This is a genomic window from Devosia sp. A449, from assembly GCF_054489375.1.
Window position 1 is genome coordinate 56,038 of the sequence record NZ_JBTMWU010000009.1, and the last position, 55,858, is coordinate 111,895.

Sequence of the window (55,858 nt, forward strand, 5' to 3'; positions counted from 1 at the left end):
TATAACGCCAGCTTCGAGCAGGTGGCGCACAGGCTGGTCACGCTGCGGCGGCCGGGCGAGGAAGGTATACCCTTCGGCTTCCTGCGCTCCGACCCGGCAGGGCGGCTGACCAAGCATTTCCCCTTGCCGGGACTGCTGCTGCCCAATAGCGGCCATGCCTGCCCGCTCTGGGCAATTTATGGAGCGTTTCGCGTGCCTGATACCATGCTGCGGCAAGTGGTGCGCTTCTCCGATGGCTCGCGTTATATGTTTCTCGGGCGCACGGTGCAGCAGCGGGCCGGCTCCTTCCACCGGCAGCCGACGCTGTCTTCGGTCATGCTGGCCTGCGACGTGCTGCATGCCGACCGAACGATCTACGGCTCCGGGCTCGACCTGTCGGACCTGTCGGCCGATATTCCGGTGGGACCGAGCTGTCGGCTTTGCACCCGCCGCGACTGCGCCAGCCGGCAGGAAGAGGCCCTGTCGCCGGGCGGAAATGGCGCCGAAATCCGTGCGCCGCTGCTACCTGCGGATTTCGGCCTTGGCGATCCGTCGTGATTAGGCTTTAGTGCCGGAACTCGCGGAGGGGAGACCGTGGGTAGCCAAGGGGGAAATTTGGCACTCGATGTACTCATTGCCGAGGACGAACCGAGCATTCTTGAATCGCTCGACTTCATCCTGCGGCGTGCGGGCTGGTCCATCAGCGCCGTAACCGATGGCGACGCGGCGCTGGAAGCCGTTCGACGCCTGCGGCCGCGCGTGCTGGTGCTCGACGTCATGCTGCCCAAGCGCAGCGGCTTCGAGGTGCTCAAGCAGATCCGTGCTGATGCCGATACCCGCAGCCTGCGGGTGCTGATCCTGACGGCCAAGGGCCAGCAGCAGGATCGCCGCATTGCCGAGGAGTTCGGGGCGGACGTGTTCGTCACCAAGCCCTATGCCAATGCCGATGTGGTCGGCGCGGTACGGCAATTACTGGGCGAGCATGGCGGACCGGCGTAGGCTCACTGGCGGCATGCTGCTGCTGACAGTGCTCGGCGCAGTGCTGATGCTGCCGCCCATGGTCTATGTGTTCAGCCACCCCGTTTCCCATTTCGGCATTCCGCAGATCGTTTTCTACCTCTTCGTCGTCTGGCTGCTGCTGGTCGTCGGCACGGCATTGCTAGCCCATGCCCTGCCGCCGGACGAGCATGGCTCCGACCCGGGCAAGGGTGAGCACTGATGCTGTCGGCCGATTTCGTCATCGCCACGGCGGTTGGCTATGTCGGGCTGCTGTTCGTGCTGGCCTATTTCGGCGACCGCCGCGCCCGCACTCACACCAAATCCTTCCTGCACTCGCCGGCGGTCTACACGCTGTCCATCTCGGTTTATTGCACCAGCTGGACGTTTTATGGCGCCGTGGGCAATGCGGCGCGCAGTGGGTTGGAGTTCGTCACCATCTATCTGGGGCCGACGCTGGTGTTCGTCGGCTGGTGGTTCCTGCTGCGCCGGTTGGTGCGGATCAGCCATTTACAGCGCATCACCTCGGTAGCCGACCTGCTTTCGTCGCGCTTCGGCAAATCCAACCGGCTGGCCGTGCTGATCACCTGCATCGCGGTCATCGGTATTGCCCCCTATATCGCGCTGCAGCTCAAGGCCGTGACCTCCTCGATCCAGGCCGTGGCCGGTTCGTCCGAATTCGGCCAAGGGAGCCTCGCCGGGATTGACGATGTGGGACTGGCCTTTGGCGTCGCGGCCGCAATGGCCCTGTTCACCATCCTGTTCGGCACCCGCCATATCGACGCCAAGGAACAGCATCACGGCGTCGTCGCCGCCATTGCCTTCGAGGCTGTTGTAAAGCTGACGGCGTTGCTGGCGGTGGGCATATTTGTCGTGTTTGTCGGCGGCGGCTTTGAAAATATCTTTAGCCGTGCGGCCGAGATCGGCATCGAAGTCGACTCCAGGAACACGTTTGACGCCCGCTGGCTGACCACTTTGGGTCTCTCCATTGCCGCCATTGTCTGCCTGCCGCGCCAGTTTCAGGTCACCGTGGTCGAAAATTCCGACGAGAACCATCTGCGCGTCGCCAGCTGGGCCTTCCCCGCCTATATGCTGCTGATGAGCCTGTTCATCCTGCCGATTGCGGTGTTCGGCATGACCACCATGCCGGCTGGCTCCAACCCCGACATGTTCGCCCTGACTCTGCCGATGGCATTCGGGCAGGACGCGCTGGCGCTGTTCGCCTTTATCGGCGGCTTCTCGTCGGCGACCTCGATGATCATCCTCGAGTCGATCGCGCTGTCGATCATGGTGTCCAACCACATCATCATGCCGCTGATCCTGCGTTTCAGCTCGGGCGGCGGTGGCGACGGGCAGGGCGTGACCAGCATGGTGCTGATCGCCCGGCGCTTTTCCATCGTGCTGATCCTGTCGCTCGGGTTTTTCTATTTCTTCTTCACCCGCGATTCCAACGCGCTGGCGCCGATCGGGCTGATTTCCTTCACCGCCATCGCCCAGTTCTTTCCGGCGGTCATCGCTGCCTTGTTCTGGCGCGAGGCCTCGCTCAAGGCCGCCACTGCAGCCATCGCCGCCGGCTTCGTGTTCTGGGTGTGGTGCAGTTTCCTGCCCTCCTTCGAATCGGTGTCGCCACAGGTCGCCTTGCTACTCAGCGAGGGGCCGTGGGGGATTTCCTGGCTGCGCCCCGAGGCCATGTTCGGGCTCAACGACGTCGATTCCCTCGCCCATGCCGCGTTCTGGAGCCTGTCGATCAACGTGTTGACGCTGACCGTGGTGTCGCTGCTGACCAGTCAGTCAGCACTGGAGCGGATTCAGGCCAGCGTCTTCGTCGATGTGTTCAAGCGGGGTCAGGCGACGCGCGGCAATTTCGTGCGTGGCTCGGCCACCGCCAATGATCTGTTCTTCGTCGCTGAACGCGTGCTGGGCGACCGTCGCGCCGCGGCCTTGTTCCAGACCGAGGCGCGCGATAGCGGCGTCGACCCCGACATGCTGGAGCCCTCGCCCGAATTCATTGGCAGGCTGGAGCGTGAACTGGCCGGCTCCATCGGCGCGGCGTCGGCGCACGTCATGCTGTCCAAAGTGGTGTCGGGCAGCGAGGTGTCGCTGGAAGAAATGATGCAGATGGCCGACGAGACCCAGCAGGTCATCGAATATTCCCAGCAGCTGGAAAAAACCTCGGCCGAATTGCGCTCCACCGCCCAGCAACTGGAAGATGCCAACTTCCAGCTGCGCGAGCTGGATAGCCAGAAAGATGAATTCCTCAGCCAGGTGAGCCACGAAGTGCGCACCCCGATGACCTCCATCCGCTCCTTCTCGGAAATTTTGCTCGATGCCGGCGAGATCGACGACGCCCAGCGTCACCACTTCGTCTCGACCATTCACCAGGAAAGCCTGCGGCTGACCAAGCTGCTCGATGAGATCCTCGATCTGTCGGCGCTGGAACGCGGTGAGCGCACCTGGGACAATAGCCCGACCGATGCCGGCGCGGCGCTCGACCGGGCCCTGGCAGTGTGCGAGGCCCTGCTGCGGCAGCGCGGCATGAAGGTTGAACTGGGCGAACGAGCCCGCCGGACCATGGTGAAGGGCGATGCGGACCGGCTATGTCAGGTCTTCATCAATCTGATTTCCAATGCGGTGAAATACAACGACACCGACGAGCCCAAAATGCGCATCGCCACTTCGGTCCGCGCCGGCAATTACGTGGTCGAAATTTCCGATAATGGACCGGGCATCGCCAAGAGCGAACGCAAGCTGATCTTTGAAAAATTCTGGCGTGGACCCGGCGGCGTGGCGGACCAGGGCGGAGCCGGGCTGGGCCTCGCCATTTCCCGGCAGATCGTCAGCCGCATGAATGGCTCGCTCGATCTGGTGCAGGGAGCCTTGCCGGGCGCCTGCTTCCGTGTGCGGCTGGCGGTAGTGCGGCCCAGCTAGCCCTCGCCGTGGTCGGGAATATTCAGCAGATGTCCGCAGGCCTTGCAGTGGACGGCGTCCGGCTCATGCTTTTGCAAGCCGCATTGCGGGCAGGGGAAATGCACCTTGGCCGGGCGGAAGATCGACTGCGCCAGCCGCACGAACAGCGAAATGCCGATGATCATGATGGCAATGGAGGCCAGCTTGCCGCCAGTGCCGGGCAGGGTCAGGTCGCCATAGCCGGTGGTGGTAACGGTGGTCACGGTGAAATACAGCGCGTCGACATAGCTGGCGATAGCGTCGTTACCGCGATTGGCGAAGGCGGTATAGACGAAGCCGGTGACCACAAACAGGAACACCAGCAGGTTGATTACCGCCTGCACCGCATCCTGGTACCGCGCCAGACCGCGCTTGCGCAGCGGCCGCCAGAAGGTGGACGTGCGGGTCAGCGTCCACAGCCGCAGAATGCGGAGGAACCCCAGATTGAACAGCCAGGTCGGCGCCAGCAGCGTGGCGAGGATGAACAGGTCGATGATGATCGGCGGTTGCCGCAGCCAGCGCAAAATATCGGTCGAGGCCAGCGCGCGCGCCACCATGTCGATGATCAACACGCCGGCAATGGAGTAGTCGATCCAGAGGAACGACGTGTTGTCACGCAGTAGGGGCGTGGCGATGAAAAACAAAATGATGGCCAGATCGACGACCATCACCGAGCGCTGGAAGCGCTGCGCCTTGGGCGACTGACTGTGATAGAGCAGCCGCAAGGTCGATCTCAGCCGCTGAAACCCGGTCGATTTTTCCGGCGTCGTCTCGGCCACCTTGTCTTTTTTCATACCCATACCGAACTGCCTTGCCAGCCCTCCAATGCGGGCGCAAGAAGAGTTGTTCCCGTTCGGGGCCGGACAATCAAGGTGACTTTGCGATGAGCATTTCTGTCTACGGCATGACCGTGCCGATCTTCACGCGCATGCTGACCAATCTGCTGGCCATCATGGACAAGGCCGAAGCCAATGCGGGCGAGCGCAAGGTCGACACCATGGTGCTGTCCAATATGCGGCTGGCGGCGGACATGATCCCGTTTCGCGGGCAAGTGATGATCGCCACCGACCACGTCAAGGGCTGCGTGTCGCGCCTGGCTGGCCGCGAAATCCCGTCCTGGCCGGATACCGAAGAGAGTTTCGATCAACTCCGCGCCCGTATCCAGAAGGCGCTCGACCTGCTGGCGACGATCAAGCCGGAAGACCTTGAGGGCGGCAACGAGCGGCAAGTGACGCTCAAGCTGGGCGGCAAGGACGTGACCATGTCGGGCCAGACCTATCTGACCGAGCGGGCACTGCCGAACTTCTTCTTCCACGTCACTACGGCCTACGCCATTCTGCGTCATGCCGGCGTGCCGATTGGCAAGCGCGACTATATCGGCTGAGGCGAGCCGGGGCTTGCCCCGGGAAAAGCGCGCTGCTCTGTTGCCGTTGCCGCAGTCAGCGGCTATTGGCAGCGCATCGCGGCGCGCCGCGCCGCCCCCTTAGCCCAGAGGCAGCAATGAAACTGGCCTTCGTCATACCCGCCTATAATGAAGAGGCGCTGATCGGCAAATGCCTCGACTCGGTGGTGGCCGAAATCGCGCGCTCCGGGGCCGATGCCGAGATCATTGTCGTCAACAATGCTTCCACGGACCGCACCGGCGAAATCGCCCGCAGCTTCCCCAGTGTCCGCGTGGTGGATGAGCCCAAAAAGGGTCTGGTCAATGCCCGCGACGCCGGCTTTGCCGCCAGCGAAGGTTTTGAGCTGGTCGCCAATATCGACAGCGACACCATGGTGCCGGCCGGCTGGCTCGACACCGTGCTGACCGAATTCCAGCGCGATCCCAAGCTGGTGTGCCTCAGCGGCCCCTATGTCTATTACGACATGAGCGCTTGGAGCCGGTTCCTGGTGAATATGTTCTACGGCCTGACCTGGCTGATCTACGTGCTCAATCGCTATATTTTGCGCGTCGGCTCGGTGGTGCAGGGTGGCAATTTCGTCTTCAAGCGCGCCGCCTGGGCGCAGGTGGGCGGCTATGACCGCTCGATCCAGTTTTTCGGCGAAGACACCGATGTCGCCGTGCGCCTGTCCAAGGTGGGCAAGGTCAAATTCACCTTTGCCCTCAAGATGAACACCTCCGGCCGCCGGCTGGAGAAGGAAGGTGTGTTCCGCACGGCGGGCACCTACACGCTGAATTTCTTCTGGGTGACCTTCCGCGGCAAGCCGGCCACCAAGGATTATACCGACGTCCGGCCCGACTGAACGCCGATAGCGGGAATCGTCCCACCTGCTAGAGTGGGCAGGCCGCATAGGGCGGTCGAGGGTTGGAACGCATGTCGATCCCTTCCCAACTTCCCCAACTGGTGACTGCCGCTCGCACCGGGGCGCTGCAGGCCCTGGCCTTGCAGGCCGGGCAATTGATCGATGCGAGAATTGTCGGCGCAGCGCCGAATGGCGGCACCCGGGTGGAAATCCGCGGGCAAATGCTGAACCTGCTGCTGCCGATGGTGGTGCAGGCCGGGCAGACCCTGACCTTTGAGGTGCAGGGCAGCGGCACGCAATTGCGCCTCGCGCTGCAGCCGGCAGCCGCCGTAACGCCCAGCCCAGCGCCCGCCACAGCCAGCCCGCCAGTGCCGCAACCGGCTAGTCCCCTGCCGATGTCCCCAGCGTCGGCACCGCCACAGATCGTGCCGTCGCCACAGCCTGTACCACTCGCCGCGCAACCGACCAGCCCGGCGGCAGCGCAGCCCGGTCAGCCAGCAGTACTGCCAGCGACGCCTTATGCCCCGGCCTCGCCAGCGATGGTGTCGACCAACCCGGCTGCAACCGCTGTTGCGACCACGGCGCCCGCCACGCCGCCAGCCGCGCAGCCCATACCCGGTGGCATCCAGCCGGTAGCCCCTGCCATGACCGGGGGCGGCCTTTTCAATCAACCGCCTCCGGCCCAGCCGGCGACCCCACAGGCGGCGCTGGCCCAGATGGTACAGGCTTCCGTGCCGCGGCAGGGCGCGGTGACCAATCTGACGGCGGCGCTGACGGCCATTGCCGGCCGGGTCGTGCTGCCGGAGCCGGTGTTGCGGGCGGCGCAGCAGGTCTTGGCCGGGCGGGTCGCCATCGACGGCGTCAAGTTCGACGGCGCAAGCTTGCAAAATGCGGTGCGCAGCTCGGGCGTGTTTCAGGAGGCTGCGCTGGCGCGCGGGCAGGCGCCGCTGCCGCAGGCCGACATGAAGTCGGCGCTGCTGGCCTTGCGGCAGACGCTGACGACCTGGTTGGGCCAGCAGGCGCCGGTGACGCCCGTCGCCCATATCGCGCCGCCGCTAAAAGGCAGCGTGCCGCGCGCCCGGGCCAACGAGCCGCCGCCCCTCGATCCCGAAGACGGGCCCGAAGCGATCGGCAAGCAATTGCTGGAGCGCACGGATTCAGCGCTGGCGCGGGTGCGGCTGCATCAGCATGCCTCGCTGCCCGAGCCGTTGGGCCGGACAGGCGATTGGAGCATGGACCTGCCGGTACTCGTCGGCCCCCAGCAGACGCTGATGCAGATCCAGATTCACCGCGACCAAAACAACGAGGGTGCCGAAGGCGGCGAGCGTGGCTGGCAATTGCGCTTCGCGCTGAACCTGCCGGGCATGGGAGAAGTGGGTGCGCAGGTTTCACTGCGGGCGGGGGCCACCGGCGTGATGCTGTGGGCCACCGAGCCTCAAACCTCGGCGGCGCTGGAGGCGGATCTGGCGCTGTTGCGCGACGGGCTCATGGCGGCCGGTCTCAACCCCAGCGCCGTCATCGTCCGCCACGGCGCACCACCCGCGCCGCCGCCTGCGCCCTCAGGCCATTTCGTGGATTCGCGCACATGAGCGATGACCGCAAACCACGCGCGCTGGCTGTGGCGCTACAATATGAAAAGGGGACGCGGGACGCGCCGCGTGTCATCGCCAAGGGGCGTGGGTTGCTCGCCGACCGCATTGTCGGACTGGCGGAGGAAAATGGCGTGGTGATCGAGGCCAATCCAGTGTTGGCCGAGGCGCTGAGCGGCGTCGAAATCGACGACACCATTCCGCTTGAACTCTACGAGGCCGTGGCCATCGTCATCGGCTATGTGTTGCGGGTCAGCACGCAGAAATAGCCGGAACCGGCCCCGCGACGAATCGCGGGGCCGGATTGGTCGGCAGTGTCGGGCTTACTGGACGCCGAGCATCTGCTTGGCGGCCTGCTCAGCCATGTCGCCGGCCTGGGTGATCTGCTCGGCCGTCAGGCCCTGCGCCTTGGCGGCATCTTCAGCGGCCTTGCGGGCAGCAGCAATGGTTTCGGCCTTCTGCGCATCGGTCATGGTGGCGGCCTGGGCCTGCACAGCCTGCATCGCCTGCTCCGGGGTCACCGTGGTGGCATCGGCAGCAGGGGCTGCGGCAGGAGCGGCAGCGGGTGCCATCGCCGGCGCGGCCGGAACGGCTTCGACAGCGGGTGCTGCCGCTGCGGCGGGCGCTGCCACCGGGGCGGTTTCGGTCGTCGCTGCGGGCGCTGCAGGGGCGTTGGAGTCGCTGCAGGCAGCCAGAGTCAGGAGGGCAACGGCAGCCAGCGGCAGCAGGATCTTGGTGGTCATTGAGAATATCCCTGTGGTCTCGGCCACTTATGCGGCCAATCACGGTCTCGTTACACTGCGAGTCCTGGCGAAGTTTTGGCCAAGCCGTGGCTTTTCTGAGGCAAAGTCCAATGGGGCGATCAACATTGCAACGATTGGCCTTGCTACCCACTTATTCCCCATCATCCGTCGCTCAGGAGTGGGCCCATGCCGAACCAGCAAGACCAGCAGGCGATCGACAGCCTGTTCAACCGCATCGAAGATGTGGCGCGCAATAGCCAGCCGCGTGATCGGGATGCCGAAGCGCTGATCCAGCAGCGATTGCGCGAATTTCCGCCCGCACCCTATTACATGGCCCAGACCATTCTGGTGCAGGAAGAGGCATTGCGGCAGGCGCAGGAGCGCATTCAGGAGCTTGAGGCTGGCCAGCGCGCCGGCTCAGGCGGCGGTTTTCTCGACAGCCTGTTCGGCGGCGACGTGCCTCCGCGTCGGCCGGCCCGCCGTGGACCATGGGATCGTGGGCCGCAGGATTATGCTGACCGGCGCGGGCAGGGCGGCGGCTTTCTCGCGGGCGCGGCACAGACCGCGCTTGGCGTCACCGGTGGCATGCTGCTGGGCAGCGCCATTGTCGGCATGCTGGGCGGCGAGGCGCAGGCCGGGGAGCCGGACAGTGGCGGCGCTGACGATCAGCAGGATATTGACGCCGGTGGCGACGGTTTCGACGGTGGCGACTTCGATCTCGGCGGCGATTTCTAGGCTTCCTGCCGGGACCTCAGAATGTTCCGGGAGTGCGCTTTTCGTAGAACTCGTTGCCGCCAGCTTCGAGCACGTAATACATATTGTTGTAGGGGAAGCGCAGGCCGGCGGTGTGGAAATGCTGGGCATTCTGCACGCCGGGATGCCGCGCGCCACGCAGCACCTGGTCGGCGGTCTGCGCCGCCAAAACCGCGCCGCTATCGGTCATCTTGCGCGTGAGTACGCCTTGGGCGAACTGGTTTTTCTGCCCCACCACACCGCAGACTGATCTGGGGTAGCGGCCGTCATGGACCCGGTTCATCACCACGGTTCCGACGGCAAGCATGCCCTCGGAACTGGAGCGGTTGGACTCGAAATACATCGCGCGCATCAGGCATTCTTTTTCGCTGAGCTGCGCCATGCCGAAATTGAGGCCCAGGAAACTGCAGCCACCCAGGCTGGTCACCGCGACGGCAAAAGCGGCGAAACGCAATATGGCTGTTTGGGAACGCGCCATGGGGCATCTCCGGTCTGTTGCTTTTGTGCAAGTTTGACCGAAAATGCCCCAACAGACTTAAGGAAGGCCTGCGTCGAAGGGTTAATGAAACGACAAAGCTCAGTGGCGCGTGAAGATCAGCGTCGAGAGCAGGGCGATGACGCCGAGCGCGACGAGGGCCGGCACCGGGTTTTCCTGCACCGCCTTGCCGGCAGCATTGGCCTGGCGGCCGACCTGCTTGGCAACCACGGCGCCCTGGTGACGCACTTCCTTGGCGATGGCCACGGCGTTGTGCTGTACATCGTCCAGCGCGCCGCCACTATATTCGCTGACAGCAGAAGAGATTGCGGCGATTTCCTTACGCAAATTCGCAACCTGGTCATGCAGTGCATCGGACATGTTTTCGCTGGCGTCTTCGACGGTCTTGAGGGTTCGTTTGGCGGCGGTGGCCATCGGCTCGCTCCGGTAAGTTGAGTGTGTAGTGGCTCAACTCGGCGCCGGGCCGGAGGTTCCCCCAGCCCGCTATCTGGGGCGATTTACCCGTTTGCACGAAAAAGTAACCGCATTCCTCTTGGCTACTATATGTCTTATGCCCAGATAGTGGGTGGAACAGTTCCGTCCGAGGGGATCCGACTATGGCAGCCAAGAGCCACGACCGCCTCAACCGGCAGTTTGACCGCCTGCAACGCCGCATACCCGATTTCGCCGCCCGCCTGCTCGAACGCGTCCGCCGTCCCGGCGCGCGCTGGGTTCGTATCCCACTGAGCATCCTGTTGATTTTGGGCGGCATTTTCAGCTTCCTGCCGGTGCTGGGCATCTGGATGCTGCCGCTGGGCCTGCTGCTGCTGGCGATCGATCTGGTGTTCCTGCAGGGACCCGTCAATCTGGCCATCGTCCGCGGCACCCGCAAATGGACCACCTGGCGCCGCGCTCGCCGCGACAAAAAGGCCAGCGGCAACTAGGCGCTGAGCGCCTCGATCACATCGACCGCCGCCGCCAGCTTCTCATCGATAATGTGCAGATATTGCGTCCAGTCGCCGACATGGCCGAGTTCTTCTGCGCCATCGGAAATGCCGCGCAACGCCAGCAGCGGCACGCCAAAGCTCTGGCAGGCGCGCAGCACGGCATAGGTTTCCATATCCACCATCTCGGCCTCGATCGCGTCATAGGCAGCGCCGGAAACGATATTGGCGCCGGTCGACAGCGTGGCTGTGGCGAGGCCCGGGATGGTTCGCAGCGGCAGCACGGCCGGGAGATCGAGGAAGGGCGTCTGGCCCTTGGGGAAGCCCAGCGCCGATGCATCCATGTCGCGATAGCTGACGCTGCTGGCCTGATAGACGCCGCATTGTTCCAGACTACGCGAGCCAGCCGAGCCGAGTGAGACCACCAGTCCGGGCAGGGCATCCTGCCGTTCGGCCAGCGCCCGCGTCACCGCCACGGCGGCTTCCACCGGGCCGATGCCGGTCATCAGCGGCGTAATCCGGGCCCGCAGATGCGGCCCATATTCGGCCTCGGCGGCCATGACATAGAGGATGTTCATGAGGGCCACGCTAGCATGGTTGCGGCAGGAAAACCGAGCTGCTGACAGGATTCGTCACGGTCAATCGTTACTTGAGAAATGGGCCGCAAACCCATAATTTAACGCCCCGCGCGAGGTGCAGGTGACGTCATGAACAAGACTTTTTATCACATCCTCGGCAACAATCTGGTCGCCAATATCACCAATTTCACCGTGTGGTTCGCGGTGACCTTCTGGGTGTTCATCGAGACTCAGTCAGTGTTCGCCACCGGCATGATTGCCGGGCTCTATCTGGTGTTCACCGCCGGCTTTGGCTTCTGGCTCGGCAGCATTGTCGATCACAATCCCAAAAAGCTGGTGATGATGGGCTCCAGTGTCGTGTCTTTCGGCTTCTACGGCCTGGCGCTTATCGTGCTGCTGCTGGAGCCGGAAGGGGCGTTCACCGATCCCTATGGCCTTTATCTCTGGGGCTTTGTGCTGCTGATCATGCTCGGGGTGATTGCCGGCAATATCCGCTCCATTGCGCTGCCGACGCTGGTGACCGTGCTGATTCCAGAGGATCGGCGCGACAAGGCGAATGGGTTGGTGGGCATGGTGAGCGGCATTGGGTTTCTGACGACCTCGGTTATCAGCGGTTTCCTTGTGGCTTATGGCGGCATGTTGGCGGTGTTGCTGATGGCGCTGGCGCTGAGTCTGCTGGCCTTTCTGCATCTCAATCTCGTGACGATTGACGAGCAGCGCGCTGCCGCGGTTCCGGGCGAGCCGGCGGCGCCCAAGACTGTTGATATCAAGGGCACCATTGCGGTGATCGCGGCGGTGCCGGGGCTGTTTGCGTTGATCTTTTTCGCCACCATGAACAATTTTCTCGGCGGCATCTTCATGGCGCTGCTTGATGCCTATGGGCTGTCGCTGGTTTCGGTGCAGGTCTGGGGGCTGTTGTTCGGCGTGCTTTCTACGGCCTTCATCGCCAGCGGCATCATCATTTCGCAGACCGGGCTGGGCAAAAATCCCTTGCGTACCCTGCTGTTAGTCAACCTCATCACCTGGGGCGTGTGCTGCGTCTTCACCATCCAGCCGTCGATTTGGCTGCTGGCCGGCGGCTGTTTTATCTGGATGCTGCTGGGGCCCTATGCCGAGGCGGCCGAACATACGACGCTGCAAAAGGTGGTGCCGCTGGAGCGGCAGGGCCGGGTATTCGGCTTCGCTCAATCGGTGGAACAGTCCGCTTCGCCGCTGACAGCCTTCCTGATTGGGCCGCTGACGCAGTTCGTGGTCATTCCGTTTATGACCGACGGGGCGGGGGCTGATGCCATCGGCAGCTGGTTCGGGACCGGGCCGGATCGCGGCATTGCGCTGGTTTTCACCGTCGCCGGCCTGTTCGGGGTGATGCTGACCATTCTGGCCTTCAACTCGCGGTATTATCGTGAATTGTCAGCGGCTTATGCTGGCGGGGATGACGACGGCGATGGCGGGGCGACCGAAGCCAGCCCCGCCTGACGACAAGCTCACGCCGGCAGCATGCTGGCAGATTTCTTGCGGTTTTCTGGCGGGAAGGCCAGAGCCATGGCGGCGGCGGCCAGGCCGATGGCGGCCGAGCTGATATAGAGCCAGTGATAGTCGCCAAACGTATCGAAAATCCAGCCGCCACCGAGCGGGCCAAACGCCATGCCGATGCTCGAGGTCATGGTGATGCCACCCAGCACCATGCCCATCACCTGCGGCTCGAAATATTCGCGCGCCAACACCGCATAGAGCGGCATGACGCCGCCATAGGCCATGCCGAGCACCACGGCGAGCATGTAGAACTCGGTGAGCTGGGTGACGTAGATATAGGTGAAGATGCCGGCCGCCTGCAGCAGCAAGCCGCCGATGATCACCCGCTTGACGCCGAGCCTGTCACCCATGATGCCGAACGCCAGCCGACCGAACAGGCCGGCGACGCCTTCGACGCTATAGATGCTGGCGGCGGCCAGGGCCGAGGCGCCGCAGATCATGGCGTAGCTGACGGTGTGGAAGATCGGGCCGGAATGCGCGCCACAGCAGAGGAAGAACACCACGGCGAGCACTGCGAATTGTGGTGTGCGCAGGGCCGACCAGGTTGAGGATTTTTTTGGCTGCGGGCCATCGACCGGCGCCGCTGCCGCCAACAGGATGGGGGCGCGGCGAATGAGCAGGCTGGTGGGCAGCAGGATGATCCAGGCGGCGATGGCGATGATCAGCATGGCGCTGCGCCAGCCATAGGCTTCGATCAACACGCTGGCCAAGGGGGTGATCACCATCGGCGCGACGCCGCCGCCGATCGAGACCAGCGAAACGGCCAGACTGCGGTTTTTGTCGAACCAGGCCAGAGTTGTGGCGATGAGCGGAGCGAAGAAGGCTCCGCCAGCGGCGCCGATCAACCCGCCATAGGCGAACTGAAATTGCAGCAGGTCAGTGGCGCGGCTGGCGAGGAACAGGCCGAGGCCGAGCAGGCCCGAGGCGATCAGCACCACTGGGCGGGCGCCGATGCGGTCGCTGACCGTGCCCCAGAAAAAACCGGCAAAGCCCATGACGATAAAGCCGATGGTCATGGCCCCGGAAATGCCGGCGCGCGACCAGCCGGTGTCGTCGGCCATCGGTTGCAGATAGACCGGCAGCGCGAACATCGAGCCCGCCGCCACACAGGTGATCAGCGCCCCGGCGGCGACGATGACCCAGCCATAATGTCGTTCCATGATTTTTGCCCCTCCGAGCGTGTACCATTCTAGACGAATGGCTCCCGGCTGGCTCGACACGCCCGAGCAATTTTTTTTGCGACTTAGGGCGGGGCGGGAGGGCCGAACCAGGTGGTGAGGGCGTCGGTCAGTCCCTGCTGGCTCTGGTCCCCGACCCAGGCGACGTAGCCGTCGGGCCGGATCAGCACGGCGGCGGGCGCGGGGATCGAGCCGAGGTCCGGGAGGTCCCATGGGCCGGCATAGTGGGCGTCGAGCAGTTGTACCCGATCCGCCCATGGGGTGATGTCGAACGCGCCGGGTGCGCCGAAATTGAGCAGCAGCGGTTGGGCCTGATGCAGCAGGCTGAAGACGCGCAGCGGGCCTTTGGTGGTGACCAGATCGAGATCGGGCATGCGACGGCCGAGCAGGGGATGGCCAGGGCCGAAATCGTAATGGATGTCGAGCCCGGACAGCATGGCGGCGAAGTGGCGGCGCGGCTCGTCCATGCCCAGCAATTCCGCCACGGTGTCGCGCAGCGCCTTGGTGCGGCCGTCGTCGCGGCGCAGCGCCACGGCGGCGATGGTATTGCGCAACACGCGGGCGCCAATGGGGTGGCGTTCGGCGTGGTAGGTGTCGAGCAGGCTGTCGGGCGAAATGCCCTTGATCACCTGCGCCAGCTTCCAGCCCAGATTGACTGCGTCCTGCACCCCGGTCTGCAGCCCCTGACCGCCATCGGGCGGATGCACATGGGCGGCGTCGCCGGCAATCAACACCCGGCCCTGGCGGTAGGTGGCGGCCTGCCGCGCCATATCGGTGAAGCGGGAGATCGAGATCGGGCTGTGGACGCCGTAATCGGTGCCATAGACGGCGATCATTGCCTTGCGGAGATCGTCCAGCGTCGGGTCGCCATTGGCGCCGACCTGCTCTTCGGTGACCATGACGCCGATTGGGCCCGTGTCGGCATAGATCACCTCGCCATCGCGGATTTCGTACTCGACCCGGCCCAGCGAATGGACGCCGAAGGCGTTGCGGGTGGTGCCCCAGGCCGGTGGCAATTCAGCAAGCTCGACCTGGGCGATGAGGTTGCTGGTGGTCGGGTCGAGGCCGGGGAAGTCGATACCGGCAGTCTTGCGGATCAGGCTGCGCCCGCCGTCGCAGCCGACGAGATATTGCGCATGCAGCACCCGGCCATCGCTGAGGACTACATCGACGCCGCTGGCGTCTTGGGTGAAGTTCGTGACCGTAACACCATGGTAAATCAGCACCTTTAGCTCGTTGACCCAACCGGCGAGAATGCGTTCGATATGGTTTTGCCATAGGCCGAGCCCATAGGGATGGCGGGTGGGAAAGTCGCTGATATCAAATTTCACTCCGGCAAAGCCGGCGACCTGCGCCTTTTGCCCCTCGTCCAGAAAGCGTTCGGCGATGCCGCGCTGGTCGAGGATTTCGATGGTTCGGGAATGGAGGCCCCCGGCGCGCGAGCCGGCGAGGTTCTGACTGGGGCGGCGCTCGATGATGAGTGGTGTAACGCCGGCCAGCGCCAGTTCGCCCGCCAGCATCAGCCCGGTCGGGCCGCCGCCGGCGATGATGATTGCAGGCTGGGGATTGGGCATGGGTCGCTCCGCACAGTTGGGGTCGGACAGAGGTTTTACGCCAGGGGCGGGGCCTTGAAGCAAGACCCTTGTGCGCTACATGTAAGGATGGCGGGGGGGTGGACGTTGCCCCAACCACGATGTCACCCCGGCCTTGAGCCGGGGCCCATCCCCCGATCACACCGTTACGGCCATCTCAGGATGGGTCCCGGCTCAAGGCCGGGATGACACGGTGGTTCGATGTTGTCTCCGTGTGCTTGGCTCCACCCCACCCTCATTCCCTCCCCATCGAAGGGGAGGGAGGCGCAGGTTGCGATGCCGGTGCCATCGTCGCCCTCTCTTGTGGGGAGGGATCAGGGTCGCCCAAATGCCGGCCCCTGTGCGACTAGCCGATCGATGTTCGCGCGGCCAGCACTTGCCGCCAACCGGGGGTGCTGCTGGTTTGCAGTTGGGCGGCGGCGAGGGCGGCGTCGGCGTTGAGCAGGCGGATATCGGCGTCGGGCAGCAGGCGCTGAATTTCCTCGGTGATCAGCGGATGCAGTTTGAGCACGCCGCCGATGACGCCGACGGGGTGGTGGCCGGCCCGGGCGATCAGGGCTTGGGCCAGACGCGCCAGTTCGGCGGCGGCGTCGCGCAGGATTGTCGTGGCGACCAGATCACCGTCATGGGCAGCGCGGGCAACCGCGACGGCGAGAGTGCCGATGCGGCCGCGGTCGCCGGCATAGATGAACTGGCGCACAGCGTGCCATTCGGCCCCGCCGATGGCGTTGAACATATGCTGGGCCAGCGTGGCGACGACGTCAAAGGAGCCGTTATGGTCTTGCGCGCGGTAGAGCAGGTCCAGCGCCCGCAGCGCGATCCAGCTGCCCGAACCGGCATCGTCGATGAGAATGCCCCGGCCTCCGACGCGGACAAAACTGCTGTCGGCGCTGATATGCAGGCCAATGGAGCCGGTACCGGCGGAAATCAGATGGCCTTCGCCCGGCGCGAAATTGGCCATATAGGCCAGCACGATATCATCGGTGATGATGATGGAGCCGGGTCCCGCCATAAACACGGCGGCGATCAGGGCTTCCACCTCGGCGGCGACGGCGGAGCCATAGCCGGTCAGGCCGATGGTGATGCTGGTTGTGGCCAGCCCGGCCGCGCCCAACGCCTGGGCGATGCTGACGAGCGCCAGCCGCAGGCGTTCCTTTTCAACCGGATTGAAGATGTGTCCGGTCGCGCCAGCGGCCTGGCCGCGCGCCAGCACTGCACCAGTTTCGTCGCAGGCGACCCAGCGGCTGGCGGTGCCGCCGACATCAATGCCCAGATGAGCACTCAATGGGGGACGCCTTCGGTGACGAAGCTACGGGTAATTTCGCGCGGATTGGTGATCATGGTGCCGACGACGACGGCATGGGCGCCGGCGTCGAAGGCCCGCCGCACCAGAGCGGGCGTGTTGAAGCGGCCTTCGGCAATGACCGGCACGGAGAGGCGCGAGGCGAGAGCTTCGAGCAGGGCCAGATCGGGCTCCTGTGGCTTGGGTTGCGTCGCCTCAGTATAGCCCGAAAGCGTGGTGGCGACATAGGTCGCGCCGTAATCGGCGGCGGCCAGACCCTCTTCGATTGTGGAAATATCGGCAAACACTTCCGCGCCCAGCTCGTCGCGGATGCGGCACACCAGTTGCTCGGGGGCTTCGCCATTGCGGGGGCGGGCGGTGCAGTCGAGAGCGACGATCTCTGCGCCCGCCGCGACGATGGCTTCGGCGGCGACGAAGTTGGGGGTGATGTAAACCGGGTAGCGGTCGGAGAAGATCTTGTGGATGCCGATGATCGGCAGGCCGGCGGCTTTGACCGCAGCAATGTCGTCGGGGCCGTTGGCGCGAATGGCGACGGCGCCGCCATCGCGGGCGGCCAGCGCCATGGCGCCCATGAAGGCGGGGCCATGCAACGGGTTATCGGCCCGCGCCTGGCAGGAGACGATCAGCCCGCGTGGCAGTTTCATTTCACCGCACCCGAGGTCATGCCGGCGATGAACTGCTTGGACAGCACGATATAGAGGATGACGATGGGCGCGGCCGACAGGGTCAGGCCGGAGAACAGCACGCCCCAATCGGTGGTGTATTCGCCCATGAAGGTGGTGAGGCCCTGCGGCAGGGTTTTGAGGTCATCATTCTGGATGAAGACCAGCGGGAAGAAGAAATCGTTCCAGATCGGCACTACGTTCTGGATGGCGGCGATGACCATGGCGGGCCGCACCAGCGGCAGCATGATCGACCACATGATGCGGGCCTCGCTGGCGCCATCCATGCGGGCGGCGTCCTCCAGCTCATTGGGCAGGGTGCGGATGAAGCCGGTCATGATGAACACCGTCGAGGGCAGGCCCATGGCGGTATAGACGAAGATCAGCGACAGCTGATTGTTGAGGATCGACAAGTCCCGCATCAGCATGAACAGCGGAATGATGGCCAGCTTGAGCGGCAGGGTCAGCCCGGCGAGGAAGAACATCAGGATGAAGCTGGCGCCGGTGAAGGCATAGCGGCCGATGGCATAGGCGGCCATGGTGCCCAGCGTCAGGATCAGCACCATCGAGGCGCCGGTGACGAAGAACGAGTTCAGCAGATAGCGCAGGAAATTGGTCTGGGTCCAGATTTTGATGAAGTTCGCCACCTGGGTGAAATCAGGGACGGAGAAGGGCGACTGGAAAATCTGCGGCGTGGTCTTGAAGGCCGAGAATACCATGATGACGATGGGCGCCAGCATGATGACGGTATTGGTGATCAGGATGATCTGCAGCAGCCCGTCGCGGCCCAGCGCGGCGAACGGACCCTTGCGGTCGTAATAGGCAGTTTCGGCGGCGCTCACAGCTGAATCTCCCGGGCCCGCAACCTGACGGTGATGACGCTGGCAATGGCGGCGATGAAGATGAAGATCAGCACGGCCAGCGCGCTGCCCAGCCCGAAATCCTGCTGGCCGGACGAGACGTTGCCGAAGGCGGTGCGGTAAAAATAAAGCCCCAGCACGTCAGTGGAGCCGAAGGGCGAGCCGTCGAGCCCGGCCATGATGTAGGGCAGCTCAAACCAGTTGAAGGCGCCGACAAACAGCAGGGTGAAGACGATGGTGGCGCTGGGGGCGACCAGCGGCCAGACCACTTTGGTGATCTTGACCCATTCGCTTTCGGTTTCCATGCGCACGGCGTCGAGGATTTCCCCCGGGATGCGCTGCATGCCGGCGAGGAACACCAGGGTGGGAAAACCCACCATGTGCCAGGCCTGAGCGGCGATCAGCGACCACAGGGCGGTGGAACTCTGCCCCAGCCAGGGTTGGGCCAGCCAGCCCAGCCCCATGCCGCGCAGGCTGAGATTGACCGCGCCGAACAGGGGATGGAGGAACAGCTTGAACAGATAGGCCACGATGATGGTGGAGAGCACCACGGGCAGGAACACGGCGATGCGGTGAAAGCGGGCGCCGGGCAATTCGCGCCACAGGGCATAGGCGAGCAGAAAGCCCAGCCCGTTCTGCAGCACCATCAGCGCTACGAACACCGTGATGTTGTGGCTGAAGGCATTGATGGTCCAACTGCGATAGGGCTCGACGAACAGGACGGTGGAGAAATTCTCGAGGCCGACAAAGGCGCCGCGGCGCAGGCCCTGCCAGTCGAAGAAGGCATAAGCGAAGGCCGACAGGATCGGATAGACGATGAACAGCGCCACAAACGCCAGTGGCGGCACGATGAGCACGGTGATCCACAGACCACGGCCGGTCATCCGTAATTGGGGCATGTCGCGTTCGCTTCGCTGGACAGTCGGGGCGGGGATGCCCCCTCCCGCAAGCGGGAAGGGGCGCAAGCGTGGTGGCTTACTTCTTGAACGGCGCGTACCAGGCAGCGAGCCCGTCGGTGATCGCCGTGCCGATGGCCTCAGGCGTGGTCTCGCCGGAGAACAGCTTCTGCATCTCGCCCTGGATCAGCACCGAGCCGGAAGGCTCGCCATAGCGGAAATTCACCAGCATCAGATAGGGAATGGAGTGCTGGTTGAGTTCGTTTACCTCGGCCAGCAGCGGGCTGTCGAAGCTGACGCCCGGCACGGCCGAGACGGCGCTGAGCGTATTGGCCATGGCCTGACCGAATTCGGTGCTGGCCAGATAGTTGAGGAACTTGAGCGAGGCTTCCTTGTTGGCGCCGGCGGCATTGGCCGCGTAGCCACCGTCGAAATAGATCGCCACCAGCTTCTCATCGGCAGCGGCGCTGCCGGGAGAGGCGAACATGCCGAGCTCGATATCGGGGTTCTGCGCCTTGAAGGTGGCCAGCTCATAGGAGCCGCCGACAAACATGCCGGCCATGCCCGAGCTGAACAGCTGCTGGGCCGAGGGGTAATCGAGGCCGATAAAGCCATCGGGGAAGTAGTCGGCGGCGAGGCTGGCGATCGCGCCCAGAGCCGAGGTGAAGCGCTCATCGGTGAAGTCGGCTTCGCCGGCCATCAGCGCATCATAGAAGTCCCGGCCCATCAGCGAGGAGCCGAGGCCGAAGGTGACGGTCTCGTTCTGCCAGGCGGTCGCAGTGCCGTTGGCGAAGGGGATAACGCCGGCATCCTTGAGCTTCTGGCTGGCGGCGACCAGTTCGTCCCAGGTCTGCGGCTCGGCGAGGCCATTGGCGTCGAAAATGGCCTTGTTGTAGATCACCAGCTGCGACTGGCTGGCGAAGGGCACGGCATAGAGCGTGCCGTCTTCGCGCATGCTTTCAGCGGCGAGCGCGGTGGGCGCGAAGGCGGAGAGGGCTGGGATCATCTCGGTGGTCAGCGGCTCGAGATAGCCACCAATGGCGAGGTTTTCGAGGCCGCCATAGGCGCGGACCTGGGCCACGTCGGGACCGGTGCCGCCGGCGAGGGCGGTGGCCAGAATGGTGTTGTAATTGGTCGCCTCGAAGGTCTCGAACTTGACCGTGATGCCGGGATTGGCGGCTTCGAAGGTGTCGATGAACTGCTCATAGGCAGCACGGTCTTCCTGGCGCCAGCTCCAGAAGGTCAGGTCCTGGGCCAGTGCCGGGACGGCGATGAGCACGGCGCCGAGCGCCGCGCCGATGCGGATAAGATTGGTCTTCATGAAGGTTCCTCCCTGTTGCAGTCGTTTAAGGCGTCAGCCGCCGGCCATGCTCGGCGGAAAAGAAATGCGCCGATGCTGGTTCCACCCGGACGGTGACCAGTTCATCGGGCGGAAAGCTGTCATTGGGGGCGGTGCGCGCGGCCAGCAAAATGCCGTCGGTCAGCCGCACATAGACATAGGCGTTGTCGCCCAGATATTCGGTGTAAACCACCTGACCGGCAAAGCCCTCATCGGTGTGGCCCCTGGCCAGCTTCACCGCATCGGAGCGCAGGCCGAGTTTGAACGCATTGCCTTCGGGCATGGGGCCGACGGCCACCGCGCCGCCGCCTTGCATGGCCAGCCGGTCACCGTCGCGGGCGACGTCGAGCAGGGTCATGCGGGGCGAGCCGATGAAGGTGGCGACGAAGGTGTTGGCGGGGGTTTCGTAGAGCTGGCGCGGCGAGCCGACCTGCTCGATGCGGCCTTCATTCATCACCACGATCTTGTCGGCCAGGGTCATGGCCTCGACCTGATCATGGGTCACGTAAATCATGGTGCCGCCGATATCGTGGTGCAGGCGGGCGATTTCGAGCCGCACATCGGAGCGCAAGGCGGCGTCCAGATTGGACAGCGGCTCATCGAGCAGGAACACATCCGGCTTGCGCACCAGTGCCCGGCCGATGGCGACGCGCTGGCGCTGGCCGCCCGAGAGTTCGCGCGGCTTGCGCTGCAACAGCGGTTCGAGGCGCAGCATCTGCGCGGTGTCGGCGATGCGCTGTTCGACCTCGGCCTTGTCGAGCCCCATCAGGCGGGCGCCAAAGGCCATGTTTTCGTAAACATCCATATGCGGGTAGAGCGCATAGGACTGGAACACCATGGCGATGCCGCGCCGCGAGGGCGGTACGTCGTTCATGCGCTTGCCGTTGAGGAAGAACTCGCCTTCGCTCATCGGATCGAGCCCGGCGATCAGCCGCAGCAGGGTCGACTTGCCGCAACCGGACGGGCCGACAAACACGACAAATTCGCGATCCCCGATTTCGAGGTCGATGCCGTGCAGCACTTCGGTGTTCTTGAAGCGCTTCTTGATGCCGCGCAGCGATAGTTGAGCCAAGACGCCTCCTCCAAGGTCCAGCGGGCAGGCAAGCCGCTGCAAGCCGGCACACCCCTCCAAGTCGGGCCAACGTTGGAATACTAAATTCCAAATCTTCTTAGTGTCAAGAATATAAAATTAAGAGACGGAGCTTGTCGTGGCTGGTTTCAGGCCTTCAACACGGTGACGGCGGTCTCGCTGCGATGGATGTAGTCATAGGCATCGGGCTGGCGTCGGACCAGGAGGATGAACAGCATGTCCATCAGCATCAGCTGGGCGTCGCGCGAGGTTATGGCGGAGGAGCGCACCCGCTCTTCATCGGCCACGGTGAACAGGCTGATATCGGCCAGATCGAGCAGCGGATTGGGCTGCAACCCGGTGATCGAGATGATGGTGGCGCCGCGCTGCTTGGCCAGTTCGGCGATGCGCAGGATTTCGAGGCTCCGCCCGGAATGGGACAGCGCCATCAGCACGTCGTTTTCGTTCAGCGCCGACGCATTGGAAATCTGGATGTGGCTATCGTTGTCGAGCAGCACGGTGCGGCCCAGCTTGAGCAGCTTGAAAGAAAAGTCCTTGGCCACCAGCGAGGAGGCGCCAACGCCCGCCAGCTGGACCCTTCGCGCCTTGACCAGCGCATCAATCGCCAAATCGATGGTGTGTTCGCCATTGGCCGACGACGTCTCGCGCATCGACAACAGCTTGCTGCCGATCAGCTTCTGCAGGATGGTCATATAGCTGTCGCTGGCGTCGATGGTGCCGTGAATGACGCCACCCGGCGAATGCCATTCCAGCGCCTTGGCCTTGTTTACCGCCAGCTTGAGCTGCTGATAACCGGCATAGCCGAGCTTCTGGCTGAACTTGACCACACTGGACTGACTGCGGCCAGTGGCCTCGGCCAATGCTGCCGAAGACAGGGTCAGCATGCGTTCGGGATTGTCGATGATGAACTGCGCAATCTGGCGATCCGCCTGCGTCATCGACTCCAATTGTGCACCGAGGATCTTCAGAATGGACATGCTTGCTTCCGTAGTTGGCGCTGCCAAACCGCCGCCGCTGCGCTGCGATTGGCCGCCACGCCATGCTGCACCGTGTCGACATGAACTGGAATACAATATTCCTCGTTTCGTTGACACAAGGAATATTCGCCTCTAGCATTTCAGCGGATTTGAGTGAAGGCACGATGGCAAAACACACCCTGATGGCGGAACTGGGCGATCTGGTTTCCGAAGCGCGCAATCCCCAAACCACGCAGATCGACCTCATGTCGACCCAGCAGATTCTGGCCGCGATGAATGCGGAGGATACAAGGGTGCCCGAGGCGGTCAACGCGGTGCTCCCCAATATTGCCGCAGCGGTCGATCGCATCGTCGATGCCTTCAAGGCGGGCGGGCGGCTCATCTATATGGGCGCCGGCACCAGCGGGCGGCTGGGTGTGCTCGACGCTTCGGAATGTCCGCCGACTTTTGGCGTGCCCGAGGGCATGGTGATCGGGTTGATCGCCGGCGGCGACACGGCCTTGCGCCATCCAATCGAAGGCGCCGAGGATGATCGCGACGAAGGCCGGCGCGACCTCGAAGCCATCAATGTTTCAGCCAAGGATGTGGTGGTGGGGATCGCCGTCAGCGGCCGCACCCCCTATGTGATTGGCGGGCTCGATCACGCCAAGAGCGTCGGCGCCGTCACCGTGGCGCTGTCCTGCAATCCCGACTCGGTGATTGCCCGCCTCGCCGATATCGCGATTTCGCCGGTGGTGGGGCCCGAGGCCCTGAGCGGCTCGACCCGCCTCAAATCCGGCACGGCGCAGAAGCTGGTGCTCAACATGCTGACCACGGCCAGCATGATCCGCATCGGCAAGAGCTATGAGAATTTGATGGTGGATCTGTCGGTCAGCAATGAGAAGCTGGCGGCGCGGGCCACGCGCATTGTGGTGGAAGCAACCGGCTGCAGCAGCGAAGAGGCGGAACGCTATTTGGCGTTGAGCCGCAATAATGTGAAGCTGGCCATTCTGATGGCGCTGACCGGGCTCGACGCCGCCGCCGCCGAGGTGAAGCTGAACGCGGCCGATGGCTTCCTGCGCCGCGCGGCCGGCCAGCAGCAGCCACGCGCTGCCGGCTAGCGCCTGTATTGGAGGATTGATCGATGGATCTGCTCGCCAATCTCCATAGTCGCCAACTGGACGCCTTGCGCCAGCGCGTCGAGGGGGTAGGGGCGGTGATCCGGGTGGCGCTGCCGCCCGAGCAGCACATCATCAAGGACTGGGTTCGTGCCCATTTCAGCGAATATTGGGTGAGCGAAGTCAGCGCCGCCATGGCGCACCAGCCGCCGGGTTGCCTGATCGCCGTGGTTGACGGGGAACTGGTGGGCTTTGCCTGCTACGACGCCACGGCGCGCGGCTTTTTCGGCCCGACCGGGGTGTCCGAGACCCAGCGCGGCAAGGGCATTGGCCTGGCTTTATTTTATCACACCCTGATCGCCATGAAGGCGCAGGGCTATGCCTATGCCATTATCGGCTCGGCTGGTCCGGTGGATTTCTATGTCAACGCCGTGGGCGCCATGCCCATTCCGGCCGACAAGGAGGATATCTATCAGGGCCTGCTGCGCCTCAAAGCCAAACCAGAAACCGCTGGGTGACCATGACCACCACGCCACTCGCTTTGTTCGTCGGCATGCCCGGGCTCGAACTCTCCGCCTCCGAGATTGCGTTTTTCCGCGAGGCCAACCCGTTCGGGCTGTTCCTGTTCCGGCGCAATCTCGACAATCCCGAGCAGATCAAGCGCCTCTGCGTCCAGTTCCGCGAAGCGGTGGGGCGGGCGGATGCGCCGGTTTATATCGATCAGGAAGGCGGCAGGGTGCAGCGGCTCGACAATGGCAATTGGCCGCTGTTTCGGAGTCTCGGCAGTTTTGGGGCGCTGGCGCGCAAGGATCTTGAGCTGGGCAAGCGCGCCATGCGGCTATCGACGCTGGCCATGGGCGCGATGATGACCGAGCTGACCATCGGCAGCGGCACCACCCCGGTGCTGGATCTGGCGCGACCGGGCACGCATGACGTGATCGGCCAGCGCGCTTTTGGCGACGATCCCGAGCTGGTGATCGCCATGGGGCAGGTGGTTGTCGACGCCATGCTGGAGGTCGGTCAGATGCCGATCATGAAGCATATTCCTGGCTATGGCCGGGTGACGGTCGATCCGCATTTCGATTGCCCGGTGGTCGATGCCAGCGTCGAGGATATGCGGGGCACGGATTTCCGCCCCTTCATGGCGCTCAGGGATACGCCCTGGGCCATGGTGGCGCATTTGATCTTCACCCAGATCGACACCGAACTTCCGGCCTCGGTATCGCCACTGGTCTGTGAGCTGATCCGCCGCGAGCTTGGCTATGATGGCGTGCTGATCACCGATTGCCTCACCATGGAGGCGCTCAAAGGCACATGGCCCGAACGGGTGCGCGGCGCGCTCGACGCCGGTTACGACATTGCCCTGCATAGCCAAGGCGATCTGGCGGCCAGTGCGGCAGCAGCCCATGCGGCGCGGCCGCTGACCGAGGCCAGCCTCGGCCGCATTGCCCGGGCCCAGGCCCGGCTCGGCACCACCCGCGTCGACGTGCAGGCGCTCCACGCCGAAGTGGAGCAGATTTTCAGGGAGAACGGCTTCGCCTGATGGAGCCGCAACAGCAGAGGAGAGACAGGAATGCTTAGAACATCGCTGATCGCGGCTGTATCCGCGGCGCTTCTGGCCACGGTGGCGCCGGCAAGTGCGCAAGCCGTGCTGACGGCCAGCTCGGAACAGACCACCACCTGGGTGCGCAATTTCAACCCCTTTGGCCAGACCACGGCCCGCGCCACCACGCTGGATTTCGTCTATGAGCCGCTGGTGGTGTTCAACCGCCTCAAGGCCAATGAGCCGCATTTCCGCCTGGCGGAGAGCTTTGCGCTGGCTGATGACCTCAAATCCATCACCTTCACCCTGCGCGATGGGCTGAAATGGTCGGATGGCGAGGCGCTGACCGCCGACGACGTGGTTTTCACCTATGACTATATCAAGAAATTCCCGGCGCTGGATTTCATCTCGGTCACCGGGCTGCTGGCCTCGGTGGAAAAAGTCGATGAGCGCACCGTGCGCTTCAACCTCAACGAGCCCAACTCGCTGATTGCCAACACCATTGTCGGCATGCCCATCGTGCCCGAGCATATCTGGGCAAGCATCGACGACCCGGTGACCTTTGCCAATGAAACCCCGGTCGGCTCCGGCCCGCTGACGGAAATCACCCGCTTCACGCCGCAGGTCTATGAGCAGTGCCGCAACCCGAATTATTGGGACGCAGCGACGCTGGCCGTCGACTGCATGCGGTTGCCGCAGCTGGCCGACAACCCGCAGGTGCTGGCGGCTTTGGCCGAAGGCACGCTGGACTGGGCGACGAGCTTTATTCCCGACATCGACAATACGTTCGTTGCCAAGGACCCCGAGCACCATAAATACTGGTTCACGCCGTCGAGCCTGGTGTCGTTCCAGCTCAGCATGGTCACGCCGGACGAGAATAACCGCAAGGCGTTCAACGATGTGAACTTCCGTCGCGCGCTCAGCATGCTGGTCGACCGCCAGACCATCGTCGACATCGCCGGCTATGGCTATCCGCTGGTCAATGACGACCCGTCCATGCTGGGCGAACTCTACAAGAGCTTTGCCAACCCGGAAGTGGCAACCCAGTTCGGCCAATATGGCAAATTCGACATGGCGGCCGGCGTGGCGCTGCTGGATTCCTCGGGCTATGTCGACGCCGACAGCGATGGTTTCCGCGACAATCCCGATGGCTCGGCGATCGCCATCGATATCGAAGTGCCCAATGGCTGGACCGACTGGATCGACGCGGTGCAGATCACCATGGAGAGCCTCAAGGAAGCCGGCCTCAACGTGAAAATGAGCACGCCGGAAGCCGCGGTGTGGACCTCCGACCTGATCGCGGGCAAATATTCGATGACGCTGAACGCGCTGGCGTCGGCGGCGGACCCCTATTTCCCCTACCGCCGGTCGTTTAATCCTGATGATTTCGGCAAGAGCCGCTTCACCGCGCCGCATTGGGAAAATGCCGAGGTGATGGATTTGCTCGAGCAGTATTCGCAGAGCAAGGACCCGGCCGAGCAGAAGACCATCATGGACAAGGTGCAGCTGATCGTGGCCGAGGCCATGCCGGTGATCCCGGTCTATAACAGCCCGTCCTTCTACGAATACAACACGACGCGCTTCACCGGCTGGGCCGATGCGGACAGTCCGTTCATCTCGCCGGTGGTGTCCAACGCCAATCCGGGCCGGCTGATCCAGCTGCTGGCGCTGCGTCCGGTGGCGAAATAGCGTTCCGGGGGCGCGCCACGGCGCGTCCCCACCTCCGGAAGGGGAGACATCATGGCCTTTCTGCTCCGGCGCCTGGCATTTTATCTCGCGGCGTTTCTGGCCGCCGCCACCATCAATTTCTTCCTGCCCCGGCTGATGCCGGGTGATCCGATCGAGATCATGTTCGCCAGCGCCGGCTCGGAGCTGTCGCTGGAAAATCTCAACGCGCTCAAGCTGACCTTCGGCTTCATCGACGCGCCGATCGGCGAACAATATCTGGCCTATCTCAAAAGCGTGTTCACCGGCGATCTGGGCCGCTCGATCAAGTATTTCCCGCTGCCGGTGACCGATCTGCTGGGCCGGGCGCTGGTGTGGACCCTGCTGCTGGTGGGGTTGGCGACGCTGATCAGTTTCGTCGTCGGCTCGCTGCTCGGGGTGATGGCGGCGTGGCGCCGCGCCACCTGGTTCGATTCCGTGGTCTCGGTGGCGGCGATTTTTTCCAGTTCCGTCCCAGCCGTCGTGGTGTCGCTGATCGTGTTGTTTGTGTTCGGCTACACGCTGCGCTGGTTTCCCAATGGCTATGCCGCCGATCCGATGCTCGATCCGGGGCTGACCTGGGAATACATCTCCAGCGTGATCTATCACGGCACGCTGCCGATGCTGACGCTGGTGGTGGTGCTGACCGGCGGCTTTGCCATGACCATGCGCAACAACATGATTAACCTCTTGGGTGAGGACTATATCGTGATGGGCCGCGCCAAGGGGCTGTCCGATGAGCGGGTGATGGTGTGGTATGCGGCGCGTAACGCGCTGCTGCCCACGGTATCGAGCCTCGCCATCGCCGTTGGCACTATTCTGGGCGGCTCGCTGGTGACCGAGGTGGTGTTCAACTATCCCGGGCTCGGCAATACGCTGTATCAGGCCATTCTGGCGCGCGACTATCCGGTGATCCAGGGCCAGTTGCTGATCATGACTGCGGCCATGCTGGTCGCCAATTTTGTCGTCGATCTGAGCTATGTGCTGCTCGATCCACGTCTCAAGGGGGCGTGAGCGATGACCCTGCTGCGCCAATTGCTGCACAACAAGAAGGCCATGGTCGGGGTGTGCATCCTGATCCTGGTCATCCTGGCGGCGGTGTTTGCCCCGCTGCTGACCGAATATAGCCCGACCCAGCGGGTCGGCCGGCCACATCAGCCGCCATCTGCCGACCATTGGCTGGGCACGACAAGGCTGGGGCATGACGTGTTCACCCGGTTGCTTTATGGGGCGCGGGTGTCGCTTGCAGTTGGCTTTGGCGCCGGACTGCTGATCACGCTGATCGGCACGGTGCTGGGCATCATCGCCGGCTATAAGGGTGGCGTGATCGACGAAGTCATCAACTTCTTCACCAACATGGTGCTGGTGGTGCCCAACCTGCCGCTGCTGCTGGTGCTGGCGGCCTTCATCGGCCAAGCCAGCCCGCTGGTGATCGCCCTCATCCTCGGCTTCACCTCATGGGCCTGGGGCGTGCGCGTCACCCGCTCGGAAACGCTCTCCATTCGCCAGCGCGACTATGTGAAGTCGGCGGAGATGCTGGGAGAATCCAGCTGGCGGATCATGGCGTTCGAGGTGTTTCCTAATCTGATTTCTATCGTTGGGATCAACTTCATCGGCAGTGTCATTTTCGCCATCATCACCGAGGCGACGCTGGAATTTCTTGGGCTGGGCGATCCCAATACCGTGTCATGGGGTATCATGCTGTATAACGCGCAGAACGCTTCGGCGCTGTCGGTGGGGGCGTGGTGGGATCTGCTGTCGCCCTGCGTGGCGCTGGCGGTATTGGGGCTGGGACTGGCGCTGATCAATTTCGCCATCGACGAAATCGCCAATCCGCGACTGCGCACCGGGGGCATGCTGTACCGCTGGACCCGCATGGTCCGTCTTGGGGAGGGCAAGCTATGAGCGAACCCGTCCTTTCCATCCGCAATCTCAGCATCGACTATGTCGGGGCGGAAACTGATTTCCATGCGGTCAAGAATGTCAGCTTCGATATCGCGCCCGGTGAATTCTTCGGGCTGGCCGGCGAATCCGGTTGCGGCAAGAGCACTATCGCCTTCGCCGTCAGCCGCCTGCATCGGCCTCCGGCGCTGATCCGCACTGGTAGCCAGATTCTCGTCGGTGGCCGCGATGTGCTGGCACTCGATGATGAGGCGCTGCGCCGGTTCCGCTGGCGCGAGGTCGCCATGGTGTTTCAGAGCGCCATGAACTCGCTCAATCCGGTGCTGACCATCGAGGCGCAGTTCCACGACGTGCTCAAGGCGCATCTGAACATGGGCCGGGACGAAGCCCATGCGCGTGCCGTCGAGCTGCTGAAACTGGTCGATATTTCGCCGGACCGGCTGTCGGCCTATCCGCATCAATGCTCGGGCGGCATGCGGCAACGCATCGTCATTGCCATCTGCCTGGCGCTGAGCCCCAAGCTGCTGATCATGGACGAGCCGACCACGGCGCTCGACGTGGTGGTGCAACGCGAAATCCTGCAGCGCATCGACAAATTGCGCAAGGAGTTGGGATTTGTGGTGCTGTTCATCACCCATGATCTGGGGCTGATGGTGCAGGTGAGCGACCGGATCGGCATCATGCTCGAAGGCGAGCTAGTGGAGGTCAACGACGCCAAGACCATCTATCACGCGCCCCAGCATGACTATACCCGCAAGCTTTGGGCTTCGATGCCCAAGCTGCATGGCGCGCAAATCCAGCTGGAGACCGGGGCATGAGCGACACGCCACCCATTCTGGCGCTGGACAAGGTGTCGAAAATCTTCGGCCATACCGACCGGCCGGTCCATGCCGCGCGCGACGTGTCGTTTGCGCTGCATGCGGGCCGCACGCTGGCTTTGGTGGGGGAGTCGGGCTCGGGCAAGACCACGGCGGCGCGGCTGATCATGCGCGAATACCGCCCCGATGGCGGGCAATTGCTGTTTCGGGGCGTGCCGCTGGGCAAGGGCGACGCCAAGGCTATCAAGGCCTATCGTGCCTCGGTGCAGATGGTGTTTCAGGACCCGTTTTCATCGCTCAATCCGGCCCACACCATCCGCTACCATCTCGAGCGGCCGCTACGGCTGCATCAGCGCGGTCTCGGCAAGGCGCAGCGGCAGGCGGCCATCGAAGAGCTGTTGGAGCGGGTGAAACTCGACCCGGCGCAGGTGATGGCGAAATATCCCTATGAGCTATCGGGCGGGCAGCGCCAGCGCATCAGCATCGCAAGGGCACTGGCGGTCAATCCGCAGGTGATCGTGGCCGACGAGCCAACCTCGATGCTCGACGTGTCGGTGCGGCTGGGCATTCTCAACCTGCTCAACGACATGAAGGCGCAACTCGGGCTGGCGCTGCTCTATATCACCCACGACATCGCCACGGCCCGCTATGTGGCCGAGGACATCATGGTGATGTATGCCGGGCAGATCGTGGAATGGGGGCGGATGGAAAGCGTGCTGAACAATCCCCAGCATCCCTATACGCGGCTGTTGCTGTCGGCGGTGCCCGATCCGGACCGGCGCTTTGCCGAAACCCCGTTTGCCGATGAACTTGACCGCATCGAGACCATTCGTCGGCAGGCGGCGCTGCCGCAGCCGGACATCCGGCAGGTGGCGGATGGCCACTTTATTCGCCCCATGCCCGAGTAGCTCTTATGTCCAATGCCCTGTCCGTCACCGCCACGCCGACCAGCACGGAGCTGGCCAGCATCGGCGACAATCTGGCCCGCTTCAACGATGGCGATGTGGGGCCATCGGAGCGGCTGGCGCTCGCGGTGTTGCTGCGCGACGAGACCGGCGAATTGGTGGGCGGGTTGTCGGGCTATACCGCCTGGGGGTGGCTCTATGTGCAATGGCTGTGGCTGGCCGAGGATCAGCGTGGCGGCGGCTGGGCCGGGCGGATGCTGGCTGCGGCCGAGGAGGAGGCGCGGCAACGCGGCTGCCATGGCGCGCATATCGATACGTTCAATCCGGTGGCACTGAAAGTGTATGAGCGGCAGGGCTATGCGGTGTTTGGGCAGTTGCCGGATTTTCCTAAGGGGCAGACACGCAGCTTTTTGATGAAGGTGCTTTAGGGACCACACCCCCGGTGTCATCCCGGCCTTGAGCCGGGACCCATCCCGAGATGCAATCACCGGCACAATCTCAGGATGGGCCCCGGCTTTCGCCGGGGTGACATCGAGTTTGGGGGGGCGTTGGGGAGCTTACCCCGCGATCTGCCCGCCGGTCATCGGCTCGGGCACCCCAGTCGTGGTCGGAAAACTGATCGGCAGGCCGCGTAGCACGCGGGCGGCGAGGAAGGCGAAGCATTCGGCTTCGACGGCATCGCCACGCCAGCCGACGCTGTCGGCATTCACCGCTTCGACACCGGCGCGTTCGGCCAGCATTTTCATCAAAGTCGGATTGTGGCGACCGCCGCCGGCGACGATCAGCCGTTTGGGGCGCTGCGGCAGCAGGTCCAGCGCCTTGCCGACGGCGGCAGCGGTAAACGCGGTCAGGGTGGCCGCGCCGGTTTCAAGATCGAGGCCATCGGCCATGCTGGACGAAAAGTCGAAACGGTCGAGCGATTTGGGAGCGGGGACGGTCAGATAGGGGTGTTCAAGCAGGCGGGCCAGCCGGGCTTCATCCACCGTGCCGCGCGCGCCAAGCACGCCGTCGCGGTCCATTTCGCCCTGGCCGTTCGCCTTGACGAAGTCATTGAGCGGGGCGTTGGCCGGGCCGGTATCGAAGGCGATCAGCCGCTCGGCGCCATCCCACCAGGTGATATTGGCGACGCCACCCAAATTGAGCACGGCGGTGTCGCCACTGGTGTCGAGGCCGCGCAGCAAAGCCTGGTGATAGGCGGCGGCGAGCGGTGCGCCTTGGCCGCCGGCGCGCACGTCAGCACTGCGGAAATCATAGACCACGCGCGTGCCGAGCAGTTGATGCATGAGGGTGCCATTGCCCAATTGGCGGGTGTCGCCAATGCGGGTGGGCTGGGGCGCGCGATGCAGCACCGATTGGCCGTGGAAGCCGACAGTACCGATATCGCTCATCTGCATGTTGTTGGCGGCGGCGAAGTCGAGCACGGCTTTGGACTGGGCGCGGGTCAGCGCATCCTCGGCGCGGGCGAAGATTTCCGGCTCCGGGCCGGTGAAATTCCATTGACGGGCCTGCGCCAGGGTTTCCTCCAGCAGCGCCCGCACTTCGGCGCTATAGGGCGCCAGCGTATAGGGGCCGAAGCGCTCAATGATTTCGCCATCGGTCTTGAGCATGGCGATGTCGATATTGCCGTCGAGCACGGTGCCGGTCATCAGGCCAATGGTCCAGATCGGGTCCATGGAGCCCTCCTCAGTTCTGGTTGATAGCGTCGCCGACGGCGCGGCGCAGGGCGAGAATGCCGCTGTCGAAATGGCGCGTGGGGTGGACGCGGTTGGTCAGCAGGGTCCAGGCGCGGCCATGGGCAAAATCCAGCCACAGGCCGGTACCGGTAAAGCCGGTGTGGCCGATGGTTTCGGGTGAACACTGCTCGCCGCCGGACCAGCCCTCATAGGGGCGCTCCCAGCCATGGGTGCGGCGGGCTGACAGCGGGGTGCGCATCTGGGTCACGATCTGCGGCGACAGCGTGGTGGCGTTGAGGGCGCCATGGGCGAAATCGAGCACGGAGCCGACTGTGCCGAACAAGCCAGCATGGCCGGAGCCGGCGAGGGCAAAACAGTTTTCGTCATGCACCTCGCCGCAGACAACCCGACCCCGCCACGGGTCGCTTTCGGTGGCGGCGGCTTCGGCTGGGTCAGCCGACCAGGCAAAGCCGGGACCGGGATCGATAGCGCGCATGGTCTGGCCGCTCAGGCGCTCGATGGCGATGCCGAGCAGGATGAAATTGATGTCGGAATAGACGGCGGGGCCGGCTTGCCAATCGCGTTGCAGCACGAAATGGCGCAGCCGATTGGGATCGTCGCCATAGGTGTAGAGCGGAAAGACGCCGGGCAGGGGCGTCTGGTGGCCGAGGCATTGGCGAAAGGTGATTTTGCGCTGCCAGTTGTCTGGATTGTATTGCGCGAAATCGGGAATGACGCTGGTGAGCGGCGCATCGAGATCGATGGTGCCGGCCTCGGCCAGCGCCAAAATGCGTGGCGTGGTGAACAGCACCTTGGTCAGCGAGGCGAGATCGAACCAAGTGGACTCGGTCATCGGGCGGCTTGTCGGCACGCGCTGCGCCAACCCGATGGCGCGGGTCAGCCGCTGCCCGGACGCATCGATCAACCCCAGCACGCCGCCGGGAATGCGGCCGCTGTCGACGGCTTCGGTCAATGAGAAAAAGGCGCGGTCGAAGACCGTTTGCAGGCTCATGCTGGCTCCACGCGAACGAGATGGTCGGGGCCGATACTGGCCCAGTCGGCTGGCGGCGGCTCGTAGCCGCGCGGCCGGACCAGCGAGGGCACCGGCGCGGTGTCGATGCCGTAATGCTGGCGGCGACGATCCATATCGGGCACGGCGGCGATCAGGCGCTTGGTATAGCTGTGGCGCGGCTGCGACAGCACGGCTCGGGCGGCGCCGATTTCGACGATCTGGCCGGCATACATGACCGCCACGCGATGGGAAATGCGCTCCACCACGGCCATGTCATGCGAGATGAACAGATAGGCGAGGCCGAATTCGCGTTGCAGATCGATCAGCAGATCGAGCACCCGCGCCTGCACCGAGACGTCGAGCGCCGAGACCGCCTCGTCCAGCACCACCACATCGGGATTGAGCATCAGCGCACGGGCGATGCAGAGCCGCTGGCGCTGGCCGCCGGAGAATTGATGCGGATAGCGAGGCAGGCAATCGGGGGGCAGGCCGACGCGTTCGAGCAGGAAGGTCATGCGCTCATGCAAGGCCGCGTCGATGCGCCGGCCGGCAGCGATGGCCGGCTCGGCGAGCAGGCTTTGCACATTGAGGCGCGGATTGAGCGAGGCGAAGGGGTCCTGAAACACCATCTGGATTGGTCGGCTGCCGGGCTTGCTGGCGGCGGCGGTGATACTGCCGCCGGCCTTGGTGACCAGCCCGAGAATGGCGCGGGCGATGGTGGATTTGCCGGAACCGCTTTCGCCGACAATGCCGAGGGTTTCGCCGCGCACGAGGTCGAAATCGACGCCCTCCACGGCGTGGACGGCGCCGGCATTGCGGGAGAACAGGCCGCGTCGGACCGGGAATCGCACCATGAGGTTGCTGACGGCGACCACCGGCTGTTCGTCTGCTGCGCGGGTGCCATCGACGCGCACCGCCTGACCGCCGCTGAAATGTGGCACGGCTTGCAGCAAATGGCGGGTGTAGTCGTGCTGGGGGGCGTCGAGCACGGTGTCGAGCTTGCCCTGTTCCACCACTTCGCCGTTCTGCATCACCAGCACATGATCGGCGATGCCGGCGACTAGGCCGATATCATGGGTGATGAAGATCATCGCCATGCCGGTTTCGGCTTTCAGTTCGGCCAGTAGCGCCATGATCTGCGCCTGTACCGTGACATCGAGTGCCGTGGTCGGCTCGTCGGCGATCAGCAGGCGTGGATTGCCGGCCAACGCCATGGCGATCATGATGCGCTGGCGCATGCCGCCGGAGAGCTGATGCGGATAATAGCGCAGGCGGGCGGCGGCGTCGGCAATGCGCACCCGGTCGAGCGCGTCTTTGGCGGCCAGCCGGGCCGCCTGACCGTCTAACCCGCGATGCAGGCGGAAGGCCTCCTCAATCTGCGCGCCCACGGTGTGGACCGGATTGAGCGAGGTCATCGGCTCCTGAAAGATCATGCCGATCTCGCGACCGCGGATGGTCTCGAGGGTCTTCTCCTCGGCCTGCGCCAGATCGAGCGCCGTGCCGTCCGGGCGGGTGAGACCCATGGCGCCGCTGACGATGCGGCCGCCGCCGAAATCGACCAGACGGTTGATCGACAAGGCGGTCACCGATTTGCCCGAACCGCTTTCGCCGACAATGGCGAGGGTTTCGCCCGGCTTGAGGTCGAAGCTGACGCCCTTGACCACTGGGGCGGCGTTCTGGCCGAAGGCGACGGACAGGTCGCGCACTGATAGCAGGGTCATGCTGGCCTCTGCTGGGTGCGGGGATCGAGAATGTCGCGCAGCGCGTCCCCGAACAGGTTGAAGCCGAGAATGCCGAGCATGATGGTGAGGCCGGGGAAGGCCAGCAGCCAGGGGGCTTGCTGCATCAAATTGCGCGCCTCGCTCATCATCAGGCCGAGCGAAGGGGCTGGGGGCTGGGTGCCGAGGCCGAGAAAGCTCAGCGCCGCCTCGGTCAGCAGCGCCCAGGCCAGCGCCAAAGTTACCTGCACGGTCAGCGGGCCGACCAGATTGAGCAGAAGATGGCGGGTGAGGATATAGCGTTGCGAGCTGCCGAAGGTGCGGGCCGCATCGACGAAATCGCGCTGCTTGAGCGACAGGGTGGGGCCGCGCACCACGCGGGCGAAGATCGGCGTATAGACAATGGCGATGGCGGCGACGCTGGTGAAGGTGCCGGGGCCGGTGACGGCGATGATCAGCAGCGCCAGCAAAATGGCCGGGAAGGCCAACAGCACATCCATAGCGCGCATGAACAGCCCATCGAGCGCGCCGCCCCACCAGCCGGCCAGCAGACCGATCAGCGTGCCGAACAGGGTCGCCAGCCCCACCGAGGCGAAGGCGATGACGAAGGATTGGCCGATGCCGACCATCAGCCGGCTGACAGTGTCGCGACCGAACAGATCTGTGCCCATCCAATAGCTGGCGCTGGGCGGGGTAAGCCGGTCGATGCGGAATTGCTGCAGCGGATTATGCGGGGTGAAGCCGAGCGTGCCGCACAGGGCCAGCAGCAGATAAAGCAGGATGATAGCCGCACCGATGCGGCCGGTGGGATGGCGGGCGATGGCCGCAAGGATCCGCATCAGCGTGCCCCCAGCCGGATGCGGGGATCGAGCGCGGCATAGGCCAGGTCGACCAGCAGATTGACGATGAGGAAGTTGAGCGCGATGAACAGTACGCAGCCCTGCACCAGCGCATAGTCGCGCTGGCCGATGGCGTCGAGCGTCAGCCGGCCGAGGCCGGGCAGGGCGAAAATCTGTTCGACGATCACCGCGCCGCCCAGCAGATAGCCAAATTCGACGCCGCTCAGTGTCACCACGGGGATGAGCGCATTGGGTAGCGCGTGGCGCCAGATGACGTTGCGGGCGGGAACGCCCTTGGCCCTGGCGGTGCGGATATAGTCGTCGCTCAGCACGTCGAGCATGGCGGCGCGGGAAATTCGGGTCACCGAGGCGGCAAAGGCAAAGCCCAGCGTGATGGCGGGAAAGATCAACTGCCCGAGATTGGCCAACGGATCGACCCAGAGCGGGGTAAAACTGCCAGTAGCCGGCATGACGCCAAAATACACCGACAGCACGTAAATGATCAGCAGGCCGACGACAAAGCCCGGTGTCGATTGGCCGAGCATGGCCAGCACGCGCATGGAGATGTCGGTGGGCCGCTCATTATGGGTGGCGGCAAGCACCCCGGCCGGAACGCCGGCGCCCAGCGCGATGATCATGGCCAGCAGCGCCAGTTCCAGCGTTAGCGGGAAACGCTCGAGGATCACCGTCAGCACCGGCTTGCCATAGGTGACCGAGATGCCCAGATTGCCTTCGAACAGCCCGGCCAGCCAGCGGCCATACTGTACCACGACCGGCTGATCGATGCCGAAATAGACGGCGAGGGACTGCCGCTGGGCCGGGGTCAGCAGGCCCGCCTCGGTGCCGAGCATGGCGATGATAGCGTCGCCGGGGATCATGCGGATGGCGAAAAAGACCAGCAGCGACACGCCGAGCAGGATCAGCGGAAACGTCAGCAGCCGCCGTGCCAGATAATTCATAAAGCCAGCCCGTTTTGTGGAATAGGGCGGGCCTCGCGGCCCGCCCGGTTAGTTTTGGCTTACGGAGCCAGCTTCACGGTGGTGAGGCCGAACAGCGTTCCGGTGGGCGAGGATTCGTAGCCGGACACGGTTTTCAGCTGCGCCGTGTAAAGGTTGGACGTGGACAGCCAGATCCAGGGCGCCAGCTCGGCGATCCGCGCTTCGAACTTCTGGAAGATTTCCTTGCGCTTGGGGATGTCGGTTTCGATACGCCCCTGCTGCAGCAGGCTGTCGATCTCGTCATCAGCGAAATTCGACACCTTTTGCAGATTGCCGTCCTTGGTGAAGTAGCGGTTATACATCGAATAGGGGTCGGGCCGGCCGCCATTGAGCGCGACGGCCATGTCGAAATCACCGGCCAGCCAGCGGTCGACATAGACGTTGAGTTCCATCAGCTCGATTTCCAGCGTGACGCCGATTTCGGCCAGCTGGCTCTGCAACACCTGGGCCTCGGCCGAGGCGACTGGCGGTTCTCCCGTCGCGGCGATGACTTTTGCGGTAAAGCCATCCACGCCGGATTCAGCCATCAGCGCCTTGGCCTTCTCGATATCCTGCTCGTAGCAGAACAGCGTCGACGGATCGCTGGCATAGGCCGGCATGGTCAGCGGACCAGTGACCTTGCCTTCGCCGACGAGAGCGGTGTCGAGCACGTCCTGCCGGTCCACGGCGCAGGAGATGGCCTGGCGCACCTGCAGATTGTCCATTGGCGTGCGTGCCGGGTTGAGCTGCAGCACGTTGTAGGCGAGGCCCGGAACGGCATTGAGCTGCAGATTGGGCTCATTGGGGACGAGTGTCGCCACCAGCGGATCGTTGAGCAGGGCAAAATCGGTCTGGCCAGCGCGCAGCGAGGCGAGAATGGCGGTTTCGTCCGGCAGCACGGAAATGGTGATGCCGTCATAGGCGATCTTGCCACCAGCCCAATGCGGGTTGACGCTCAGCACTTCGCGGGAATTGGGCTCCCACTGGTCGAGGACAAACGGACCCGAGCCCAACGTCGTGGTGCCGATAGAACCGTCAGCAATGGATTTTGCCGGGACGACGGCGGCGTTGATCGTCGCCATGGCGACCAGCAGCGGCGCATCCTGCTGCGACAGGGTGAACACCACGGTGGCCGGATCGGGCGCGTCGATAGAGGCGATGGAGAGGAAATTGGAGCGGGCTGCGGCCGCCGTGGCTTCATCGAGCAGGCGCTCGAACGAGGCTTTGACGTCCGCCGAAGTGACCGCTACGCCGTCGCTGAATTTGGCATCGGGGTCGAGCTTGAAGGTCAGGGTCAGACCGTCATCGGAGAAGCTCCACGATTCGGCCACGGCCGGCACGACATCCAGCGCCGCATCGAGGCGCACCAGCGGCTCATAGATCAATTCCAGCAGGCGCAGCGACGAAAATGCCGGCTGCGTATGCGGATCAAGCCCGGTGGCATCCTGCGACCAGGCCATGCGCAACTGGGCGGCCTGGGTCGGCAGCGCAACCGCGGTCGAGAGCAGGGCCGCAGCCAGGCCAGCGAAGACGGTGCGGGTGAATTTCATTGGCATTCTCTTCCCCTCAGAGGTGCTGTCGCTGGGCGCCAAGCCGCACCTCGAATAGCTTGACGCCGCCAGACGTTGCTCCATTGCGCCGGCCATCTCGCATGGGCCGCTGGCAAATGGAGTTCGTCTGGATGGGAGCTTAGGAGCGATCCATAGGCAATGTCGAGAGTGGTCCTACACTGGTCTGACTTTGACCCCAGATTGGTATGGAATCGTGGCCCCGATGACCGCGCCTTCCACGCCAAGGTTGGAACGCGATTCCGCATGAGCGCATTTACGATTGTGATAGATTTCTACACCCAGCCAATGGCGGCCTTGGGCCTGATTGGCGTTGGAACGGAAGGAACCAGCCATGGCAATCGCCAAGAACACCGTCTGCATCTGGTATGACAAAGACGCCGAAGCCGCCGCTCGCTTCTATGCCGAAACCTTTCCCGACAGCACCGTCAGCGCCGTTCGCCGGGCGCCCAGCGACAATCCATCCGGCAAGGAGGGTGACGTGCTGACCGTCGAATTCACCGTCTGCGGCATCCCTTGCGTCGGCCTCAATGGCGGACCGGCCTTCAAGCATGACGAAGCCTTCTCGTTCCAGATCGCCACTGACGATCAGGCCGAGACCGACCGCTATTGGAACGCCATTGTCGGCAATGGCGGCGCGGAAAGCATGTGCGGCTGGTGCAAGGACAAATGGGGCCTGTCTTGGCAGATCACCCCCCGCGCCCTCATCGAAGCGATGACCGCCGGTGGCGCTGAAGCCAAACGCGCCTTCGAGGCCATGATGACGATGAAAAAGATCGACATCGCCGCCATCGAGGCGGCGCGTCGCGGCTGACCCTGTCTGGGCCATTTGCTGCCTAGTCTTCGCTGCGTTCCGTGCTGTCGCGATCACGCGCATAGCGTTTCGTCAGCGGAAACGGCGGCAGCCAGGATTCGCGGCGGATGGTCCAGAGTTCATAAGCTGGCCGCAACTGGTCCGGGGCATCCAGGGCGCCGAGATGGACTTCGATTTCGTCGCCGCTGCGGGAGAACACCGATGAGCCGCAATGGGGGCAGAAATGGCGTCCGGCATAGTCGCTGGTTTCGCCGGTGATGGTCACTGCATCCTGCGGGAAAATCGCGGAGGCGTGAAACAGCGCGCCATGATGCTTGCGGCAATCGAGGCAATGACAAATGCCGACCCGGTAGGGGCGACCCAAGGCCACCAATCGAACCTTGCCGCACAGGCAGCCGCCGGTAAATCGGTCCATGCTGCGCCTCCTTGAGGATCAAGCGTCCAACTTACGCGACGGAGCGGCCAATTTTGGGGCCGGGCAGGGCCGTTGCATGCGGCAGGCTGGCCTGGGTGGCGCGATCACGCCCCTGGCGCTTGGCCGCATAGAGCGCCTCATCGGCACTGCGGACCAGATCATCGAAATTCGAGCCGGCCCGGTGCGAACAGATGCCAAAGCTGGCGGTCAGCGCGGTCTGTCGCGACAGGCCTTCGATAGCGCGGGCGCGGAATGCCGCGCGCACCCGATCGACGAACAGATGGGCCGACGCCTGCGGGCTGTCGGGCAGCAGGATGGCGAATTCGTCGCCGCCGATGCGGCCGATAATGGCCTGATTGTCGGCGGCCTGGCGCAGATCGGCGCCAAAGGCCGCAATCACCGCATCGCCGGAGGCGTGACCATGGGCGTCATTGATCCACTTGAAATGGTCCAGATCGGCCAGCACCATCATCGCGGGGCGGCCGTCCTTGATGCAATCCTGCAGCCGTTCATCGGCCTGGTCCTCGAAGCCGCGCCGGTTCAACAGGCCGGTGAGTTTGTCGGTGCGGGATTCGGTTTTCAGCTCGCCGATCAGCTCCAGGGCAATGGCCACCATCAAGGTCAGGGCGACGCCGATGGTCAGCAGGAACGAGGCGAACTGCACCGTCGTCCAATAGACCGACTGCTGAAAGCCCTCATAGCTGGTATAGCGCGAGCCATCCTGCACGATCAGCGCCGGGCGCAGGATGAAGTTGAGCAGCGCCAGCACCGTGATGCCGGTGACCAGATAATCCACCACATTGCCGCGCCGTGGCCGGCCCAGAGCGTAGAGTGTTACCGCCAACACCAGGCCGATGGTCCCGTTCACCGCATAGATGCGCGCGTCGAGGCGGACCTCGACATAAGTGTACCAGGCCAGAAAAATCATCCCGCAGGTCAGGATAACGGCCCAGGCCCGATATGGAAGCTCGGCACCGCGCCGGGATATGGTGGCGGCACATAGCAGGGTGACCGAGGCATAATACATCCCGTTGGCCAGCAGCTTGCTGGCGCCGAAATCGGGTAGCGGCGCGACGTCCTGTATGAAAAAACCCACCGCGCAGGCGGCAAAGCCCCAGGCGGAAAACAGGATGTAGGCGCGATCCTTGCGGTAGCTCCACAGAAAGAAGAAAGCCACGGCCAGCAGCAGCGCAACTGCCGGGTTGAACAGAGATACGAAGAATTGACCAGTCATGGCTGCCAGTATTCGCTGAAAGCGATACCCTGCGCTGCTGCAACGAAAATAGTGTTAAACACCGTGGTTGGATTGCGCTGATTTGCCTGGCGCGAACGAATGCGGCTATGGGAGCCCAGACGCCGGCTTGCGTCGAGAAGGAGATTTGCGTGAGCGTTGCTTTCACCAAGGAAGAGAGTGCCGAAACGGCCTCGGAAACCCTGCTGCCCGATCGGCCGATTTCTCCCGAGCCCAACCTGGTTACCGCCGCGGGCCTCGCGGCGCTTGAACAGGCACTCGAAACAGCGCGCCTGGCCTATGACGCCGCGATGCTGATCGAGGACGTCAACGAAAAGCGGCGGCAAGCCGCCGGGCCATTGCGCGACCTGCGCTATTACGCCGACCGGGTCCGCACCGCGCAACTGGTGCCGCAGGCATCCACCAGCGACGTGGTGGCTTTCGGTGGCAGGGTGACCTTCCAGCGCGACGACGGCCGCGTGCAAACCTATCGGATCGTCGGCGAGGACGAGGCCGACCCCAAGGCTGGCTCGATCTCCTATGTCTCGCCCATCGCGCGGGCGCTGATGGGCAAACAGGTGGGCGATGTGGTGAGCGTCGGCGCGCAGGAGTTGGAGGTCGTGGACCTGTCCTGAACAAAAAAGGCGCCCCGAAGGGCGCCCAAGGTTCCTATTCTGCGGGCTGCGTAGCCCGGGCAGGACGGTGCCCGGACACGAAGACCACCACCAGGCCCAGCGCGGCGACCGCAGCGCCGGCGAAGGATACCACGGGCAGGCCGAGGCCGGCGGAGATCACCACCCCGCCAACGGCCGCGCCCAGGGCATTGCCGAGATTGAAGGCGCCGATATTGACCGATGAGGCGAGGCCCGGGGCGCCGCTGGCGGCCTGCATCACCTTGGTCTGCACCGGCGGCACGATGCCGAAGGTCGCCACGCCGAAGAGGAACAGGCCGATAGCGGCGCCGATCTGGCTGGTCAGCAGGAAGGGCAGGGCGATCAGGATGGCGATAATCGCCGTCAGGAAGATCTTGATGCTGCCATCGAGCGACCACGAGGCGAGCCTGCCACCCAGGCCATTGCCGATGGTGAAGCCAACACCCACCAGCATCAGTCCCAGGGTGATGAAGACCGGGGACGCGGCGGTCAGGGTTTCGAGCATCGGCACCACATAGGTGTAGAGCGTGAACATGGCGCCAGCGCCCAGCACCGTGGTCAGCAGAGCCAGCAACACCGGGCCCTGGGTGATGGCCGCAAGCTCCTTGCCGATATCGGGGCGCTCGGCGACGGCGCCGCGCGGCAAGGCCAGCAGCAGCGCCAGCATGGTCAACAGGCCCAGACCCGCCGTGGCCCCGAAGGCCATGCGCCAGCCGATCTGCTGGCCGATCCAGGTGGCGGCGGGTACGCCGCCGATATTGGCGATGGTCAGGCCCATGAACATGGTGGCGATGGCCGCAGCCTGCTTTTCCTTGGGCACGAGGCTGGCAGCGACCATGGAGCCGAGGCCGAAAAACGCGCCATGGTTGAGGCTGGTGACGAGGCGAGCGGCCAGCAGCGTCCAATAATCCGGCGCAATGGCCGACAGGATATTGCCGAGGGTGAAGATGGCCATGAGGAAGATCAGCGCGGTGCGGGTGCGCAAGCGGCCGAACAGTAGCGTCATCACCGGCGCGCCGAGCATGACGCCGATGGCATAGGCGCTGACCAGCAGACCGGCTGTGGGGATATCCACCCCGACTCCGGTGGCGATAGTGGGCAGCAGGCCCATGGGGGCAAATTCGGTAGTGCCAATGCCAAAGGCGCCGATGGCCAGCGCCAGAAGGGGCCAGTTGAGTTTCATGGATCTAGGTCCTTGCAGAAGAAAGAGGCGCGGCAACGCGCAGGACCGATTCACGGTCGCTCTGAGTTGCCCTTAGATGACACTGATCGCGCTCGGCGATAATGACACGCAGCGTCGCATCACTCATGAAACCAGTTCACAGATAGCGGGCCGCACATTAGGCTATTGTCGCGTGGATGGAGCATTCCAATGGACAATCGCATCGGCGAACTACAGGTCTTCCTGCGGGTGGTGGAAACGGGGAGCTTCTCGGCGGCGGCGCGGCTGACGCAGACCACGCCATCGACGGTCAGCAAGCTGATTGCGCGGATCGAAGCGCGGCTGGGCACACGCCTGATCGAGCGCTCGACGCGTCGGCTGTCGCTGACCGAGGAGGGGCGGCTATTCTACGAGCGCGGCAAGGCGATGGTGAGCGCCTTCGACGAGTTTGAGCGCGATTTGACCGCGGGTGCCGCCAGCACCGGGGGCATTGTCCGGGTCAATGCGTCGGTCGGGCTGGGAGTGCATGGGCTGGAGCCGCTGCTGCCGGAATTCTGGGCGGCCTATCCCAATATCATCGTCGATCTGTCGCTGTCGGACGAGATCGTCGACCTCTATCTTGATCGCACCGACATCGCTTTCCGCATCGGGCCGCTGGCTGATTCCAGCCTGACGGCGCGGCGCATCGGTGCGGTGCAGCGCCGCATTGTTGGCACGCCGGCCTATCTGGCGCGCTACGGCACCCCCCAAAGCATCGAAGACCTCGACCGCCACAATTGTCTGGGCTTCAATTTCCGCCGCTCCGGACCAATCTGGCCGCTCAATCATGGCGGCCGCATTGTCGATCACATCATCGCGGGCAGCCTGTTGGCCAATAATGGCGAATCGGTGCGGCGCATGGCCTTGGCCGGCGTCGGTCTGGCGCGGCTGGGTGATTTCCACCTCCGGCAGGACCTGGCGGCGGGGCGGCTGGTCGAGGTGCTGCCCGATCTCGGTATTGGCGATTTCGAGGAGGTCCACGCGCTCTTTCTCGGCGGCCGGCATATGCCGCATCGGATCAGGCTGTTTCTCGATTTCATCGTCCCGAGATTGCAGGCCTGGCTGTGAGATCGCCCAATAGTGAGCCCGGCGACGTATGACGAGACTGGCGCTGGAAAAAGCTGGATGTGTAGGGACAATGCCAGGCGCGTGCCTTATCTAAGGGGCGTGGCGGTCAATTCAAACGGCTTGCCACAGGCCTCCTATATTCTCCAACGCAGGCCGGTCTCATCGACCCTGCGGCATGATCGAAAGGTTGCAGCGTGACACCCTCCCTGGAGTTCCGCGACGTCCGTAAATCCTACGGCAAAACCGAAGCCCTCAAAGGGGTCAGTCTGGCGGTTGGGGCCGGAGAATTTGTGGGGCTGCTTGGGCCCAATGGCTCAGGCAAATCCACCCTGTTCCAGATCGCCGCTGGGTTGTTTGTGCCGGACGCAGGCTCGGTTTCGGCATTTGGGCTGGGCTATCGGAAAAACCCGTCCGAGATATTGCGAAAGCTTGGGGTGGTGTTCCAGACACGCTCGATCGATCTGGAGATGAGCGTAGTCGCCAATCTCAAATTTCATGGGGCGCTGTTTGGCCTGTCGGGCAAGGCGCTCACGGCGCGCATCGATGAGGTGACGCGGCTGTTGGAAATTGACGCGGTCGCCAACAAGACCGTGCGCATGCTGTCAGGCGGCAACCAGCGGCGGGTGGAAATCGCGCGGGCGCTGCTCAATCAGCCTGAATTGCTGCTGATGGACGAGCCCTCGGTGGGGCTTGACCCAGAAAGTCGGCGCCTGCTCAACGAGCATATCATCGGGCTGCAACGCACCCGCAAGGTGGCCGTCCTGTGGGCCACCCACCTTGTGGAAGAGGTTGCGGCGGCGGACCGGATCGTGTTGATCGCCGAGGGATTGGTGCTGGCCGCCGGGACGCCCGCCGAGATCTGTGAACTGGCGGGCGCCGCGACGTTGGCTGAGGCCTATCTGGCGCTGGTGGGCAGTGCGGCGGTCGCCGCCTAATCGCGCTTTTGCTTGCGAATAGCCCCTGCCTGCGGGTCATAGCCGCGCGCGGCCAGGGCGAAAGCGACAATGGTTGAGCCGGCAACGACCGCAAAATCGACCCAGCTGAACCGGCCATAGGCGGCAAACCGCATTAGCTCGACGGCGTGAGTGAAGGGGTTCGCCTCGGAGAGGTAATAGACCGGCTGGGCCCCCACCTCCCGCAGCTTCCACAGCGGGTAGAGGGCGGACGACAGAAAGAACATCGGAAAGACGACGAAGTTCATCATGCCGGCGAAATTCTCCAGCTGGCGCGTATAGACCGAGACCAGCAGGCCGATGGAGCCCAGCATCAGACCCGACAGCAATATCGCCGGAATGATGGTGACGTAGCCCCAGAGCGGAAAGCCATAGCCGAACAGCCGGGCCAGGCCGAGAAAGGCATAGGCCTGCAGCAGTGACAGGATGGTGGCCCCGACGATCTTGCCAAACAGCAGGAAGTTGCGCGGCAGTGGCGAGACCAGCATGACGCGCATCACGCCGGCTTCCCGGTCATAGACCATGGACAGCGCCGACTGCATGCATTGGAACAGGACGACAATCCCGACCAGCCCCGGCAGGATATATTCCTGATAGGGGGTATAGGTCTGGTAGGGCGGGATGATCGAGACGCCCAGCAGATCATGCATGCCGGTGGCGAACACCAGCAGCCACAGGGCAGGCCGGATCAGGGCCGCGAGCAGGCGCTCAGTCTGGCGCAAGAATTTTGAAATCTCGCGCCAGCTGATGGCAACAATGCCGAGCCAAAGATGATGGGCGGTTACAGACACGCGTGTTCCGGTTCGTCAGTGCCGAGCGTGTCGAGCGTGTTGATCTGGTGTTCAAACCCATCGAGCGGCGGAATGGCTATCACCGCGTTGTGGGTTGCCAGCATGACCGGCATGCGCATCTGCCCGTCCCATTCGCGGAAGTTCATGGTTACGCCCTTGGAGCCGTCGATGCGCAGCTTTGAGGCCCGCAGATACGCGTCGATGCCGGCGGCATCGGTCGCGCGCGACTTGGTGTAGGCCGTGGCGATGGCTTTAGCCGCAATCCAGGTCGACCAGTCCTGTCCGGCCATCCGGCGACCACCGGAAATATCCTCGAAGCGAGAATTGACCTGGGGTGCGCCATAGCGCTCCAGCGACCAGTGCCATTCGGTGGCGACAAGCCCGGTGGAGCCCAGGACGGGGCGCGGCAATTGCGTCGCATAGGGCAGGTACCGGCCATACTCGCCATCGCTATCGGCGAGGTAGATGACGTCATAATCCGCACCGCCGGTCAGCAGGCGGGTATTGTTCTCCTCGCGGCTCTCCGGATTGGTGCTGAGCGAGAAGGGACGCTGGTCCACGATGTCCAAGCGATAGCGCTCGGCCGACTGGCGGAAGCTGTCGGCGATCTGGGCGTCACGAGGCTGTTCGCCAACCAGCAGCAGCACCTTGGTCCAGTTGTTGCTCCGCAGGTACTGCACCATGGCGTCGGCGGTCATCCGGTCGGATGCCGCAGTATGCAGCAGGTTGGGATAACAACGACCGCGCAGGACATCGTCTGGCGCGGTCGCATTGACCAGCGTCACCGGTAGATCGCGGCTGGCACTGGCCAATTGGTCGACCGTTTCGCCGGGCAGGTCGAGAATGACAAACTGCGTCCCGGCTGCGGCCATGGCCTCAACCTTGGCCAGCAGCCCGGCGACATCGCCGGCCTTCTCTGCATCGAGCACAAAGCTGTTGCCGGTTGCCTCGGCCAGCATCTGGGAATCGAGCAATCCCAGTTCCGCGCCCTTGAGCGCGTCACCGGTGGGATGGAGTTCGATCCGCGCATAGACATAGTCTTCGGAATAGCGCGGATCGTTCTCGAGCGACAGGTAGCCAATGCTGATATCGGCGGCCAAAGCCGTCGACACCAACAGAGAAAACCCAAGGGCTGCCAGGGGCCTAATCATCGATCAACACGGTGTGCGGAACCCGTCCAACGGGAACCGATTTCACCGCCTTCATGGTGGCCATATCAACGATGGTGATGTCATCAGACAGGCCATTGGCCACAATCGCGATGGAGTCATCGTGATTGAGCGCCACCGACCAGGCGCGCCGGCCGACGAGCACATATTCAATCACCTCTTTGGTAGCGACATCCACAATAGCGATGTGGTTGGCGCGACCCAGGCTGACCAGCGCCTTGCTGCCATCCTTGGTGATCTCGATGCCCACCGGGGTCACGTCTTCAAGGCGGAAACCGGGCGGGATATATTCCAGCACGTCCTTGATCTCGTTGGTGGCGCGATCGATCACATAGACCTCACTCGACAGCTCGGCCGAAACCCACAGCTCGGTATCGTCCGGGGTCATGGCGAAGCGACGCGGACGGGTGCCCACCAGGATATTCTTGGTGACCGCATTGGTCGCCACGTCGACGACGTGGATCATGTCCGCAACTTCCGACGTCACGTAAACCGTGGTGTTGTCGGCCGTGGCGATAACGCCTTCCGGCTCGGCGCCAGTCGGAATATCGGCAATCGAAATGCGGGTCGCCGCATCGATCACTTCGAGCCGCGAATCTTCTTCGTTCGAGACGTAGATGCGCGATTCGTCGGGTGAGAAGGCAAACACTTCCGGGCTCGGCCCGGTCGGGATGCTGTCCACCACTTCGAGGGTTTCAACATCGATGATGTCGATGATGTCGTCGTCGCCGCACGCCACATAGAGCAGGGTGCGGTCGGCGTTGAAATGCATGTCGCGCGGACGGCGCGAAGTCTCGATCCGCTTGACGATCTCGTATTCAGGATTGAGCACGACGACTTCATGGCTCTTTTCGTTGGATACGAAAATGAGATTAGTTCCCGCCGCCTGGGCGGGAACAATCATGGCCAACGTCATGCCGACGAGGGTGATGAGGGATTTTAGCTTCATGGCTATTTCACGATGAACTTGCCGACCAACCCACGGCTCTCATAGCCGTCAGCCGAGAACTGATACTCGCCCGGACGAACCGGAACGAACCAGATGTCGACAATGCCTTCGTCGTCGAATTCGACGCTGTGCAGGCCATAAGGGGTGATTTCGAGGTCGTTGATGATCACCTGGTTGATCCAGGAATTGCGGAACAGGCCCGGTGCGATCACTGCCAGCTCTTCGCCGCCATCATGGACGATGCGCCAGCGGTAATACTTGCCGGTTTCCAGCTCGAAGGTGGTTTGCGAGAAGGTCAGGTCAGTGGAGTTGATTTCCAGATCAGGCAGGCGGGTCGCATTCGATGCCAGGTTACCTTCGGCCAAAGCCGTGCCGGGGACGGAAATCAGGCAGGTAAAAATAGCGGCTGCCTTGAGTGAATTCCAAATCTTCATCGTCGTGTGTCCTCTTCCCTGAGTGAACAATTGCTAATTTTTTTGGCGCTGTTCGCTTTGCGCAACCCAGCGCGTCGTCGGAATTGTGATTTTTACAAATTCATTGCTGTCTTAGGTCGGCATATCTCCATTTTTAGTCGTGCCAGGAGGCGTCCGGCATAAGGGCGCCACTGAAATTCGTGCCGTCAATATTCGTGTCGCGGAGATTCGCCGCAAGCAGCCTTGTTCCGCTCAGATCGGCATTGGACAGGTCGGAGTTTACCAGATCGGCGCGCAGCATGTCGGCGCCCTTCAAGGTGGCTCCGGCGAAGTTGCTGTTGCGGGCATTGATCTCCGACAGGTCACCGCCCTCAACGCTGCCACCCTGCAGGTTGAAGCGCTGCATGGTAACGCCATGAAAGGTCGAGCCCTTCAGATCGGCGCCAGAAGCATCAACACCACTCAGGCGGGCGTTCTCATACTGGCTGAACGGCAATTCAGCGTTCTTGAGTGTGGCGCCGGTCATGACGGCACGGCGAAACACCGCGCCAAGCCCGATCGCTCCATCGAGAACCGCGTTTGACAGCTTGGTCCGGAAGAAGATCACCTGATCGACCGTGGTCTTCTGCAAATTGGCGCCGGTCAAATTGGCTTCGGTGAAATCGGTATGGGTCAGGTTTGCGCCCTGCAGATTCACGCCCTGCATGCTGGCCCGATAGAAACCGGAATTTGCCAGATTTTTCCCGCTCAGATCGAGACCGTCAAAGATGGAGTCGGTGAAATCGCCCTCGGACAGATTGGCGCCACTCAGATCTGCGCCGGTAAAGTCACAGGCCACACAGCGCGTCGTCGTCCCAGCCAGGAAATCCTGCAACGGATCGGCACTGGCCATGCCCGTGCCCTGGGCGAGAAGGAGCAGCGTCGCGAACGCGCCCAGTGCTGTCCTGCGTGCCAGGGTCATTGCTGGGCTTTCTCCTCGACGCGAGGATAGGACGCATCCCAAGCTTCCCACCGCGTCGAACTTTCAAACTGGCCTGGGGCGAACTGGCCGGTGAGATCGACACCGGTCTGGCCCGGCTTGCGGAAGGCATGGCCCTCGACGCGCACAAATTTGCCGTCGACGGACTTGGTGCAGATGTCATCGACGTAGTTGGTGCCCACCGGCGTGCGCCCGAAGCGTGGTTCGAAGCTGTCGCAGTCCCAGCCTTCGCTGCCATAATGCGAATACACCCGGAAGCGCAGCAAATAGGCCTTGGAGCGGTCCCGCGTTTCAGCGCGTGAATCGGTCACCGCACGGAACCCCCGCGACACGCCGTTTTCGTCAAACAGCAGGGACATCACCACGGGAAAATTGGCGACCCGCGTGCCGCCGAAGGGCTGCAGCCAGAGCTCTTCGTCATATTGGTCATGAAACAGCTGGGACAGGCGCTCGGTGCTGTTGCCGAATTCGACAACAACTTCATGCAGCCCGTTCTCATCCGCCGCGCATTTTGCATACTCCGCCCAACCGGATAAGGCTTGCAGCGACAGATTGCCATTGTTGCCGCAGGCAAAGCGGTCATACCCTTCAGTGGTAATGTCAGCAGCATTCTGCCCGATGCCCAAGGTGCGGAAATCGGGCGGGAAGGGCGCTGTTTCCTGGGCCTGTACGGCGGCCGAGAGGCTCAGCGCCAAGACCGAAGCGGCAATTGCCGATGCATATTGAGCAGAGCGAAGTTTTTGAAGAATTGCGGAGAATACAAATGAAACGGGTCGCATGTTTGGCTTTTCTATATTCGGCGCTGGTTGGAGCCACATATGCCCAAGGGATATTAAGCGCGCCCCTGAAGACGGAAGTCGGACCCGCCGTCGCGGTTGAAGGGGATCATGTGGCTGTGAACGGCGTGGTCTTCGCGCTGTTTGGAGTCGATGCGCCCCTTAGAATTCAGTGGTGTACCAATGATGGCCAAAAATTTGGCTGTGGCTTGGAGGCCTTGCAGTCGCTGCAGGGCCTGATCGAAAACGAGACCGTAAGCTGCGAGCAGGTCCGCGATCCGCACTTGCGCCGCCGCGTGCTGCGCTTTGGCCGGTGCACTATTGGCGACCTGGATCTCGCCGCTGAGCTGGTTCGTCAAGGTATGGCCATGGCATTTCCCGACCAGTCTGATGAGTATGTGCGGCTTGAGGAAGAGGCAAAGTCGAACAGGGTAGGTTTGTGGGCCGCGGATGAATTTACGCCTCCGTGGATCTGGGAGGATACGTATCTCAACGAGCGCTAAAGGCCTCCCACAGCGTGAGGTAAAGGTGGGCCCCAATGGGGCCCACCTTCGATAACTTAGTTGATCGCGAAGACGTAGAGCTGATCGGTCGGCACGAAGAACGCGGACGGCGGATAGACGCCACGATCTGCGGCAGACGGAGCAGCACCAGCCAGCACAGCGATGTACTGCTTGCCATCCACTGCGTAGCTCATCGGCGGGCCAGCCAGCGAGGTGCCGACGTTGAACTTCCACACCACTTCCAGCGACTTGGCGTCATAGGCAGTGATGTAGCCGTCCGTGCCCGAACCGAAAACGAGGTCGCCACCGGTTGCCAGCATGCCGTTCAGACGACGCGGCATGGTGACCTTGCTGACCGTTTCACCGGTAACCGGGTCGATCGCGATGACCGAACCACCGTTGAACACTTCCGGCATGACCGTGCCTTCAGGAGCAGGCAGACGCCCGTTCCATTCACGCTGTGCGGCCACGACGTCGTATTCGCCACCGGTAATGGTCGGATTCGGCGACTCTTCAGGCACGTAAGCCGAGCAACCTTCAGCCGACGTCACGTACAGCAGGTTCACACCCGGGTTGTACGCAGCAGGCTGCCAGTTCTTGCCGCCGCCGAGCGTCGGGCAGTAGATGCCGACGTCGCCAGCACGCGAACCGACGGTACCAGCAATGTACTTCTGCAGACGGGCTGCAGGATCGTACTCGTTGGGCTTGCCGGTTTCGAGGTCAATGCCAGTGGTCCAGGAGACGTCTTCAACATACTGCTCGGCATAGCTCAGCTTGCCGTCCAGACGGTCGAAACCGTACATGAAGCCGTTACGGGCCGCACGAACCACCATCTTGCTGGTCTTGCCGTCTTCACCGACGACGTCGATCAGCTGGTTGTCACCAACTTCGTCATAGTCATACGGGTCGTTCGGCGTGAACTGGTAGTGCCAGTCGATGGCGCCGTCCTTGGAACTGATCGCCACGATGCTGGACGCATAGAGGTTGTCGCCAGGACGGTATTCGGCGTCAATCTGCGGCGCCGGGTTACCGGTGCCCCAATACATCATGCCGGTTTCCGGGTCATAGCTGCCGGTCTGCCAGATCGAGGCGCCGCCAGTCTCCCAGTCACGACCTTCCCAGGTATCAAAGCCTGGCTCGCCAGGTCCGGGGACGAGGTGAGTCCGCCATACCGGCTCGCCGGTATTCAGATCCAGGGCCTCAAGCCAGCCGCGAATACCATATTCGCCACCTGCCGGACCGTAGACTGCGGTGTCACCCACGATCAGCGGTGCGCCGGTAAAGCTCTCGGCACGCTCCTGGTCGGCGCGCTGCACCTCCCAGTTCACTTCGCCGCTTTCCTTGCTGAGCGAGAAGACGCGTCCGTCCATGGTCAGGCCGATAACATCGCCGTTCCACAGGCCGATACCGCGGTTTTCTGCACCGCAGCAGGTCGCGTCCGAAATCCACTCACGGTCGACTTCCGGATCATACTTCCAGATGATCTTGCCGACCTTGCCGTCGCGAACGTCCACTTTGTACACCACGGACCAGCCGGACTGCACATACATGAAGCCGTCTTCAACCAGGGGCGTACCCTCGTTGCGAGCGCTGGCATAACGACCACCGCGCGAGGCGTTGTCGAACGTGGTCACGAACGCGAGCGTCAAATCCTTGACGGTGTCCGTGTTGATTTCCTTCAGCGGGCTGAAGCGATGGCTGTCATAGGTCCGGTGAACCATCAGCCAGTTGGCGTCTTCGGCCTCGCTGCCGGCGGCGAGCAGGCGCTCGGCCGTCGTGTCAGCGGCCATCGGCGCGCCAATGGCCAAAGCCATGCTGAGTGCAATCAGGCTTGATTGCAGCAGAGAATTCCGTCTCATACTATTGCCTCCCAATCTAAAAATTAAATCACATCGTCTCGTCGCCGCCGACTCGTGAGTCGAAGACTGAAGCAACCACGATCTCGCCATCAACTATTTCCAGACCAAGCTGGGGTAGTTTTCTACTGGCAGGCCCAAACACGACTGAACCGTTGTTTTTTGGGTCGAAGTGCGAGCCATGGCACGGGCACTCGAGATTTTTCTCTTCGCGAAGCCAGCCGGTCACTTCACAGCCGGCATGCGTACAGATCGCGGAATAGACAAACACCCCTTCAGCTGCAGCAGCCTTGGCCTCGTCGGTCAAATCGCTGTCGTTGAACTTGATGGCCAGCAGGGTGTGCATGTAATCGCCGTTACGGACAACGCCTTCGGGCGACACCGCATAAGCCGTCTTCGGGCTGGTGCCTGCGCGCAGTTCCTTGACGGTCAGGCGGCGGCCATCTTCACGGATCGTGATGAAGTCGCCAACCTGCGGCGCCAGCTCGTTGTCGGCCTGGGCGAAAGCGGGACCAGCGACGGCAATGCCGCCAACGGCGACCATGCCCTGAAGAACGGCGCGCCGGCCAAAGCCAGCAGCCAAACGGCAGATCGGCTGACCTTCGCCAAATTCTTTGTTGTTATCTTCTTTGCTGCTCATTCAGCGCTCCTCAACAACGCATAATATTATCGGTAGAAATTGGCTCCGCCCTCAAGGGCAGAGGTTCAGCTTCCCCTTGGGGCCGGCGCCATCCAGCACCTTGATGTCAACGGACTGCTTGTCGTCCTGCAGCGAAATGCGCAGCGTACCGCTCTCGGCCTCTTCATGGCCGGCCTCGCACACGACATTGGCATCCCAGACCGTCTTGCCATCTTCGGCAACCGGATCGGTCAACCCAGTAATGGTACAAATGGCCTCATCAACGAGGGCCTTCTCTGCTCCCAGGGCTCTAACCTTGCCATCTGGAATGGAACGCTCGCCATTTATGATCGCGCAACCAGCCGCTGTTCCGTAGGTGCCGTCTATCTCAAGCGGCTGCGCCAACAATGGTGACGAACACAATGAAAACACAACAACGGCAGCGAGGAAGCGACGTTTGGATTGAGGCATTATTGCAATACCTTCCCTTTTAAACTTGGTGGTTCAAAAACTAGAAAATTCGTCCTAAACCACGATAGTTGTTACAAAAAATGACGTGGATGGCAAGCAAGAATGGGCAAAAGTCATACGAATGTCTAAAAGCCTTTCCGGGGTTCGAGACGTCGGCCGGTCCGGAGGCTGAGTCGACGGCCACAGGACAGGTTTGGAGCATGCCGGACGATCAAAGCGCGCCCAAAACGGCTGCGGGCTACGCACTGGTGCCATCGCGGCGCGTCAGCATGGCCCGAGTCTCGGGATAGAGCGCCAGCAGCGGCTGGGCCGCAGCTTCACCCGAAACAAAAATGGCTGTGGACAGGGCATCGGCGAGCATGGCGCGCGGGGCAACTACGCTGACCTCCAGCAGACGCTGGGCGCTGCGCCCGCTGGCCGGATCGAAGATATGGTGCAGGTCCGACCCGGGGAAATGCTGACCATAGCCGCCCGAAACAGCCAGCGCTTCATTGGCGATGCTGATGGTGCGATTGATTTCCAGGGTATTGCGTGGGTTTTTGAGGGCGATCAACCAGGCGCCACCCTCCGGCCGCCCGCCGATGGCACGGGTTTCGCCCACGTCCACCATGCTGTTATCGAAGCCTTCCTGCTGCAGTAAATCGGCGATCCGATCAGTAATATAGCCCTGGGCGATGCCGTTGAGCGTCACGGCCATGCCGGGCTTGGCGAATCGTAGCTGCCTTGGGCCGATCTCGAGCTGGCGATAGTCCACCAACGCGCGCGCCGCTTCGATGATCGCAGCAGGCGGCCCCGCGACCAACTCCGGTTGCTTGCGGAAATGCTCACTATAGACCCGCCAGAGCGGCTGGACCGTCGGATCGAAGGCGCCATGGCTCGCAGCGGCAATCTCGCGCGCAGCCTCCAGAACCGCCACCAGATCGGGCGAGGGCGTGAGCAGCCGGCCATTGTGGTTGAGCCGGGAAATTTCGCTGTCATGGCGGAACAGGCTGAATACCCCTTCCAGCCGTTCGACCTCGCTCCGCATCCGGGCGATTGTCGAATGGGCAAAGGCGGCATTGGGGTGCCACAGCGTCAGGCTGGCCGGGCCGCCCAGCGACTCGCCTTGCCAGGTCTGGAATGAAGGTTGCTCGCCGAGCCGGCTGAGGCCGGCAATGCCGACCGGCACGGCCAGCGTCGCCGCCAGCACCTTGAGGGCCTGCCGACGCGAGTATTTCGACGGAGCGCCGGGGCGCGAGGAGGTTCCGCTCATCATTTAGCCACCGCATTGCGCGTGAAAACCGGAACATTCGGACGCTGGGCGGCGCTGGAGCGCTCACGCTGCTTGCGCTGCTTGGCCAGCGGCGGGCAGCGATGGTCGTCGTAATATTCCACCTGACAATCCAGGCATTGGAAACACTCGGCCATGTTGATCTTGCCGGTCGGCTCGATCGCACGCACCGGGCAACTGCGTTCGCATAATTTGCAGGGGCTGCCGCATTCCGGGCGGCGCTTGAGCAAGGTCAGCAAATGCAGCCGGTCGAGGATCGCCAAGGCGCCGCCAAGCGGGCAAAGGAAACGGCAAAACGCCCGTTCGGTAAACAAGCCGATGGACAACAGCACCACCGCGTAAAGCACATAGGGCAGGGCGCGGACAAAGTGGGTGGAAATTGCCGTCTTGAATGGCTCGATGTCGGCGGCGACCGAACCCGCAGTGGGCGCCAGGAACGCCAAGCCGACAACCACGGCGAAGGACACATATTTCCCCCACCACAGCCTGCCTTGCAGCTTGGCGCTGGGATTCCATTGCGGCAGGCGGAGCAGGCGGGCCGCCTGGGCCAGCAATTCCTGCAAGGCCCCGAATGGGCAAAGCCAGCCGCAAAACACCCCGCGCCCAATAAGCAGCAGCGAAATGGCCGTATAGATCGAAATCATCACGATCAGCGGTTCGGCCAGATAGAAGCCGATATCCAGATTCTGGAACGGCGCTTTGAGATAGTTGATGACATGCACGATGGAGAGTTGCGCGCCGACACCCCAGCCCAGCCAGACCAGCGTGAACACTAGGAAACCGGTGCGAACCCAGCGATGCAAACGCCGGTAACGCGACAATACCGACTGGAACGCCAGAATTCCCGTCAGCGCCAGCAGAGCCACGCCCAGGATGATCACTTCGGTCCGACTATGCTCCCAGGCCTCGACCCAGGCCGGAACCGGGTCCGGTTCGGGCATCAGGATGTGGCGGGGGGGCAATTGATAGTCCAGCACGGGCAGCGCGATGGTCGCGGTGGCGCCGGTAGCAGCGTCGGTGGCATGAACCAGAATCTCGACGCCCCAAGGCGCCAGCGGGTCGAAACCGCTATCGGGCGGCAACAGCACCATGCCGCTGACCTTGCCCAGCCGAATTCCGGCCCGCATGAAACTGGATTTGTCGAACTCGAAGCTGCGGTCGCCCTGTAGGATGCGCAAGCGCTCCAAGTGGAAGCCGCTGGAGCGGTTCTGGAATTTATAGCCCAGGAAATCATAGCGGCCATTGGAGGCCAGAAAAATGGCCTGAGACCCCGGGGGGAAGTCGGCGAAGATCA

General features: G+C 63.2%; 58 protein-coding genes and 1 pseudogene (2 of these 59 running past the window's edge). 25 read left to right on the forward strand and 34 right to left on the reverse strand.

Annotated features, from left to right (window positions below):
- The 4 genes in view from ACX3OW_RS19370 to ACX3OW_RS19385 are tightly spaced (at most 57 nt apart) and all read left to right on the forward strand, a layout consistent with a single transcriptional unit that may run on beyond the window.
- Positions 1-537, forward strand: the final stretch of a protein-coding gene (locus ACX3OW_RS19370; RefSeq protein WP_459097434.1) for a helix-turn-helix domain-containing protein. It extends 1,086 nt beyond the left edge of the window; the window shows 537 of its 1,623 coding nt (coding positions 1,087-1,623); the start codon falls outside the window, past its left edge; its stop codon occupies positions 535-537.
- Between the two features lie 57 nt (positions 538-594).
- Positions 595-978 carry a response regulator transcription factor gene (locus tag ACX3OW_RS19375; RefSeq protein ID WP_459097435.1) on the forward strand — a complete coding sequence of 128 codons (384 nt, stop codon included), beginning with the start codon at positions 595-597 and terminating at the stop codon, positions 976-978.
- Positions 979-991: 13 nt separating this feature from the next.
- On the forward strand, positions 992-1,198 hold the full coding sequence (locus ACX3OW_RS19380) for a hypothetical protein (RefSeq protein ID WP_459097436.1): 207 nt from the start codon (positions 992-994) through the stop codon (positions 1,196-1,198).
- A complete protein-coding gene (locus ACX3OW_RS19385) occupies positions 1,198-3,903 on the forward strand; it encodes an ATP-binding protein (RefSeq protein WP_459097437.1) in 2,706 nt (901 codons plus the stop codon). The genes ACX3OW_RS19380 and ACX3OW_RS19385 overlap by 1 nt, the downstream gene beginning before the upstream one ends.
- Here ACX3OW_RS19385 and ACX3OW_RS19390 read toward each other — a convergent pair.
- Positions 3,900-4,715, reverse strand: a complete 816-nt coding sequence (locus ACX3OW_RS19390) for an ion channel (RefSeq protein WP_459097525.1) — start codon at positions 4,713-4,715, stop codon at positions 3,900-3,902. The two genes, ACX3OW_RS19385 and ACX3OW_RS19390, sit on opposite strands and share 4 nt — an antisense overlap.
- A gap of 89 nt (positions 4,716-4,804) precedes the next feature.
- Between ACX3OW_RS19390 and ACX3OW_RS19395 the strand changes: the two genes are divergently transcribed.
- From ACX3OW_RS19395 to ACX3OW_RS19410, 4 genes are all read left to right on the forward strand, one after another.
- Positions 4,805-5,305 carry a DUF1993 domain-containing protein gene (locus ACX3OW_RS19395; RefSeq protein ID WP_459097438.1) on the forward strand — a complete coding sequence of 167 codons (501 nt, stop codon included), beginning with the start codon at positions 4,805-4,807 and terminating at the stop codon, positions 5,303-5,305.
- A gap of 116 nt (positions 5,306-5,421) precedes the next feature.
- Positions 5,422-6,165: a glycosyltransferase family 2 protein gene (locus tag ACX3OW_RS19400; protein WP_459097439.1), complete on the forward strand. Its 744-nt coding sequence runs from the start codon at positions 5,422-5,424 to the stop codon at positions 6,163-6,165.
- Between the two features lie 71 nt (positions 6,166-6,236).
- On the forward strand, positions 6,237-7,754 hold the full coding sequence (fliK, locus tag ACX3OW_RS19405; protein ID WP_459097440.1) for a flagellar hook-length control protein FliK: 1,518 nt from the start codon (positions 6,237-6,239) through the stop codon (positions 7,752-7,754).
- Entirely contained in the window at positions 7,751-8,023 is a 273-nt protein-coding gene (locus tag ACX3OW_RS19410; RefSeq protein WP_459097441.1) for an EscU/YscU/HrcU family type III secretion system export apparatus switch protein, read from the forward strand. The genes fliK and ACX3OW_RS19410 overlap by 4 nt, the downstream gene beginning before the upstream one ends.
- 54 nt (positions 8,024-8,077) lie before the next feature.
- Here the strand turns inward: ACX3OW_RS19410 and ACX3OW_RS19415 are convergent, their stop codons facing one another.
- Positions 8,078-8,497 carry a hypothetical protein gene (locus ACX3OW_RS19415; RefSeq protein ID WP_459097442.1) on the reverse strand — a complete coding sequence of 140 codons (420 nt, stop codon included), beginning with the start codon at positions 8,495-8,497 and terminating at the stop codon, positions 8,078-8,080.
- Between the two features lie 186 nt (positions 8,498-8,683).
- Between ACX3OW_RS19415 and ACX3OW_RS19420 the strand changes: the two genes are divergently transcribed.
- Complete coding sequence (locus ACX3OW_RS19420) at positions 8,684-9,232, forward strand: DUF2076 domain-containing protein (RefSeq protein ID WP_459097443.1); 549 nt, start codon at positions 8,684-8,686, stop codon at positions 9,230-9,232.
- Positions 9,233-9,263: 31 nt separating this feature from the next.
- On the opposite strand, the pseudogene ACX3OW_RS19425 reads toward ACX3OW_RS19420, so the two are convergent.
- Positions 9,264-9,617: pseudogene (locus tag ACX3OW_RS19425) on the reverse strand (cell wall hydrolase); the annotation flags it as partial.
- 210 nt (positions 9,618-9,827) lie between these two features.
- Positions 9,828-10,160: a hypothetical protein gene (locus ACX3OW_RS19430; protein WP_459097444.1), complete on the reverse strand. Its 333-nt coding sequence runs from the start codon at positions 10,158-10,160 to the stop codon at positions 9,828-9,830.
- 182 nt (positions 10,161-10,342) lie between these two features.
- Between ACX3OW_RS19430 and ACX3OW_RS19435 the strand changes: the two genes are divergently transcribed.
- The gene (locus ACX3OW_RS19435) at positions 10,343-10,669 is read left to right on the forward strand and encodes a hypothetical protein (RefSeq protein ID WP_459097445.1); all 327 of its coding nucleotides are present in this window, start codon (positions 10,343-10,345) and stop codon (positions 10,667-10,669) included.
- Here the strand turns inward: ACX3OW_RS19435 and ACX3OW_RS19440 are convergent.
- Positions 10,666-11,295, reverse strand: coding sequence for a 5'-methylthioadenosine/S-adenosylhomocysteine nucleosidase (locus ACX3OW_RS19440; RefSeq protein ID WP_459097526.1), 630 nt, complete (start codon positions 11,293-11,295; stop codon positions 10,666-10,668). The two genes, ACX3OW_RS19435 and ACX3OW_RS19440, sit on opposite strands and share 4 nt — an antisense overlap.
- Before the next feature lie 81 nt (positions 11,296-11,376).
- On the opposite strand from ACX3OW_RS19440, the gene ACX3OW_RS19445 reads away from it, so the two are divergent.
- Entirely contained in the window at positions 11,377-12,723 is a 1,347-nt protein-coding gene (locus tag ACX3OW_RS19445; protein WP_459097446.1) for an MFS transporter, read from the forward strand.
- 8 nt (positions 12,724-12,731) lie between these two features.
- Here ACX3OW_RS19445 and ACX3OW_RS19450 read toward each other — a convergent pair whose 3' ends face one another.
- The 9 genes from ACX3OW_RS19450 to ACX3OW_RS19490 form a co-directional block, all read right to left on the reverse strand.
- Positions 12,732-13,940: an MFS transporter gene (locus ACX3OW_RS19450; RefSeq protein WP_459097447.1), complete on the reverse strand. Its 1,209-nt coding sequence runs from the start codon at positions 13,938-13,940 to the stop codon at positions 12,732-12,734.
- 83 nt (positions 13,941-14,023) lie between these two features.
- On the reverse strand, positions 14,024-15,532 hold the full coding sequence (locus ACX3OW_RS19455) for an FAD-dependent monooxygenase (protein ID WP_459097448.1): 1,509 nt from the start codon (positions 15,530-15,532) through the stop codon (positions 14,024-14,026).
- A gap of 364 nt (positions 15,533-15,896) precedes the next feature.
- Complete coding sequence (locus ACX3OW_RS19460) at positions 15,897-16,835, reverse strand: N-acetylglucosamine kinase (protein WP_459097449.1); 939 nt, start codon at positions 16,833-16,835, stop codon at positions 15,897-15,899.
- Positions 16,832-17,497 carry an N-acetylmannosamine-6-phosphate 2-epimerase gene (locus ACX3OW_RS19465; protein WP_459097450.1) on the reverse strand — a complete coding sequence of 222 codons (666 nt, stop codon included), beginning with the start codon at positions 17,495-17,497 and terminating at the stop codon, positions 16,832-16,834. The genes ACX3OW_RS19460 and ACX3OW_RS19465 overlap by 4 nt, the downstream gene beginning before the upstream one ends.
- Positions 17,494-18,357, reverse strand: coding sequence for a carbohydrate ABC transporter permease (locus tag ACX3OW_RS19470; protein WP_459097451.1), 864 nt, complete (start codon positions 18,355-18,357; stop codon positions 17,494-17,496). Before ACX3OW_RS19470 ends, ACX3OW_RS19465 begins: the two co-directional genes overlap by 4 nt.
- Positions 18,354-19,274: a carbohydrate ABC transporter permease gene (locus tag ACX3OW_RS19475; RefSeq protein WP_459097452.1), complete on the reverse strand. Its 921-nt coding sequence runs from the start codon at positions 19,272-19,274 to the stop codon at positions 18,354-18,356. The genes ACX3OW_RS19470 and ACX3OW_RS19475 overlap by 4 nt, the downstream gene beginning before the upstream one ends.
- A 76-nt stretch (positions 19,275-19,350) precedes the next feature.
- On the reverse strand, positions 19,351-20,592 hold the full coding sequence (locus ACX3OW_RS19480; RefSeq protein ID WP_459097453.1) for an extracellular solute-binding protein: 1,242 nt from the start codon (positions 20,590-20,592) through the stop codon (positions 19,351-19,353).
- A 25-nt stretch (positions 20,593-20,617) separates the two neighbouring features.
- Entirely contained in the window at positions 20,618-21,682 is a 1,065-nt protein-coding gene (locus tag ACX3OW_RS19485) for an ABC transporter ATP-binding protein (protein WP_459097454.1), read from the reverse strand.
- A 146-nt stretch (positions 21,683-21,828) separates the two neighbouring features.
- Positions 21,829-22,677, reverse strand: coding sequence for a MurR/RpiR family transcriptional regulator (locus ACX3OW_RS19490; protein ID WP_459097455.1), 849 nt, complete (start codon positions 22,675-22,677; stop codon positions 21,829-21,831).
- Between the two features lie 164 nt (positions 22,678-22,841).
- Between ACX3OW_RS19490 and murQ the strand changes: the two genes are divergently transcribed.
- From murQ to ACX3OW_RS19535, 9 genes are read left to right on the forward strand one after another with little or no spacing between them, the layout of a single operon-like run.
- On the forward strand, positions 22,842-23,777 hold the full coding sequence (murQ, locus tag ACX3OW_RS19495) for an N-acetylmuramic acid 6-phosphate etherase (RefSeq protein WP_459097456.1): 936 nt from the start codon (positions 22,842-22,844) through the stop codon (positions 23,775-23,777).
- Positions 23,778-23,800: 23 nt separating this feature from the next.
- A complete protein-coding gene (locus tag ACX3OW_RS19500; RefSeq protein ID WP_459097457.1) occupies positions 23,801-24,292 on the forward strand; it encodes a GNAT family N-acetyltransferase in 492 nt (163 codons plus the stop codon).
- A gap of 2 nt (positions 24,293-24,294) precedes the next feature.
- Complete coding sequence (locus ACX3OW_RS19505) at positions 24,295-25,317, forward strand: glycoside hydrolase family 3 N-terminal domain-containing protein (protein WP_459097458.1); 1,023 nt, start codon at positions 24,295-24,297, stop codon at positions 25,315-25,317.
- A gap of 30 nt (positions 25,318-25,347) precedes the next feature.
- Positions 25,348-27,006: an ABC transporter substrate-binding protein gene (locus tag ACX3OW_RS19510; protein WP_459097459.1), complete on the forward strand. Its 1,659-nt coding sequence runs from the start codon at positions 25,348-25,350 to the stop codon at positions 27,004-27,006.
- 51 nt (positions 27,007-27,057) lie between these two features.
- Positions 27,058-28,035, forward strand: a complete 978-nt coding sequence (locus tag ACX3OW_RS19515; RefSeq protein ID WP_459097460.1) for an ABC transporter permease — start codon at positions 27,058-27,060, stop codon at positions 28,033-28,035.
- 12 nt (positions 28,036-28,047) lie between these two features.
- The gene (locus tag ACX3OW_RS19520; RefSeq protein WP_459097527.1) at positions 28,048-28,926 is read left to right on the forward strand and encodes an ABC transporter permease; all 879 of its coding nucleotides are present in this window, start codon (positions 28,048-28,050) and stop codon (positions 28,924-28,926) included.
- A complete protein-coding gene (locus ACX3OW_RS19525; protein WP_459097461.1) occupies positions 28,923-29,741 on the forward strand; it encodes an ABC transporter ATP-binding protein in 819 nt (272 codons plus the stop codon). Before ACX3OW_RS19520 ends, ACX3OW_RS19525 begins: the two co-directional genes overlap by 4 nt.
- On the forward strand, positions 29,738-30,649 hold the full coding sequence (locus ACX3OW_RS19530) for an ABC transporter ATP-binding protein (protein ID WP_459097462.1): 912 nt from the start codon (positions 29,738-29,740) through the stop codon (positions 30,647-30,649). Before ACX3OW_RS19525 ends, ACX3OW_RS19530 begins: the two co-directional genes overlap by 4 nt.
- 5 nt (positions 30,650-30,654) lie before the next feature.
- On the forward strand, positions 30,655-31,074 hold the full coding sequence (locus ACX3OW_RS19535; protein ID WP_459097463.1) for a GNAT family N-acetyltransferase: 420 nt from the start codon (positions 30,655-30,657) through the stop codon (positions 31,072-31,074).
- Between the two features lie 129 nt (positions 31,075-31,203).
- Here ACX3OW_RS19535 and ACX3OW_RS19540 read toward each other — a convergent pair whose 3' ends face one another.
- From ACX3OW_RS19540 to ACX3OW_RS19565, 6 genes are read right to left on the reverse strand one after another with little or no spacing between them, the layout of a single operon-like run.
- The gene (locus ACX3OW_RS19540; protein ID WP_459097464.1) at positions 31,204-32,319 is read right to left on the reverse strand and encodes an anhydro-N-acetylmuramic acid kinase; all 1,116 of its coding nucleotides are present in this window, start codon (positions 32,317-32,319) and stop codon (positions 31,204-31,206) included.
- 10 nt (positions 32,320-32,329) lie between these two features.
- Positions 32,330-33,331, reverse strand: coding sequence for a serine hydrolase domain-containing protein (locus ACX3OW_RS19545; protein WP_459097465.1), 1,002 nt, complete (start codon positions 33,329-33,331; stop codon positions 32,330-32,332).
- Positions 33,328-35,052, reverse strand: a complete 1,725-nt coding sequence (locus ACX3OW_RS19550) for an ABC transporter ATP-binding protein (RefSeq protein ID WP_459097466.1) — start codon at positions 35,050-35,052, stop codon at positions 33,328-33,330. The genes ACX3OW_RS19545 and ACX3OW_RS19550 overlap by 4 nt, the downstream gene beginning before the upstream one ends.
- A complete protein-coding gene (locus tag ACX3OW_RS19555; RefSeq protein WP_459097467.1) occupies positions 35,049-35,888 on the reverse strand; it encodes an ABC transporter permease in 840 nt (279 codons plus the stop codon). The genes ACX3OW_RS19550 and ACX3OW_RS19555 overlap by 4 nt, the downstream gene beginning before the upstream one ends.
- Positions 35,888-36,847 carry an ABC transporter permease gene (locus tag ACX3OW_RS19560; RefSeq protein ID WP_459097468.1) on the reverse strand — a complete coding sequence of 320 codons (960 nt, stop codon included), beginning with the start codon at positions 36,845-36,847 and terminating at the stop codon, positions 35,888-35,890. Before ACX3OW_RS19560 ends, ACX3OW_RS19555 begins: the two co-directional genes overlap by 1 nt.
- Before the next feature lie 59 nt (positions 36,848-36,906).
- On the reverse strand, positions 36,907-38,421 hold the full coding sequence (locus ACX3OW_RS19565; protein WP_459097469.1) for an ABC transporter substrate-binding protein: 1,515 nt from the start codon (positions 38,419-38,421) through the stop codon (positions 36,907-36,909).
- Between the two features lie 346 nt (positions 38,422-38,767).
- On the opposite strand from ACX3OW_RS19565, the gene ACX3OW_RS19570 reads away from it, so the two are divergent.
- Entirely contained in the window at positions 38,768-39,247 is a 480-nt protein-coding gene (locus ACX3OW_RS19570; RefSeq protein ID WP_459097470.1) for a VOC family protein, read from the forward strand.
- 22 nt (positions 39,248-39,269) lie between these two features.
- Here the strand turns inward: ACX3OW_RS19570 and ACX3OW_RS19575 are convergent, their stop codons facing one another.
- Both ACX3OW_RS19575 and ACX3OW_RS19580 read right to left on the reverse strand, forming a co-directional pair.
- Entirely contained in the window at positions 39,270-39,662 is a 393-nt protein-coding gene (locus tag ACX3OW_RS19575; RefSeq protein ID WP_459097471.1) for a GFA family protein, read from the reverse strand.
- 31 nt (positions 39,663-39,693) lie between these two features.
- Positions 39,694-40,896, reverse strand: coding sequence for a GGDEF domain-containing protein (locus tag ACX3OW_RS19580; protein ID WP_459097472.1), 1,203 nt, complete (start codon positions 40,894-40,896; stop codon positions 39,694-39,696).
- Positions 40,897-41,045: 149 nt separating this feature from the next.
- Between ACX3OW_RS19580 and greA the strand changes: the two genes are divergently transcribed.
- A complete protein-coding gene (gene greA, locus ACX3OW_RS19585; RefSeq protein ID WP_459097473.1) occupies positions 41,046-41,528 on the forward strand; it encodes a transcription elongation factor GreA in 483 nt (160 codons plus the stop codon).
- Between the two features lie 34 nt (positions 41,529-41,562).
- Here the strand turns inward: greA and ACX3OW_RS19590 are convergent, their stop codons facing one another.
- On the reverse strand, positions 41,563-42,729 hold the full coding sequence (locus tag ACX3OW_RS19590) for an MFS transporter (RefSeq protein WP_459097474.1): 1,167 nt from the start codon (positions 42,727-42,729) through the stop codon (positions 41,563-41,565).
- A gap of 189 nt (positions 42,730-42,918) precedes the next feature.
- On the opposite strand from ACX3OW_RS19590, the gene ACX3OW_RS19595 reads away from it, so the two are divergent.
- Positions 42,919-43,815: a LysR family transcriptional regulator gene (locus tag ACX3OW_RS19595; RefSeq protein WP_459097475.1), complete on the forward strand. Its 897-nt coding sequence runs from the start codon at positions 42,919-42,921 to the stop codon at positions 43,813-43,815.
- 194 nt (positions 43,816-44,009) lie between these two features.
- A complete protein-coding gene (locus tag ACX3OW_RS19600; protein ID WP_459097476.1) occupies positions 44,010-44,750 on the forward strand; it encodes an ATP-binding cassette domain-containing protein in 741 nt (246 codons plus the stop codon).
- Here the strand turns inward: ACX3OW_RS19600 and ACX3OW_RS19605 are convergent.
- From ACX3OW_RS19605 to ACX3OW_RS19630, 6 genes are all read right to left on the reverse strand, one after another.
- Entirely contained in the window at positions 44,747-45,559 is an 813-nt protein-coding gene (locus ACX3OW_RS19605) for an ABC transporter permease (RefSeq protein WP_459097477.1), read from the reverse strand. The genes ACX3OW_RS19600 and ACX3OW_RS19605 overlap by 4 nt on opposite strands.
- Positions 45,550-46,671, reverse strand: a complete 1,122-nt coding sequence (locus ACX3OW_RS19610) for a type 1 periplasmic-binding domain-containing protein (protein ID WP_459097478.1) — start codon at positions 46,669-46,671, stop codon at positions 45,550-45,552. Before ACX3OW_RS19610 ends, ACX3OW_RS19605 begins: the two co-directional genes overlap by 10 nt.
- A 31-nt stretch (positions 46,672-46,702) precedes the next feature.
- Complete coding sequence (locus ACX3OW_RS19615) at positions 46,703-47,677, reverse strand: PQQ-dependent catabolism-associated beta-propeller protein (RefSeq protein ID WP_459097479.1); 975 nt, start codon at positions 47,675-47,677, stop codon at positions 46,703-46,705.
- Positions 47,678-47,679: 2 nt separating this feature from the next.
- On the reverse strand, positions 47,680-48,111 hold the full coding sequence (locus ACX3OW_RS19620) for a cupredoxin domain-containing protein (protein WP_459097480.1): 432 nt from the start codon (positions 48,109-48,111) through the stop codon (positions 47,680-47,682).
- Between the two features lie 133 nt (positions 48,112-48,244).
- The gene (locus ACX3OW_RS19625; protein WP_459097481.1) at positions 48,245-49,051 is read right to left on the reverse strand and encodes a pentapeptide repeat-containing protein; all 807 of its coding nucleotides are present in this window, start codon (positions 49,049-49,051) and stop codon (positions 48,245-48,247) included.
- Positions 49,048-49,764 (reverse strand): hypothetical protein, encoded by a 717-nt coding sequence (locus ACX3OW_RS19630; RefSeq protein WP_459097482.1) that lies wholly within the window; start codon positions 49,762-49,764, stop codon positions 49,048-49,050. Before ACX3OW_RS19630 ends, ACX3OW_RS19625 begins: the two co-directional genes overlap by 4 nt.
- Positions 49,765-49,784: 20 nt before the next feature.
- Between ACX3OW_RS19630 and ACX3OW_RS19635 the strand changes: the two genes are divergently transcribed.
- Positions 49,785-50,348 carry a thermonuclease family protein gene (locus tag ACX3OW_RS19635; protein WP_459097528.1) on the forward strand — a complete coding sequence of 188 codons (564 nt, stop codon included), beginning with the start codon at positions 49,785-49,787 and terminating at the stop codon, positions 50,346-50,348.
- 56 nt (positions 50,349-50,404) lie between these two features.
- On the opposite strand, the gene ACX3OW_RS19640 is transcribed toward ACX3OW_RS19635, so the two are convergent.
- The 5 genes from ACX3OW_RS19640 to ACX3OW_RS19660 form a co-directional block, all read right to left on the reverse strand.
- On the reverse strand, positions 50,405-52,207 hold the full coding sequence (locus ACX3OW_RS19640) for a PQQ-dependent dehydrogenase, methanol/ethanol family (protein WP_459097483.1): 1,803 nt from the start codon (positions 52,205-52,207) through the stop codon (positions 50,405-50,407).
- Between the two features lie 28 nt (positions 52,208-52,235).
- Positions 52,236-52,844, reverse strand: coding sequence for a Rieske 2Fe-2S domain-containing protein (locus ACX3OW_RS19645; protein WP_459097484.1), 609 nt, complete (start codon positions 52,842-52,844; stop codon positions 52,236-52,238).
- Between the two features lie 51 nt (positions 52,845-52,895).
- Positions 52,896-53,294: a hypothetical protein gene (locus ACX3OW_RS19650; protein ID WP_459097485.1), complete on the reverse strand. Its 399-nt coding sequence runs from the start codon at positions 53,292-53,294 to the stop codon at positions 52,896-52,898.
- A gap of 238 nt (positions 53,295-53,532) precedes the next feature.
- Positions 53,533-54,549: an FAD:protein FMN transferase gene (locus ACX3OW_RS19655; RefSeq protein ID WP_459097486.1), complete on the reverse strand. Its 1,017-nt coding sequence runs from the start codon at positions 54,547-54,549 to the stop codon at positions 53,533-53,535.
- Positions 54,546-55,858, reverse strand: the 3' portion of a protein-coding gene (locus ACX3OW_RS19660) for a 4Fe-4S binding protein (RefSeq protein ID WP_459097487.1). It continues 835 nt past the right edge of the window; the window shows 1,313 of its 2,148 coding nt (coding positions 836-2,148); its start codon lies beyond the right edge, outside the window; it ends in the stop codon at positions 54,546-54,548. The genes ACX3OW_RS19655 and ACX3OW_RS19660 overlap by 4 nt, the downstream gene beginning before the upstream one ends.

Bases quoted from the DNA above. Each gene is read 5' to 3' on its own strand.
- ACX3OW_RS19380 (WP_459097436.1), top strand. From the start codon at position 992: ATGCTGCTGCTGACAGTGCTCGGCGCAGTGCTGATGCTGCCGCCCATG.
- ACX3OW_RS19385 (WP_459097437.1), top strand. From the start codon at position 1,198: ATGCTGTCGGCCGATTTCGTCATCGCCACGGCGGTTGGCTATGTCGGG.
- ACX3OW_RS19390 (WP_459097525.1), bottom strand. From the start codon at position 4,715: ATGAAAAAAGACAAGGTGGCCGAGACGACGCCGGAAAAATCGACCGGG.
- ACX3OW_RS19395 (WP_459097438.1), top strand. From the start codon at position 4,805: ATGAGCATTTCTGTCTACGGCATGACCGTGCCGATCTTCACGCGCATG.
- ACX3OW_RS19400 (WP_459097439.1), top strand. From the start codon at position 5,422: ATGAAACTGGCCTTCGTCATACCCGCCTATAATGAAGAGGCGCTGATC.
- fliK (WP_459097440.1), top strand. From the start codon at position 6,237: ATGTCGATCCCTTCCCAACTTCCCCAACTGGTGACTGCCGCTCGCACC.
- ACX3OW_RS19410 (WP_459097441.1), top strand. From the start codon at position 7,751: ATGAGCGATGACCGCAAACCACGCGCGCTGGCTGTGGCGCTACAATAT.
- ACX3OW_RS19415 (WP_459097442.1), bottom strand. From the start codon at position 8,497: ATGACCACCAAGATCCTGCTGCCGCTGGCTGCCGTTGCCCTCCTGACT.
- ACX3OW_RS19420 (WP_459097443.1), top strand. From the start codon at position 8,684: ATGCCGAACCAGCAAGACCAGCAGGCGATCGACAGCCTGTTCAACCGC.
- ACX3OW_RS19430 (WP_459097444.1), bottom strand. From the start codon at position 10,160: ATGGCCACCGCCGCCAAACGAACCCTCAAGACCGTCGAAGACGCCAGC.
- ACX3OW_RS19435 (WP_459097445.1), top strand. From the start codon at position 10,343: ATGGCAGCCAAGAGCCACGACCGCCTCAACCGGCAGTTTGACCGCCTG.
- ACX3OW_RS19445 (WP_459097446.1), top strand. From the start codon at position 11,377: ATGAACAAGACTTTTTATCACATCCTCGGCAACAATCTGGTCGCCAAT.
- ACX3OW_RS19450 (WP_459097447.1), bottom strand. From the start codon at position 13,940: ATGGAACGACATTATGGCTGGGTCATCGTCGCCGCCGGGGCGCTGATC.
- ACX3OW_RS19455 (WP_459097448.1), bottom strand. From the start codon at position 15,532: ATGCCCAATCCCCAGCCTGCAATCATCATCGCCGGCGGCGGCCCGACC.
- ACX3OW_RS19465 (WP_459097450.1), bottom strand. From the start codon at position 17,497: ATGAAACTGCCACGCGGGCTGATCGTCTCCTGCCAGGCGCGGGCCGAT.
- ACX3OW_RS19475 (WP_459097452.1), bottom strand. From the start codon at position 19,274: ATGCCCCAATTACGGATGACCGGCCGTGGTCTGTGGATCACCGTGCTC.
- ACX3OW_RS19480 (WP_459097453.1), bottom strand. From the start codon at position 20,592: ATGAAGACCAATCTTATCCGCATCGGCGCGGCGCTCGGCGCCGTGCTC.
- ACX3OW_RS19490 (WP_459097455.1), bottom strand. From the start codon at position 22,677: ATGTCCATTCTGAAGATCCTCGGTGCACAATTGGAGTCGATGACGCAG.
- murQ (WP_459097456.1), top strand. From the start codon at position 22,842: ATGGCAAAACACACCCTGATGGCGGAACTGGGCGATCTGGTTTCCGAA.
- ACX3OW_RS19500 (WP_459097457.1), top strand. From the start codon at position 23,801: ATGGATCTGCTCGCCAATCTCCATAGTCGCCAACTGGACGCCTTGCGC.
- ACX3OW_RS19505 (WP_459097458.1), top strand. From the start codon at position 24,295: ATGACCACCACGCCACTCGCTTTGTTCGTCGGCATGCCCGGGCTCGAA.
- ACX3OW_RS19510 (WP_459097459.1), top strand. From the start codon at position 25,348: ATGCTTAGAACATCGCTGATCGCGGCTGTATCCGCGGCGCTTCTGGCC.
- ACX3OW_RS19515 (WP_459097460.1), top strand. From the start codon at position 27,058: ATGGCCTTTCTGCTCCGGCGCCTGGCATTTTATCTCGCGGCGTTTCTG.
- ACX3OW_RS19525 (WP_459097461.1), top strand. From the start codon at position 28,923: ATGAGCGAACCCGTCCTTTCCATCCGCAATCTCAGCATCGACTATGTC.
- ACX3OW_RS19530 (WP_459097462.1), top strand. From the start codon at position 29,738: ATGAGCGACACGCCACCCATTCTGGCGCTGGACAAGGTGTCGAAAATC.
- ACX3OW_RS19535 (WP_459097463.1), top strand. From the start codon at position 30,655: ATGTCCAATGCCCTGTCCGTCACCGCCACGCCGACCAGCACGGAGCTG.
- ACX3OW_RS19540 (WP_459097464.1), bottom strand. From the start codon at position 32,319: ATGGACCCGATCTGGACCATTGGCCTGATGACCGGCACCGTGCTCGAC.
- ACX3OW_RS19545 (WP_459097465.1), bottom strand. From the start codon at position 33,331: ATGAGCCTGCAAACGGTCTTCGACCGCGCCTTTTTCTCATTGACCGAA.
- ACX3OW_RS19550 (WP_459097466.1), bottom strand. From the start codon at position 35,052: ATGACCCTGCTATCAGTGCGCGACCTGTCCGTCGCCTTCGGCCAGAAC.
- ACX3OW_RS19555 (WP_459097467.1), bottom strand. From the start codon at position 35,888: ATGCGGATCCTTGCGGCCATCGCCCGCCATCCCACCGGCCGCATCGGT.
- ACX3OW_RS19560 (WP_459097468.1), bottom strand. From the start codon at position 36,847: ATGAATTATCTGGCACGGCGGCTGCTGACGTTTCCGCTGATCCTGCTC.
- ACX3OW_RS19565 (WP_459097469.1), bottom strand. From the start codon at position 38,421: ATGCCAATGAAATTCACCCGCACCGTCTTCGCTGGCCTGGCTGCGGCC.
- ACX3OW_RS19570 (WP_459097470.1), top strand. From the start codon at position 38,768: ATGGCAATCGCCAAGAACACCGTCTGCATCTGGTATGACAAAGACGCC.
- ACX3OW_RS19575 (WP_459097471.1), bottom strand. From the start codon at position 39,662: ATGGACCGATTTACCGGCGGCTGCCTGTGCGGCAAGGTTCGATTGGTG.
- ACX3OW_RS19580 (WP_459097472.1), bottom strand. From the start codon at position 40,896: ATGACTGGTCAATTCTTCGTATCTCTGTTCAACCCGGCAGTTGCGCTG.
- ACX3OW_RS19590 (WP_459097474.1), bottom strand. From the start codon at position 42,729: ATGAAACTCAACTGGCCCCTTCTGGCGCTGGCCATCGGCGCCTTTGGC.
- ACX3OW_RS19595 (WP_459097475.1), top strand. From the start codon at position 42,919: ATGGACAATCGCATCGGCGAACTACAGGTCTTCCTGCGGGTGGTGGAA.
- ACX3OW_RS19615 (WP_459097479.1), bottom strand. From the start codon at position 47,677: ATGAAGCTAAAATCCCTCATCACCCTCGTCGGCATGACGTTGGCCATG.
- ACX3OW_RS19620 (WP_459097480.1), bottom strand. From the start codon at position 48,111: ATGAAGATTTGGAATTCACTCAAGGCAGCCGCTATTTTTACCTGCCTG.
- ACX3OW_RS19625 (WP_459097481.1), bottom strand. From the start codon at position 49,051: ATGACCCTGGCACGCAGGACAGCACTGGGCGCGTTCGCGACGCTGCTC.
- ACX3OW_RS19635 (WP_459097528.1), top strand. From the start codon at position 49,785: ATGCATATTGAGCAGAGCGAAGTTTTTGAAGAATTGCGGAGAATACAA.
- ACX3OW_RS19640 (WP_459097483.1), bottom strand. From the start codon at position 52,207: ATGAGACGGAATTCTCTGCTGCAATCAAGCCTGATTGCACTCAGCATG.
- ACX3OW_RS19645 (WP_459097484.1), bottom strand. From the start codon at position 52,844: ATGAGCAGCAAAGAAGATAACAACAAAGAATTTGGCGAAGGTCAGCCG.
- ACX3OW_RS19650 (WP_459097485.1), bottom strand. From the start codon at position 53,294: ATGCCTCAATCCAAACGTCGCTTCCTCGCTGCCGTTGTTGTGTTTTCA.
- ACX3OW_RS19655 (WP_459097486.1), bottom strand. From the start codon at position 54,549: ATGATGAGCGGAACCTCCTCGCGCCCCGGCGCTCCGTCGAAATACTCG.